49 protein-coding genes and 1 riboswitch (1 of these 50 running past the window's edge) are annotated in these 57,671 nt (G+C 70.8%); of the genes, 18 read left to right on the forward strand and 31 right to left on the reverse strand.

The window, feature by feature from the left end; all coding sequences use genetic code 11:
- The first annotated feature begins 872 nt into the window (after nt 1-872).
- On the forward strand, nt 873-1,106 hold the full coding sequence (locus VMV22_13400; GenBank protein HUY23326.1) for an Lrp/AsnC ligand binding domain-containing protein: 234 nt from the start codon (nt 873-875) through the stop codon (nt 1,104-1,106).
- A gap of 78 nt (nt 1,107-1,184) precedes the next feature.
- Here the strand turns inward: VMV22_13400 and VMV22_13405 are convergent, their stop codons facing one another.
- From VMV22_13405 to VMV22_13415, 3 genes are all read right to left on the reverse strand, one after another.
- On the reverse strand, nt 1,185-3,107 hold the full coding sequence (locus VMV22_13405) for an ATP-binding cassette domain-containing protein (GenBank protein HUY23327.1): 1,923 nt from the start codon (nt 3,105-3,107) through the stop codon (nt 1,185-1,187).
- A complete protein-coding gene (locus tag VMV22_13410) occupies nt 3,104-5,296 on the reverse strand; it encodes an ABC transporter permease (protein ID HUY23328.1) in 2,193 nt (730 codons plus the stop codon). The genes VMV22_13405 and VMV22_13410 overlap by 4 nt, the downstream gene beginning before the upstream one ends.
- Before the next feature lie 71 nt (nt 5,297-5,367).
- Entirely contained in the window at nt 5,368-7,035 is a 1,668-nt protein-coding gene (locus VMV22_13415) for a hypothetical protein (protein ID HUY23329.1), read from the reverse strand.
- Between the two features lie 575 nt (nt 7,036-7,610).
- Here VMV22_13415 and VMV22_13420 point away from each other — a divergent pair.
- The 3 genes from VMV22_13420 (at nt 7,611) to VMV22_13430 (ending at nt 11,959) form a co-directional block, all read left to right on the forward strand.
- The gene (locus tag VMV22_13420) at nt 7,611-8,444 is read left to right on the forward strand and encodes an ArdC-like ssDNA-binding domain-containing protein (GenBank protein ID HUY23330.1); all 834 of its coding nucleotides are present in this window, start codon (nt 7,611-7,613) and stop codon (nt 8,442-8,444) included.
- A gap of 765 nt (nt 8,445-9,209) precedes the next feature.
- Complete coding sequence (locus VMV22_13425; GenBank protein ID HUY23331.1) at nt 9,210-9,419, forward strand: hypothetical protein; 210 nt, start codon at nt 9,210-9,212, stop codon at nt 9,417-9,419.
- Nucleotides 9,420-9,592: 173 nt separating this feature from the next.
- A complete protein-coding gene (locus tag VMV22_13430; protein ID HUY23332.1) occupies nt 9,593-11,959 on the forward strand; it encodes an EAL domain-containing protein in 2,367 nt (788 codons plus the stop codon).
- A gap of 118 nt (nt 11,960-12,077) precedes the next feature.
- On the opposite strand, the gene VMV22_13435 is transcribed toward VMV22_13430, so the two are convergent.
- On the reverse strand, nt 12,078-12,407 hold the full coding sequence (locus VMV22_13435) for a helix-turn-helix domain-containing protein (GenBank protein HUY23333.1): 330 nt from the start codon (nt 12,405-12,407) through the stop codon (nt 12,078-12,080).
- Between the two features lie 1,389 nt (nt 12,408-13,796).
- Between VMV22_13435 and VMV22_13440 the strand changes: the two genes are divergently transcribed.
- Entirely contained in the window at nt 13,797-14,708 is a 912-nt protein-coding gene (locus VMV22_13440; protein ID HUY23334.1) for a hypothetical protein, read from the forward strand.
- An 87-nt stretch (nt 14,709-14,795) separates the two neighbouring features.
- Here the strand turns inward: VMV22_13440 and VMV22_13445 are convergent, their stop codons facing one another.
- Nucleotides 14,796-16,496, reverse strand: a complete 1,701-nt coding sequence (locus VMV22_13445) for a thiamine pyrophosphate-binding protein (protein ID HUY23335.1) — start codon at nt 16,494-16,496, stop codon at nt 14,796-14,798.
- A gap of 225 nt (nt 16,497-16,721) precedes the next feature.
- On the opposite strand from VMV22_13445, the gene VMV22_13450 reads away from it, so the two are divergent.
- Nucleotides 16,722-17,402: an acetoacetate decarboxylase family protein gene (locus VMV22_13450; GenBank protein ID HUY23336.1), complete on the forward strand. Its 681-nt coding sequence runs from the start codon at nt 16,722-16,724 to the stop codon at nt 17,400-17,402.
- 62 nt (nt 17,403-17,464) lie between these two features.
- On the opposite strand, the gene VMV22_13455 is transcribed toward VMV22_13450, so the two are convergent.
- The 4 genes from VMV22_13455 to VMV22_13470 form a co-directional block, all read right to left on the reverse strand.
- Nucleotides 17,465-18,721 (reverse strand): acyl-CoA dehydrogenase family protein, encoded by a 1,257-nt coding sequence (locus VMV22_13455; GenBank protein ID HUY23337.1) that lies wholly within the window; start codon nt 18,719-18,721, stop codon nt 17,465-17,467.
- A 36-nt stretch (nt 18,722-18,757) separates the two neighbouring features.
- Nucleotides 18,758-20,233, reverse strand: coding sequence for a wax ester/triacylglycerol synthase family O-acyltransferase (locus VMV22_13460; protein ID HUY23338.1), 1,476 nt, complete (start codon nt 20,231-20,233; stop codon nt 18,758-18,760).
- 170 nt (nt 20,234-20,403) lie between these two features.
- Entirely contained in the window at nt 20,404-21,645 is a 1,242-nt protein-coding gene (locus VMV22_13465) for a TIGR04053 family radical SAM/SPASM domain-containing protein (GenBank protein HUY23339.1), read from the reverse strand.
- Nucleotides 21,646-21,752: 107 nt separating this feature from the next.
- Nucleotides 21,753-22,406: a hypothetical protein gene (locus tag VMV22_13470; protein ID HUY23340.1), complete on the reverse strand. Its 654-nt coding sequence runs from the start codon at nt 22,404-22,406 to the stop codon at nt 21,753-21,755.
- 238 nt (nt 22,407-22,644) lie between these two features.
- Here VMV22_13470 and VMV22_13475 point away from each other — a divergent pair, with 238 nt between their 5' ends.
- From VMV22_13475 to VMV22_13495, 5 genes are all read left to right on the forward strand, one after another.
- Entirely contained in the window at nt 22,645-23,517 is an 873-nt protein-coding gene (locus tag VMV22_13475) for a maleylpyruvate isomerase family mycothiol-dependent enzyme (protein ID HUY23341.1), read from the forward strand.
- A 21-nt stretch (nt 23,518-23,538) separates the two neighbouring features.
- Nucleotides 23,539-24,738: an NAD-dependent formate dehydrogenase gene (locus tag VMV22_13480; GenBank protein ID HUY23342.1), complete on the forward strand. Its 1,200-nt coding sequence runs from the start codon at nt 23,539-23,541 to the stop codon at nt 24,736-24,738.
- A 68-nt stretch (nt 24,739-24,806) separates the two neighbouring features.
- Nucleotides 24,807-25,631: an alpha/beta hydrolase gene (locus tag VMV22_13485; protein ID HUY23343.1), complete on the forward strand. Its 825-nt coding sequence runs from the start codon at nt 24,807-24,809 to the stop codon at nt 25,629-25,631.
- 277 nt (nt 25,632-25,908) lie between these two features.
- Complete coding sequence (locus VMV22_13490) at nt 25,909-26,691, forward strand: IPT/TIG domain-containing protein (protein ID HUY23344.1); 783 nt, start codon at nt 25,909-25,911, stop codon at nt 26,689-26,691.
- A 268-nt stretch (nt 26,692-26,959) separates the two neighbouring features.
- Complete coding sequence (locus VMV22_13495; protein HUY23345.1) at nt 26,960-27,259, forward strand: hypothetical protein; 300 nt, start codon at nt 26,960-26,962, stop codon at nt 27,257-27,259.
- A gap of 107 nt (nt 27,260-27,366) precedes the next feature.
- On the opposite strand, the gene VMV22_13500 is transcribed toward VMV22_13495, so the two are convergent.
- From VMV22_13500 to VMV22_13570, 15 genes are all read right to left on the reverse strand, one after another.
- Nucleotides 27,367-28,272 carry a Dyp-type peroxidase gene (locus VMV22_13500; protein HUY23346.1) on the reverse strand — a complete coding sequence of 302 codons (906 nt, stop codon included), beginning with the start codon at nt 28,270-28,272 and terminating at the stop codon, nt 27,367-27,369.
- A 302-nt stretch (nt 28,273-28,574) separates the two neighbouring features.
- Complete coding sequence (locus VMV22_13505) at nt 28,575-29,390, reverse strand: FAD:protein FMN transferase (GenBank protein HUY23347.1); 816 nt, start codon at nt 29,388-29,390, stop codon at nt 28,575-28,577.
- The gene (locus tag VMV22_13510; protein ID HUY23348.1) at nt 29,387-30,049 is read right to left on the reverse strand and encodes an FMN-binding protein; all 663 of its coding nucleotides are present in this window, start codon (nt 30,047-30,049) and stop codon (nt 29,387-29,389) included. The genes VMV22_13505 and VMV22_13510 overlap by 4 nt, the downstream gene beginning before the upstream one ends.
- Nucleotides 30,050-30,059: 10 nt before the next feature.
- Complete coding sequence (locus tag VMV22_13515) at nt 30,060-31,499, reverse strand: ferredoxin reductase family protein (GenBank protein HUY23349.1); 1,440 nt, start codon at nt 31,497-31,499, stop codon at nt 30,060-30,062.
- 467 nt (nt 31,500-31,966) lie between these two features.
- Entirely contained in the window at nt 31,967-33,385 is a 1,419-nt protein-coding gene (gene sthA / locus VMV22_13520) for a Si-specific NAD(P)(+) transhydrogenase (GenBank protein HUY23350.1), read from the reverse strand.
- 53 nt (nt 33,386-33,438) lie between these two features.
- A complete protein-coding gene (locus VMV22_13525) occupies nt 33,439-33,759 on the reverse strand; it encodes a GYD domain-containing protein (GenBank protein ID HUY23351.1) in 321 nt (106 codons plus the stop codon).
- Between the two features lie 159 nt (nt 33,760-33,918).
- The gene (locus tag VMV22_13530) at nt 33,919-34,908 is read right to left on the reverse strand and encodes an NAD(P)H-dependent glycerol-3-phosphate dehydrogenase (protein ID HUY23352.1); all 990 of its coding nucleotides are present in this window, start codon (nt 34,906-34,908) and stop codon (nt 33,919-33,921) included.
- The gene (locus VMV22_13535; GenBank protein ID HUY23353.1) at nt 34,905-36,413 is read right to left on the reverse strand and encodes an APC family permease; all 1,509 of its coding nucleotides are present in this window, start codon (nt 36,411-36,413) and stop codon (nt 34,905-34,907) included. The genes VMV22_13530 and VMV22_13535 overlap by 4 nt, the downstream gene beginning before the upstream one ends.
- Before the next feature lie 97 nt (nt 36,414-36,510).
- Entirely contained in the window at nt 36,511-36,870 is a 360-nt protein-coding gene (locus VMV22_13540; GenBank protein HUY23354.1) for an SCP2 sterol-binding domain-containing protein, read from the reverse strand.
- A gap of 9 nt (nt 36,871-36,879) precedes the next feature.
- Nucleotides 36,880-38,241, reverse strand: coding sequence for an aspartate aminotransferase family protein (locus tag VMV22_13545; protein HUY23355.1), 1,362 nt, complete (start codon nt 38,239-38,241; stop codon nt 36,880-36,882).
- A gap of 71 nt (nt 38,242-38,312) precedes the next feature.
- The gene (locus VMV22_13550) at nt 38,313-38,717 is read right to left on the reverse strand and encodes a hypothetical protein (GenBank protein ID HUY23356.1); all 405 of its coding nucleotides are present in this window, start codon (nt 38,715-38,717) and stop codon (nt 38,313-38,315) included.
- Between the two features lie 148 nt (nt 38,718-38,865).
- Nucleotides 38,866-39,549, reverse strand: a complete 684-nt coding sequence (locus tag VMV22_13555; GenBank protein ID HUY23357.1) for a hypothetical protein — start codon at nt 39,547-39,549, stop codon at nt 38,866-38,868.
- A gap of 83 nt (nt 39,550-39,632) precedes the next feature.
- The gene (locus tag VMV22_13560) at nt 39,633-40,430 is read right to left on the reverse strand and encodes a 1-acyl-sn-glycerol-3-phosphate acyltransferase (GenBank protein HUY23358.1); all 798 of its coding nucleotides are present in this window, start codon (nt 40,428-40,430) and stop codon (nt 39,633-39,635) included.
- Nucleotides 40,431-40,456: 26 nt separating this feature from the next.
- Complete coding sequence (locus VMV22_13565; protein HUY23359.1) at nt 40,457-41,836, reverse strand: wax ester/triacylglycerol synthase family O-acyltransferase; 1,380 nt, start codon at nt 41,834-41,836, stop codon at nt 40,457-40,459.
- 12 nt (nt 41,837-41,848) lie between these two features.
- Nucleotides 41,849-43,186, reverse strand: coding sequence for an alpha/beta hydrolase (locus tag VMV22_13570; GenBank protein ID HUY23360.1), 1,338 nt, complete (start codon nt 43,184-43,186; stop codon nt 41,849-41,851).
- A 75-nt stretch (nt 43,187-43,261) separates the two neighbouring features.
- Between VMV22_13570 and VMV22_13575 the strand changes: the two genes are divergently transcribed.
- From VMV22_13575 to VMV22_13585, 3 genes are all read left to right on the forward strand, one after another.
- Nucleotides 43,262-44,914, forward strand: a complete 1,653-nt coding sequence (locus tag VMV22_13575; protein HUY23361.1) for an acyl-CoA synthetase — start codon at nt 43,262-43,264, stop codon at nt 44,912-44,914.
- A gap of 7 nt (nt 44,915-44,921) precedes the next feature.
- Nucleotides 44,922-45,377 carry an SRPBCC family protein gene (locus VMV22_13580; protein HUY23362.1) on the forward strand — a complete coding sequence of 152 codons (456 nt, stop codon included), beginning with the start codon at nt 44,922-44,924 and terminating at the stop codon, nt 45,375-45,377.
- Nucleotides 45,378-45,883: 506 nt separating this feature from the next.
- The gene (locus VMV22_13585; GenBank protein HUY23363.1) at nt 45,884-46,180 is read left to right on the forward strand and encodes a hypothetical protein; all 297 of its coding nucleotides are present in this window, start codon (nt 45,884-45,886) and stop codon (nt 46,178-46,180) included.
- Between the two features lie 70 nt (nt 46,181-46,250).
- Here the strand turns inward: VMV22_13585 and VMV22_13590 are convergent, their stop codons facing one another.
- The 3 genes from VMV22_13590 to VMV22_13600 form a co-directional block, all read right to left on the reverse strand.
- Nucleotides 46,251-46,940, reverse strand: a complete 690-nt coding sequence (locus VMV22_13590) for a TetR/AcrR family transcriptional regulator (GenBank protein HUY23364.1) — start codon at nt 46,938-46,940, stop codon at nt 46,251-46,253.
- Entirely contained in the window at nt 46,927-47,220 is a 294-nt protein-coding gene (locus VMV22_13595; protein ID HUY23365.1) for a hypothetical protein, read from the reverse strand. Before VMV22_13595 ends, VMV22_13590 begins: the two co-directional genes overlap by 14 nt.
- A gap of 379 nt (nt 47,221-47,599) precedes the next feature.
- Nucleotides 47,600-47,860 carry a hypothetical protein gene (locus tag VMV22_13600; protein HUY23366.1) on the reverse strand — a complete coding sequence of 87 codons (261 nt, stop codon included), beginning with the start codon at nt 47,858-47,860 and terminating at the stop codon, nt 47,600-47,602.
- Nucleotides 47,853-47,956, reverse strand: a riboswitch (TPP riboswitch). It overlaps the preceding gene by 8 nt.
- Before the next feature lie 201 nt (nt 47,957-48,157).
- On the opposite strand from VMV22_13600, the gene VMV22_13605 reads away from it, so the two are divergent.
- Nucleotides 48,158-48,367 (forward strand): ribose-phosphate pyrophosphokinase-like domain-containing protein, encoded by a 210-nt coding sequence (locus VMV22_13605; GenBank protein HUY23367.1) that lies wholly within the window; start codon nt 48,158-48,160, stop codon nt 48,365-48,367.
- Nucleotides 48,364-49,722, forward strand: a complete 1,359-nt coding sequence (locus VMV22_13610; GenBank protein HUY23368.1) for a hypothetical protein — start codon at nt 48,364-48,366, stop codon at nt 49,720-49,722. Before VMV22_13605 ends, VMV22_13610 begins: the two co-directional genes overlap by 4 nt.
- A gap of 98 nt (nt 49,723-49,820) precedes the next feature.
- On the opposite strand, the gene VMV22_13615 is transcribed toward VMV22_13610, so the two are convergent.
- The 3 genes from VMV22_13615 to VMV22_13625 form a co-directional block, all read right to left on the reverse strand.
- On the reverse strand, nt 49,821-50,831 hold the full coding sequence (locus VMV22_13615; GenBank protein HUY23369.1) for a CapA family protein: 1,011 nt from the start codon (nt 50,829-50,831) through the stop codon (nt 49,821-49,823).
- 48 nt (nt 50,832-50,879) lie between these two features.
- Complete coding sequence (locus VMV22_13620) at nt 50,880-52,313, reverse strand: sigma 54 modulation/S30EA ribosomal C-terminal domain-containing protein (protein HUY23370.1); 1,434 nt, start codon at nt 52,311-52,313, stop codon at nt 50,880-50,882.
- Nucleotides 52,314-52,374: 61 nt separating this feature from the next.
- Nucleotides 52,375-53,487 (reverse strand): hypothetical protein, encoded by a 1,113-nt coding sequence (locus VMV22_13625; GenBank protein ID HUY23371.1) that lies wholly within the window; start codon nt 53,485-53,487, stop codon nt 52,375-52,377.
- A gap of 264 nt (nt 53,488-53,751) precedes the next feature.
- Here VMV22_13625 and VMV22_13630 point away from each other — a divergent pair, with 264 nt between their 5' ends.
- A complete protein-coding gene (locus tag VMV22_13630; protein HUY23372.1) occupies nt 53,752-55,098 on the forward strand; it encodes a phosphoribosyltransferase in 1,347 nt (448 codons plus the stop codon).
- 285 nt (nt 55,099-55,383) lie between these two features.
- Here the strand turns inward: VMV22_13630 and VMV22_13635 are convergent, their stop codons facing one another.
- Nucleotides 55,384-56,571 carry a serine hydrolase domain-containing protein gene (locus tag VMV22_13635; protein HUY23373.1) on the reverse strand — a complete coding sequence of 396 codons (1,188 nt, stop codon included), beginning with the start codon at nt 56,569-56,571 and terminating at the stop codon, nt 55,384-55,386.
- A 372-nt stretch (nt 56,572-56,943) separates the two neighbouring features.
- Between VMV22_13635 and VMV22_13640 the strand changes: the two genes are divergently transcribed.
- A protein-coding gene (locus VMV22_13640; protein HUY23374.1) for an erythromycin esterase family protein crosses the window boundary here: on the forward strand, nt 56,944-57,671 show its 5' portion. It continues 604 nt past the right edge of the window; 728 of the gene's 1,332 nt are visible here — the first part of the coding sequence; its start codon is at nt 56,944-56,946; the stop codon falls past the right edge of the window.

The following is a 57,671-nucleotide window of genomic DNA, read 5'->3' on the forward strand; positions in this document are numbered from 1 at the left end:
CGAGGGCACGCCTCGGACGCAGGGCAAGCCCTGCCTGAAGGATCCCGGCAACCGACTGCGGCATCGAGCGCGGACCTCGAGGGTCACTCCCGACCCGGCCAGATGGGCATCGAGTACCTCCGAGATGCTCATCCCGGCAACGGGGTGACCGCCGGTGAGCCGCTCCCAGCCAATGAGTGCAAGGCCGTAGGCCACCGCGCCTTCGTCTCCTCCCCAGGAGCGCAAGAGCCGCTTCGGTGCGACGAGGCGATCAAGGCTGTGTTGACAGGCAAGGTGAACGACACTCCAACTCCCGCGACCGAGCTCCCCGACGACCGTGAAGTCGCCTGAACCCCACCGGCTGGAGGGCGCGCTGTCCACGGGGCGGCAGGAGGACCCGATGCCCAGGTGCGCCACCCGCCGCCGCGCTCGCACTGTCGGCGAGCCTCACGTGCTGTCGGCGCGACCGGTGGCCTCCCGCTGGGGGCTTGTTGCGGTAGCAAGGATCGGAGCGGTGCGTGGCGGACACGGCCGCCGTTGGCGTCTCGCGCTCGCCGGCTGGGAGTCTCGATTGTGGCGAAGGACCCTGTTTGCGCGCCGGGAAGCGGCATACCGTGTGCTCGAGAGCTGGTGATGCCGGCCGCACGAGGAGGCGCATGCCATGCGAGCTGCCGTCGGGGACAAGATCGTGGTACGAGGTCACCGAGTCGGAGAGCACGACCGCGACGCCATCATTCTCGCCGTCGAAGGGCCCGACGGGAGTCCACCGTATCGGGTGCGGTGGGACGACGACGGGCATGAAGGGATCTTCTTTCCGGGGGCTGATGCCGTCGTCGAGCACTATCCGGTTGCGTGATCCCGCGGGGTCGCCGGCCCGATCAAGGAGGCCGACCATGTCGGTGGCCGCATACATACTCATCCAGACCGAGGTCGGCAAGACGCACGTCGCCCAACAAGCCGCTGCGATCGAGGGCGTCACCTCGGCCGAGAACGTGACGGGCCCGTACGACGTGATCGTTCGTGCCACGGCCGATTCGATGGACGACCTCGGTCGCCTCGTCGTCAGCCACATCCAGATCATCGAGGGCATCACGCGCACCGTCACCTGTCCCGTGGTGAATCTCTGACCCTTCCTGGAGACCGCCTCCGATCAGGCCCTTGCGGCCGCTGATGGTGAGCCCGCTCGGCGCACTGTGGAGCCGGCCTCACCGCCGCTCGGCCAGCGGACGGGCGCCCGATCGGTGGATCAGGTCGATGTCACCGCCGAGGTAGGAGGACACGACCCGTGGGTCGGACAGGACCTCGGACGGTCTGCCCCGCACGACAACCGTTCCGAGGTCCAGGGCGATGACGTCGTCCGACACCGCACTGATGAGCGGCATGTCGTGCTCGATGAGCACGATCGAGCAGTCCGTGGCGCGCTGGATGTCCTTCAGCAGGGGTCCGAGCGCCTCGGTCTCGCGCTGGGCGATGCCCGATGACGGCTCGTCGAGGAGCAGCACGGTGGGCCCGTGGGCGATGGTCATGGCCAGGTCGACCATCCGCCGCACCCCGGTGGAGAGCTCCGAGACGAACTTGTCCCTGTAGGCCTGGAGGCTCATCAGCTCGATCAGCTCCTCCACCCTGAGACCGACGGCGCGTTCCGACTCCTGGATGGCGGGCAGGTCCAGGAGGGCCGCCAGGTGGTCCCGGGTGGCGATGTGTCGCTCGAGCCCCAGCGCGATGTTCTCGGAGACGGTGAGGGACGGGAAGATGCGGGCGTCCTGGAAGGACCGCCCGAGTCCGGCCGCCGCTCGGCGGGCGGCTGACCATTCGCTGACCTCGACGCCCCCGAGCTCGATGTGACCGCCGTTGACCGGGAGAACCCCGGAGACGAGGTCCAGGATTGTCGTCTTGCCCGCACCGTTCGGGCCGATCAGCCCGAGCGTCTCACCCTGGCGCAGGTCGAAGCTCACGTCGTCGACCGCGGTGATCCCGCCGAATCGTCTGGTCAGCCCGCTGACGCGCAGGACCACCGGCCGGCCGGCCAGAGGGTCGGGGTCTCGATCGAGCGACGGCTCACCTCTGACCGTCACCGCCGTGGCAGTGGCGCCGGTGCCGTTGGCTCCTTCGAGGAAGACGGATCGCAGGAGGTCGCCCCGCGCCAGCAGCTCGGCGGCGGGACCCTGAAAGCGGACCTCGCCCTTCTCCATGAAGTAGGCACGCTCGGCGATCGTCAGGGCGACGTTCACGGACTGCTCGACCAGGATGATCGTGCAGCCTTCGGCGTGGATGGCGCGCACGATCCCGAGCAGCTGCTCTACGACGGTCGGTGCCAGGCCCAGAGAGAGCTCGTCGATGATGAGCAACCGTGGCTTCGCCACGAAGGCCATGCCGAGCCCGAGTTGCTGCTGCTCGCCGCCCGAGAGGTTCCCCGCCATCTGGTGCCAACGCTCCTTCAGGCGCGGGAACAGCTCCAGGACCCTCGCCGTCCGGGTGTGGATCTCGTCGGCTTCCTCCTTGGCGAACAGCCACGCGGCGGCCTTGAAGTGCTCGGCGACGGTGAGCGTCGGGAACACGGCCTTGCCCCCGGGGACCTGCACGATCCCCAACCTCGCTCGGTCGACAGGATCTGCGTGGGTGATGTCGCGGCCGTCGAACACGATGGACCCGTCGATCGGGTCGACGAGGCCGGAGACCGCCTTCAACAGCGTGGACTTCCCGGCGCCGTTCGTACCGAGCAGGGCGACGATCTCACCCTGGCCGATCTCCATGTCGACCCCGAAGAGCACCCGGACCTTGTCGTAGGCCACGTGCACGCCCCGGCAGACGAGCAGCGGTGCGCGGTCCGAAGTAGGCGCGACGGCGGCTGGGGCGGGAGCGGATCCGGAGAACACCGGCGGCCGCTCCAGCCGCGGGGGAGCAGGAAGCGGGGGAGCGGAATTGGAGGCCACCGGCCGCCGCTCGAGCAGCGGGGGAGGTGGAGGGGCGTTGGCCGGCGACGGCTCGAGCAACGCCTGTGGGAGTCCCCGTCCCTCCGTGCCGGTGCCGGTGCCGGTGCCGGTCCTCGACCTGCGCCAGTTGCGGATGTCGAGGAAGAGGCCGAACAGCAAGACGGCCCCCGCGAGCGAGAACGCGAGGGCGATCACGGCGCGACCCGGCCGCCGTCGAGCAGGGATGCGTGCGGCGTTGCGTCGGAGGCGGCGGCGACCGGCTGCGGAGCCGCTCCGACCACCGACGCCTCGAACCCCGGCGGCGCCGGCGCGGCGACGCGCCCGGGTGCCGGGCCCAGGTCAGCCACCAGCGACGGCACCACCAGGCCCCGGCGGGTGGCGACCCGCCGCAGCCAGTCGTCGCGCAGCCGCATGCCGCCCTCGGCGGACCCGCCCGGGTAGAAGGACGAGTTGATCAGCAGCAGCGGCCCGGTCAGCAGCAGCGGCATCACTGATTCGATCGTCGTCGAGTGGAACAGATCGTAGATCCGCGGCCCGAAGACCACCGACACCTCGAGGACCATGACGCCGACGACCGCCCAGGACACCGAGCTGACTCCGGCGATGGCCACGGCGAGGAACAGGATGAGGCTGGCCTGGATGTCGTAGGTCCCCGGCACGACGTTCTGCTGGGCATAGTCGAAGAGCACCCCGGCAAGACCGGCGATCCCGCCCGAGACGGCGAACGCCGCCAACCGGGTGCGGGCCGGGTTGACGGCGAAAGCGGCGGCCGTTCGCTCGTTGTCGCGCAGCGCGATCAGCACCCGGCCGGACCGGTTCCGCCGGAAGGCGAAGGCGGCCAGCATGACCAGAGCCAGGAACACCAGACAGAGGTAGTAGTACGCCCGGTCCCCCGTCAGATCGATCCTCCCGTAGAGCAGGGGTCTGGAGAGGTGAGCCGCCAGGCCGGAGGGGAGGATGTGCCGGCCGATCCAGTAGTGCTCGTTGAGGAGGTAGTTCGGCACCGCGTAGCCGAAGGCGAGGGTCGTCACCGCCAGGTACAGCCCCTGGATGCGCAGGGAGGGGAGCCCGATGACCACTGCCGCCACGACTCCGGTGAGGATCCCGATCCCCAGGGCGGCGAAGAAGTCGATGTTGTGGTTCGCGATCAGCCCTCCGGCCACGCCGGCAGAGACACCCACCAGCCCGAACTGCCCCAGGCTGATCTGCCCGGCCCAACCCGTCAACACCACCAGGGACACGGCCACGATCCCGTACAGCGGGAGCAGGACGAGGTACGAGATGTTGGCGGTGCCGAGGAGGTAGGGAAGCGCGATCAGCAGGCCGGCGCCCGCGGCGGCGGTGCCCCACCGGGCGGCGGCGACCTCCGGGAGCCTGCGCAGCTCTGCGGGGATCGGCCGGAACTGCTTCACCGTCTGCCACCTCCCCTCGCCGGCGTCCAGCGCCCGGGCGGTGCGGCGAGGTTGGGTGAGCAGGGCGCCGAGGATGACGATCACCATGATCGACGAGGAGATGCTGTTGTCCCCGGAGCTGATGATGGTCGAGGTGATGAGCACACCGATGCCCATGCCGGCGGCGAGCGCCACCCCGAAGCGCTCCATCCGCGACACCACGGCGGCGGTGAGGGCGTAGAGCAGCGTGTCGAACCCCAGCGTGGCGTCGCTCGGCGTGCCGATGAGCGGCGCCTGCACGAAGATGGCCAGTGCGGCGAGGAGCCCGGCGAGCGCCCACGCCGCCATGCTCACCCGGCGCACCGGGATGCCGAGCAGCAGTGCCCGGTCGGCGTTCTCCGCCGAGGCGCGCAGGGCGATCCCGAGCCGCGTGTAACGCAGGAACCCCGCCAGCGCCAGGGTCACCACCCCCACCGTCACCAGGGCGGCGACCTCGTTCCCGCTCAGCAGCGGCTGGCCCCGGCTGTTGTGCCAGACCAGGTGCTCCCAGGGGGTGGGCACCGTCGACCCTTCGTTGGTCGCGTTCTGCCCGAACCACACCGGGATGAAGAACCCGAGGATGGCCAGGCTCTGGGCCACGCCGATCGTCATCACGGTCGCGATCAGCCTGGGGACGTCGTCGAAGCGGCGCATCACCAGGTCGGTCAGCACCCCGAAGAGCGGCCCGCCCACCAGGACGATCGGCAGCGCCAGCAGGTAGTTCACATGGTCCTGCAGGACGAGCGACAAGGCGATGATGGCCGGCACGGCCCCCACCGCGCCGGCCGCGAAGTTGATGATGCGCGACGTCCGGTAGATGAGCACGATGCCGACGCCGATGATCCCGTACAGAGATCCGAGGGCGAGCCCGGAGACGAAGTCGGGGGCCGACGTCGAGAAGATCAGCTCGATCGCGGCGACGAAGATCACGCCTGCTGCCAGCCATCGACCCACCTGCGCTGCTCGGCTCGGCCCTCGGACGGCCTCGGCCACGGAGCCGAGCGGTCGGGACAGCAGTGAGCTCCTCACGATGTGCGGACCTTCGGGATCGGCGGTGCCGACACCTTGGGATACTGGTTCGGCAGGAACCGCGAGCCCTCGATGCCGACGAAGGTGCCGGTCTTGCCGTTGTACGGCGAGGTGGCGTTCTTGGCCCAGTAGACGACCCGGGCGTCGATCGTCCAGTTGAAGCTGCCCCGGGAGAACCCGACCTCGGCCTGCCCGGTCGTGCCCCCGCCTATGGTGCCCAGCGACGGGGCCGCCGCCGCCATCCTCGCCGGTGTCAGATCGGGGCCGGTGTTCTCGATCAGGCTGGCCAGCATGTTCCAGCCCTCCCAGTCTCCCGTAGCCGCGTAGGCCTGCATCGGGAGGTTCGTGCCGCCGCCGAGCTGGTACACCTTCGGACCGGACTCCTTCTTCGCCGGAGCCAGACCCGAAACCGACGTGATGCCGAAGGCGGTGTCGAACTCGCAGCCGCTCTGCGGTGTCGGACATGCCAGTGATTGCTGGGTCGGCGTCGACTCGTAGGCTTGGGCGACGGCATCGACCCCCATGCCCTGCGCGTCGGCGAGGACGTTCTCGGGGTAATAGTTGTGCTGCTGCTCCCCGGAGTAGAGGAGCTCGGGAGCGACCGGGTCGCACAGGCAGAGCACATCCGTCGCGGGCTCGTTCGGCGTGTCCATGACGGAGATCCCGGCGTTGATCTGCTGCGCGGCCGTGCTGATGTCCTGGGAGTAGAAGTAGTGATGCCGGGCGACGCTGGCGCCGTCGCCGCAGTCACGGTTGAGCGCGGGAACGAGCACGTTGGTCACGGTGTCCTCGTTGTCCGGGTCGTTGGTGGAGATCACCCCGAGGACCCGCTTCTGACCGTTGAAGTTCTGGGCGGGGTTCTTGTTCTGCGCGAAGCTCACCACCCGGCTGGAATCTCTGCTCGTGAGCTGGTTGCACCAGAACTTGGCGAATCCCTGTTCGATGTGGGTAGAGCTCTCGCCCGGTGACCAGAAGTACGGGGCGTTCGCCTGGGCGAACGCGTCACTGAAACCCACGCCACCGAGGGCCACGGTGTGGTCCTGGGCGAGGCGGGCGTAGCACGCTGAGCAGAGTGTGGTCCCCCATGAGACGGCGTAGGGATGGACGGTCTGGACGATCGTGTCCATCTCGGCCAGTAGGCACGAGTAGTCCGGCGGCACGGTCTGGCAGCTGCCCCGGTAGGGCTCGATCTTCAGCTTCCGGCCCCACAGCACGTAGTGGGAGTTGACGAAGTTCTGGAAGGCCCGGTCCACCTGCTGGGTCTGCTCGTAGCTGACGTACAGCCCTTGCGCCTTCAGGATCGTGTCCACCACGGCGCCGGCGTCGGCGTAGTAGTCGACGACGGTGATCGTGTTGTTCGACACGCCCTGGTACGTGCTGCCGCCGTTGTCGTAGGAGCCGCCGACCCTCCCCGGGGTGCACGGTGGGGCGTAGTAGTCGATCGACGTCGGGAACTCCCGGCCCCCGACACAGTGCGACGTGTCGCCGGTTGCTCCCGTGGCCGTCCCGGAGAATCCGGCTGGGGCACCCCCCGACGTGACGCCGGCGCCACCCGAGGCGCTCTGGCTGGCGGAGGTCGAGGGGAAGATGCCGATGATCAGCGCCTGCGCCACGAGGACCACCCCGAGGGGCAGGTACCGCCGAACCAGGCTCCGGACCTTCACGGGCAGCACCTCCCCTCCGGCCGCTGCCCGGGCGCGAGCGCGGGATCGACAACAGCAGATGCCCCGGGCCCGGCACCGAGGCCGAGCCGCAACCGTCCCCCCATCCGTCCCACACCCCCTCGGTCCTGCCGATGCTACGCCCAGAGCGTGCGCTCTGCCCTGTCGGCAGCGGCCGTGAGAGCCTCGGCCGCCTCGGGCAGCCGGCCGATCGGTCGTTCCGCACCGGCTGCTCGCCCGTCGTCGGCCTCCCCGCCGGACCGGGTCGCCGCGGTGCCGACCAGGCCGGGGCTGACCGCATTGGCCCGACACGTGGCGACACAACGTCCAGGTAGCGTCGCCCTTCATCGGATCACCTCGGTGATCCCCCTCTGACCACCGGGTCCGGGCTGTCCCGGGCGGGCCGGTGTGGTCCCTCGCCCCTGCCACGGGGCCTCTGCGCTCATCGCACCCTGCCGGAGCTTCGTCCTGCGAGCTGCAAACCCTGACGTGCAGTCGCTGCGCCCGGGACCGGTCCGCTCGGCCTTGCCCGTGCTCTCCAGGTGCATCGCATCAGCACCACAGAGAAGGAATCGGACATGACCGCCAAGGACAACCATCTGCAACTCATCGCCCAGCTCGCGGAGGGGATCAGCAACCTCACGACATCCGACGAATGGCAGCGCTACCTCGACTTCCAGGGCCGCTTCCACCGCTACAGCTTCGGCAACGTGCTCCTCATCGCAGCCCAGTGCCACGAGGCGACACGGGTCGCAGGGTTCAATGCATGGCGCACGTTCAACCGCTTCGTCCGCAAGGGAGAGAAGGCCATCTGGATTCTCGCCCCCATGGTCTACAAGGACGCCGACGCCGAGGACGGCGAGGGTGGCCGGGTCATCCGGGGCTTCAAGTTCGTGTCCGTGTTCGACGTGGCCCAGACCGATGGCGACGAGCTGCCGTCCATCTGCAACCGGCTCGATGGCGACGACCCTGACGGGCTCTACGCCCAGCTCCTGACGGTCGCCCGGTCCATCGGTTTCACGGTCGAGGACCACGAGTTCGCCCGAAGCACGAACGGTGACTGCTGCCACAGCGAGCGCCGCATCCGGATCGAGATGACCAACTCACCTGCACAGCGGGTGAAGACCCTCTCCCACGAGATCGCTCACGCCCTGCTCCATGAGAAGTACGACGACCGAGCCCTCGCCGAGCTGGAGGCTGAGTCCACGGCATACGTGGTCTGCCACGCGTTCGGGCTTGACACGAGTGACTACTCGTTCGGGTACGTCGCAACGTGGGCCGGTGGCGGCGAGCAGGCCATCGCCGGGATCAAGGCATCCTGCGAACGGATCCAGAAGAGCGCTGCCACCATCCTGCGGGCGCTCGAGCCCGCAGCCGAGGAGCAGGCGGCATGGACCGCCGTCGTGCCATGACAGCTCGGCGCTCCCCGCGACGTCGGACGGGTTGGCTGCCTGGTCGGCCGGTCGTCTCCGACGCATCGGGTGCAAGTCACAACCGTGTCGTTCGCGCAGCCGAGTCGACCGGAAGGGCCGTCGAGGAAGCGGAAGAACCCTCTTGACACCGTTCGGGTTGCCGAGAAATATGTGGCTGCTGTGGTTTATGTGGTGAATGTTGTTCTTGTCGGCACGGAACCGGGAGGAGCGAGCACCACGAAGCTGCATGACCTGGGTCTTTCCTGACACCAAGGGGGATGTCTCATGGTGGAACGCCACTCGATCGGAAAGAGCTCGAGCCCCATTGCGTCCTGGATACAGCAGAACGTCATCGACGTCGCTCCACAGTGGATGCAGCTGCTTCGCAGCGCCCTCGCGAATGTCCGCACCCGTTGAGTCGCGCTCGTGGCCACCACGCTCACCCCGCCACCCGAGTCGATCTGGTGCATCGACACGGTCGCGGCCCTCGATCGGGACCGTTTCACCTCAGCGACAGCTCCGACATTCACACCTGAACCCGCGATCCGACTGCCCGGTCCAGACTGGCCGCCCGATCAGTGGGACTGAACCGCGACGACCCGGCGCGCGCCAGACGGCTCACCATGTCGCGGTACCGCTCGCGCCCCGACAGGGTCGACTACCCGGAGGCCTCCGGACCGTCCGGTCGTGACGGCGAGCGCTTCCTGTCGGGCGCCAGCGGGGCTTCCTCCCGGTGGAGCCGACCGGTCCGTAGGCTATCTCGACATGGCAATCGTCGGGATTTCGCACAAGGTTCGATCGATCCTCAGCCAGATGCACAGCTCGGGAGACGACCCGATCACAAGGGCGGCGCTCATGGACAAGCTCGCAGCCGAGGTTCTCGAGCTTGCTGAAGCGGTCGAGCGGCTCTCCATGCAGGTCGATGATCTCGCCGATGGTCGAGGTCGGTACGGCGGGGGCCCTCCCAGGAGCTAGCGGTCGCAGTGGGTCCTCCTGTCGGTGGGCCCCAGGACCCATAGACAGCCCGGCATCCCGGGCCTAGGTCACTGGCGTCCTGAAGCCCGGGTCGACGTGGCCTCCCGGGGGCGGACCGTTCCGACCCGGCCTTCAGCTTCAGGCCAGGGCAGGGAATGCCGATTCCTAGCCCCATGGTGATCGGGGCACGGGCGAGGCACCTGCCCGAAGCTCGCACACCGGCGCCCGCGAGCGTGCCCGACGGCTCCACGTCGCCTTCGGCCATGCGTGAGCAATGGCGCACCGCCACCCTGGATACCTGCGGTGACGGCTACACCGTCCTGCGCGCCGTGCGCGAGGACCAGGCGATCATCGATTGGACGATCGTCGATGCGAACGAGCTGGTGCGCGACCGGTGGCGCGGCGTTGGGGATGTCGTGGGTGTGGCCCTCAGCGTCTTGGAATCGGCGTCCGACAACTCCGCCATCAAGGACCTGTACTGCGCCGCCTTGGCCACAGGGGAGGGCCAAGAGACGGACATCGAACTGATCCTCCCGGAGGGCAGGGGTGGGCCGCGTCGGGTGATCGTCGTCCCCGTCGACGCCGACACGGTGACGGTCGTCACTCGCGACATCACCCGTGAGCGCTACTTCGAGTCGGCACTCCAGCAGTCGCGACGCGAACTGCGAGGACTTGCCCAGGCGGCCACTCGTCCGTCGGGTCCCGGTGATCCTCGAATCAGCGAGCCCCGCCTCCTCAGTCGCTCTGCTGCATTCTTGTTCGTCGGAGCCGGGGCCGTCGCTATCGCCAACACCCTCTTCTCATCGCTGCCCGGCGTCGACGTCCCGGCACTGCGGATGACCGGGGTCCTCTCCATCCTCACCGCGTTCTTGATGCCCTTGCTTCCCTGGTCCCGGCACCTTCGCGTCGTCGCCGCCAGCCTTGTCGGCGTTGCCATCGGGTACCTGGTCCTCAGTGACCAGGTCGATCACTACTCACACTCTCAGTCGGCGGTGGCGGTCTATCCGATCTTCTTCATCATGGTCGTCGCCTGGAGCGGCCTCATCCAGGTCCGGGGCGCCCCGACTCTCGCTGCGTGTGTGTCGGGACTGGCCCTGGGCGGCATCCTGGTCGAAGGAGGGCACGGGTCGATCGGCGTGCAGTGCGTCATCGTGACCATGCCGGCGGCGGCCGTTCTCGGTGAGGTCATGTCGTGGTCATCCACGCGCGTCTCCAATCTGGTCGGGCTCGAACTGGACCGACGGCTCCACGACCCGCTCACCGGATTGGCCAATCGTCAACTCTTCATCGAGCGAACCGAGCAAGCCCTCGCACGCGCCAGGCGCAGTGAGCATGCGCTGGCTGTGCTCTTCATGGATCTCGACCGGTTCAAGCAGGTCAACGACTCTCTCGGCCACGCCGCTGGTGACCAGCTCCTGATAGAGGCGGCGGATCGGCTCCGCGATCTGGTCCGCCAGAGCGATGATGTCGCACGCCTGGGCGGCGACGAGTTCGTGATCCTGTGCGAGGACCTCGACCACCAGGAGGGCGCCGTCGTCATCGCGGAGCGCGTGCTCCGCATGTTCGACGATTCCTTTCTCTTGGGTGAGCGCGACGTCTCGATACACGCCAGCATCGGGATCGCGTACTCCGATGACGGCGGCAAGACGGCTGAGGCCATCCTTCAGGATGCAGATGCGGCGATGTACCGGGCCAAGGATGCCGGCAGAGCCCGGTTCGAGTTCTTCGACGACACGATGCAACGCGAGATCGCGGCGCGGATCGAGCTCGAGACGTCACTGCGTCAGGCAGTCCCCCGTGGGGAGCTCAGGGTCTTCTATCAGCCGATCTTCGCGGCCACGTCTCGCGCCATCGTGGGCTTTGAGGCGCTCGTCCGATGGGCCCGACCAGGATTCGGGCTCGTCAGCCCAGGGTCGTTCATACCCGTGGCAGAAGAGACGGGAATGATCGTCGACATCGGCTCGTGGGTGCTCAACGAAGCATGTCGGCAGGCGGCAGCTTGGTCGGCACAATGGCCTGACCGTCGTCTTTGCATCGCCGTCAACATCTCGAGCCGGCAGGTCCTCAAGGGGGACATCGTGGACATCGTCCGCAACGCGCTCAGCGTCAGCGGACTGGACCCGACGCTACTCACCCTGGAGCTGACGGAGACGACGCTCATCGATGATGCCAGGAGTGTCCAAGCGATCCTTCTCGAATTGCGGGATCACGGCGTGAGCATTGCGCTCGACGACTTCGGGACGGGATATTCGTCCCTGACCTACCTGCATGCCTTTCCGATCGACGTCATCAAGATCGACGGGTCGTTCGTCCGCACGATCCAGACCGAGCGAGAAGCGGCGGCCATCGTGGCTGCTGTCATCTCGCTCGCCAGGAGCCTCGACATCACGGTCATCGCCGAGGGGATCGAGAGCCCCGAGCAACTCGCCGCCGTCGTCGGCCTCGACTGCGAGCTCCTTCAGGGATACCTGTTGTCGCACCCGAGGGCGGTGGAGGAGCTCCCGGGGTTGATCGAGGGCTTCTCGTTCGACGCCACGTGATCCGGGCGCCCCGTACGAACGGCCCATACGGACCGCGGGGTGCGTCGAAGCGTCGGTCGCGCGATGTCGTGCCCCGTGGTGGAGCGGATCCTCGAACCTGGGCTGAACCTCGCTACAGCTAGGCCCGCACCCTGCCCTTCGACAGGGGGACGCCACTGCGCACCTCCAAGAGGCGCGGGTCGACGAGGATGTCGAGCACCTCACCGATGGTGCGCGCTCGGCCGATCGTCTCGGGCAGGGGCAGGTGGGACTGGATGCGGTAGTGGTTGCGACGGCCGTCCTTCTCCTTCACGACATAGCCCGCCTGGACCAGTTCGGTGACCATGCCGTACGCACGGCGTTCGGTGACGCCCAGCGTGGTGGCGATGTCGCGCAGTCGCACCCTGGGATCGTGGGCGATGCAGATCAGGACCCGGGCGTGGTTCGTGAGGAAGCTCCAGTCCGCCATACGGTCTGAGGCTAGTCCAAATAATCCGGAAATGTATTGCTAGGTTTCAGTAGCCGGAGTAGGGTGGCACCCAGGCACCGGGGTCTGCATCGTCCGCCGGTTGCACGCCCGGTGTCTCGGGGGGCGGGCGTTCACGGGGTGCGGGGGGCATCCCCGTGAGCGCTCCGGTGTCAGATCTCGGGGGGGAGCCGGCCGTCTGCCCTGGTGATGGGGGCCGGGGACGTCCATCCCCCACCGGAAGGCTCGATGCGGGGAGGCAGGATGCGACAGACGTCATTGCCGGAGTGTCCGGGGACGGTCGTGGTTCATCGGGACCACACCGTGACCTGCACCCGCGACACCTGCCCGCGCGACCTGAGCAGAGGGACCTGGTTCAGCGTTCACGCGAGCTTCGTCCACTGCACGGAGTGGCTCGGCGGCGGCCCCGGCTGTCCTGACTGCGGGTTCGAGTCGTCGGAGACCGAGCACCTGTCGCCATCGCCACCACGATTCGCTCAGCACCTTCGACAGCGACTGTGGAGCGTTCACCCTCCGATCGTGGCGACCGACACTCTGAGTAATGGCACTCTGAGTAATGGCACTCTGACGGAGAGTGCCGTGCCCCGGGGGCCGGCAGTTGACGGCACGGTTCGAGGCGGTGCATTCTCATTCGGAACCACATTGGGTGATTCTTATGTACGTTGCGTGGCGCAGGGCGGACCACCGCGTCGGGGCACACCGTGAGGGAGGCTCACATGGCTCGGCACGTCTGGGTGGCATCACCCACCGGATCACCGGACCCCCCGGAGAACAGCGCGGCGGGTGCCGCGTCCAAGCCGACCGAGGGTGCAGGAGCGACGGGACGACGGTTCGGTCGCTCGAGGTCGCACACGAAGAAAGTCGCGCCGGCGGCCTCCGCGTCGACGACACTCCCGCCTCCGCCCGAAGGGGGAGGCATGATGGCCGCTCCCGACGATCCATCCCCGAGGAAGCGCTCCGGCCCTCGTTGAACGGGTCGTGTGGGCCGGTGGCGCCCCGACGCCACCCATCGACATACGCCGAGACGACTGGAGACAAGCCATGAGGGAGCGTCCCCTTCGCCGGTGTGTCGCCGGATCAGCGCTGTTGGCGGCCACCGCACTCCTCGCGGTCGGAGGGAGCACCACGGGCGCGGCGGCCTCGACCACCGGTCCGGGGACCGTCACGGTGTCGCCGACTGTGGTCACCCCTTCATCGAGCGGCCATGCTGTGCAACTCCGCTACACGGCGCCGGCCTCCGGGTTCCGCAACGGTGTGGTGAAAGTCACGGTCCCCCGCCGGTGGAGCCCTCCGCAGGTGGTGTCGACCTCGCACGCCGGCTATGTGACGACGACTGCCGGTTCGCTCCGTGTCATACACCGGAACATCCGCGTGACAGCCCTCACCCTGTGTGGTGGGTGCTCCCTCACCATCAGCTACGCCAAGGTGACCGCCCCGGCCACCCGCCAAGTGTCGATGTTCCTCACCAAGAGCGCCCCGTCCGTAGGGATGAGACTGCGACGACTCGCCGTACAGCCGGCGGTGACCGTCAGTCCTGCCACGCCGCCCCCACCGGGCCCGTATGTGTCGGACACCTTCGCCCGGGTGGTCACCAACGGCTGGGGAAGGGCTGACGTCGGGGGCGCCTACGCGGTGGAGAAGGGCAACACCGCCGACTTCTCGGTCGACGGCACGGGGGGACGTCTGGCGTTACGCAATGCCGTCTACACGAGCGCCGAGCACATCGTGGCGCTGCCGGCCACCGATGCACTGGACATCGGGGCGACGTTCGACGTGAGCTTCCTCGAGAACGTGAAGGCGCTCAACCCCCAGTACGGCGGGGTGCTGGCCGGGGTGATCGCCCGCTTCCACAATGTCAACGACCAGGGCAACGGGTACTACCGGATGCAGCTCGTGTGGAACGCCAACAACGGTCACCCGCAGCTGTTCCTCCGGGCCCAGGACGACAGTGGCAAGAGCCCGCCCGGGCACTTCAAGGTCGAGAAGAATCTCGGGATCGACCCCACGGTGGACTTCCCCAAGGGGGCCCCCTACACCTACCACGTGATGGTGCAGATCACCGGGTCGAATCCCACCAGCGTGGCCCTCAAGGCATGGAAGGTGGGCGCCACCGAGCCGACGGCTTGGCAGCTCACGGGTACCGATACGGGCGACTACGGCCCGCAATCGGCCGGACCCGTCGGAGTGCGCGCCAGCGCCGACCTGCAGAGCGCGGCGAGCTCCTTCCTACCGGTGACCTCGCACGTCAAGATCGAGAACCTGGTGGTGACCAAGCTCCCGTAGCCGGCCGGCCACATCTGCGCCGAGGCGCCGCCCGCCTGCGGTGGGCCGAGGGGCCGTCCTGTACGACCCGTGTACACGGTGCGAGGCTCACGTCGTCGCCCCGTTGTACATGTCGAGGAACTCGGCCAGGCCCGGCGGGTTGACGTTGGCCGCATGATCGACGACCACCTGTACCACGGCCGGCCGGCCCGAGGCGCTCGCCCGCTCGAGCGCAGGCACGATGTCGTCGGGCGCCTCCACCAGCTCCCCGTGGCAGCCGAGGCCCTGCGCCACGAGGTCGTAGCGCACGGCGGACGTGTGGACGCCGATGGTGCGGCCCACTTCGTCGAGCATCCCCTGCTCCTCCATCGCCCAGGCGTAGTCGCAGTTCACGACGGCCACCAGCGCCGAGTCGACGCGGGCGGCTGTCTCGAGCTCCTGCAGATTGAACCCGAAGGCCCCGTCCCCGCTGAAGAGGTACACGGGACGGTCGGGGCAGGCCAACTTGGCCCCGATGGCGTAGGGGAGACCGGTGCCCAGGTGTCCGAAGTGCCCCGTCCACAACAGCGACCGGGGTCGGGTCACCACCAGGGCCAGGTGGGCCCAGAGGGCGGAGTTCCCGCCGTCGAGGCACACCAGGGCATCTTCGGGCACGAACCGGGCGAACGCAGCCGCCAAGCGGGCGGGATGGACGGGCGACCCGGCGAGGCCGAGGCCGCTGTCGGCCATCATGGCCATGACACCCTGTGCTCCCGCGGCCCGCTGGCGCGCCCAACCGCCGTCGTTGCGGATGACCGACGCACCGACAGCTGTGGTCAGCGCGCGCAGGCTCTGGCGGGCGTCGCCCACCAGGGCGACGTCGACCGGTCGGTTCACCCCGATAACCAACGGGTCCCGATCGATATGGATGAGGCGTTGCGCCTCGGTCCCCGCCCAGGCCGGGAACCGGCCGTAGCCGACGACCTCTCCCATGCCGGTCCCGACGGCGACGACGACATCGGCCTCGAGCATCACCGGTGACAGCAGGGCGTTGGCCATGCCCACGGCGTGGGGGTGTCGCTCGGACAGCGCCCCCCGAGCCCCTGGCGTGGTGCACACGGCCGCCCCGGTCACCTCGGCGAAGCGGGCCAGCTCCCCGGACGCCTCGGCGACGTGGATGCCGTTGCCGGCCAGCACGAGCGGCCGGGCCGCAGCCGCGAGCAGCGCGGCGGCCTGCTCGACAGCATGCGGGTCCGGGGCGCCGACGGCGGCCCGGTACCGCGCCGGAACGTGCACGGGGTTGGCGTCCTCCTCGACCTCGTCGCGCAGCAGCTCGGGGGCGAGCTCCAGATACACGGGCCCGGGCCGGCCTCCGAGGGCGTGGCGGAACGCCTCCCGCAGGTATTCGGGTATGCGCCTCGTCTCGGGGACCGCCGCCGCGAACTTGGTGACCGGGCGGAACAGGTCCAGCTGCGGGGTGTACTGAAAGCGGTTGCGGCGGATGGCCTGGTCCACCCGGGCGCTGCGCTGGGTGCCGATGACCACCACGGGGACCCCTTCGATCCAGGCGGTCACCACGCCGGGGACCAGGTTGGCGACGCCGGGGCCCATGCCGCCGACCACGACGGCGGGGACCCCCGTGGCCCGGGCCCAGGCGTCGGCCATGTGGACCTGGGCGCTCTCGTGGCGGCCCGCCACCACGAGCATCCCGGCCGCCTCGGCCTCGATCGACAGGGGGGTGAAGGAGATGTCGGTGATGGCGAACACCGCACCCACGCCCTCGACCTGCAGCGAGCGGACCAGCAATTCGGCGCCGTTGACCATCGCCATGTCCGGACCTCCTCCAACCCGGCGGCCCCGCCCCCGGCCGCCATGGCCGGTGCCTCGACCGGCTCCTCCTCGCAGTCTCGGGGACGCCGGAGCGCCCGGCCAGGGTCCAAAGCCCCGGGGTGGGCCCGTGGCGCCGCCGTGGGCGCCGACGCTTGGGACGAATGGCCCTATGCGGTCCACGGCCTCGCGAACGATGCTCGTACCCGAGCCAGGGAGGCACAGACCATGGGTGGTTCACCGTCGATCGCGCCGCTGTACCCCGACCCGCCCTACGAGTACCGCCGGGCCCGCATGGTCACGTGTCTCCTCGACGGCGCCGCCCCCCGCGACGTGCTTCCGGCCGGCCTTCAGCTCCCCGAGACACCGTCCCGGGCCGTGGTGTTCGCCGACTACCCCGACACGACCATCGGCCCGTACCGCGAAGTCGTGGTGCTGGCCGGCGCCGATCGGAACGGGGCGCCGGGCATGTTCTGCCCGCTCATCTACGTCGACTCGGATGCGGCGCTGTGCGCCGGTCGGGAGATCTGGGGCTTCCCGAAGAAGCTGGCCCACATCCACATCGAACAGGACGGGGACGCCGTGAGCGCCCGGTTGGTGCGCGACGGCGTCGAGCTGCTGGCGCTCAGGGGGACCGTCGAGGAACAGGTCGACCCGGCTGCCGTGGCGGCGCTCGGAGCGCTCCCCCTCTACAATCGCAAGCTGATCCCGGGCGTCGCCGCCAAGGAGCCGGACGTCGATCGTCTCACCCGGGTCCTCCTCGACATCGTGCCCCACGAGGCCGCCACCGGGACCGGCGTGCTGCAGGCTGCGGGCGAAGCGGCGGCTGTCGTCGGTGACCTCGCCACCGTCACCGTGCTCGCCGCCGTGGTCGACAGCGTCCTCCCCGCCGGCGACGACCTGCGCTGATCCCCGGCCCCCGTCCCGCCGCCGACACGGTGGTCACGGGCCGGCACGCCGGGACGCGTCCGTCACGGTGCGTCGAGCGGGTACTGCTCGAGGATCGAACGGGCCGCCTGCAGGCCCAGGAACTCGTTGACCCCGTCCTCGATCAACGACGCCCGGGCGTCGCGCACGTACTTCTCGAGGGGAAGCTCCCTCGACAGGCCGATCCCCCCGAGCACCTGCACGGCCTCGTTGGCCACCTGAAAGGCGCTCTGCGTGCAGGTCACCTTCGAGGCGATCGAGTACGCCAGGTCCGGCGGGAAGGCCCGGCTGTTGTGGACGAGGGCGGCGCGCGACAGTGCCCGGGCCTGCTCGACGGCCGCGAACATGGCGAACAGCTTCCCCTGCACGAGCTGGTGCTCGGCGATCGGGCGGCCACCTTGGGTGCGGACCTTGGCGTAGGCCAGGGCCTCCTCCATCGCGGCGCGCGCCAGGCCGGTGAAGATGGCGCCCATCCCGGCGTTGGCGAGGGACAGCACGCTGGCAAGCACGAGCGGGTACAGATCGGGGCCGACCAGCAGGTAGTCGGCGGGGATCCGGGCCCCGTCGAAGCGGATGCCCCCCTGGTTGAGGTCGCGCTGTCCCAGCTTGTCGAGCGCCGGGCCGCGCTCGATCCCGGGGCGGTCGAGCGGGACCATGGCCACCCCACCGCCGGCGGGCTCCGTCGGCGGCGCCACCGTGCAGAACAGCAGGGCGTGCGTGGCGATCGTGCCGTTGGACACCCATGCCGCCTTCTCGCCGGTGATGACCCACTCGTCCCCGTCGGCCACCGCCAGGCACGACCCGGCGGCCCGGGCCCGGGTGAAGGCGTCCGTGCTGACGTCGAGGGTGTCGGAGCCGTGAGAAGGCTCGGTGATGGCCCAACAGCCGACGTACCGAGCCTCGCGATCGGCCACGAACGGGGCCACGACCTCGTCGAGCAACCGGTGGTTGCCCGTCATGTCCGCCACCGTGGCGGTGAACTCGAAGGGCAGGGCGGCGACGCCCAGTCCGGCGGCGAGGCCGGCGCTGCCCCATCCGAGCTCCTCCAGGACGAGGTGGCGGGTGAGTCCGTCGAGCCCCGACCCGCCGTGGCCGGCGGCCAGTCCCGCCGTGTGGTTCCCGAGCTCGTACCACGAGCGAAAGACGTCCCACAACGGGGATCCCGCCGCCGCCACCTGGTCGGGTGCCATCCGGTCCAGGCGGGTGGCCGCCGGACGCAGGACCCCCGCCGCGAAGCCGTGGGTGGCGATCCGGATCTCGCACTGGTCGGGGGTGAGGTCGGGGTCGAGCTCGAGGTACATGGTCCTCACAGCGTGCCCCCTCGGCCACGCCCGACGTCAGGGGCCAAGGTCCCCATCGCGCCCGGCGCCGGTGGCGGCCGAGGCGCTGTGATCTCGGAAGGAGACCGACCGCGCCCGGACGGCCAGTTCCCGAATCGCCTCGACGAACCCCCTGCCGACCTCTCCGACGCACGGCACCAATTCGGGACACGCCATGATGCCGACATTCAGATGGTTGGCCTCGGAGAGCACGGTGAGGTTGAGGGCCGTGCCCTCCATCACCGGCCCCATGGGAAAGATGCCGGCGACCCGTGCCCCGGCGCAATACAGGTCGATCGGCGGCCCCGGCACGTTCGACACGATCAGGTTGAATACCGGCGGGTGCAACCGAGCGAGCTTCAATCCGCAGTACAGGCGGGCGGCCGTCTTGGCCACCGTCGGAGGCAGGAATCCCACCAGGTTCTCCAGCGACTGTGGCCCGAACGCCGAGTGCAGCGCTTTGGAGGCCACAGCCCGGGCATGGACGGCCTGGAGTCGTTCGACAGGGTCATCAGGTTCGAGGGGTAGGGGAACCATCATGGTGGAAACCCGGTTCCCGAGCTCCGTACCCCCGTTGTCAGGGCCTTCTGCTCGGACGTTCACGGGGACCGCCGCGATCAGCGGTCGAGCGACCGGGGCCTGACGGGCGGTGAAGTACGCGCGCAGGGCGGTTGCGGTGGCGGCCAGCACCACGTCGTTGATCGTGGTGCCGAACGCCCGGCGGATCTCCCGTACCTCGTCGAGGTCGACGCGCGTGAGACTGACCGACCGATTCGGGGTGATCGCGCCGTTCAGACTGGTGCGTGGCGCCGTCAGCGGTGCCGATGTTCCGGCGGCGCGTTGCTCCATCCATGTACGCGCCGTGTCGACCAGGCCCCCCGCCGTCTGGGCCATGGCGCGCGGCGCTTCCCAGAGAGACCGGGGGAGCGACATCACGGAGCGGGCCGCCAACAGCGGCGGAGAGGGGATCTTGTCCGGCCGCCACGGTGTCGGTTCCGGTGGGACCTCGCCGACGGCAGGCGTCAGATCGAACAATGACGCCATGAGGTCGCCTCCGGCCCCTCCATCCATCATGGAGTGATGCAGCTTCGTGACGAGTGCGACCGTGCGGTCGTCGAGGCCTTCGACCACCCACATCTCCCAGAGGGGCCGGCGGCGGTCGAGGGGCCGGCCGGCCACGTCGCCGACGAACCGCTCGAGGTCGGTCCAGGTGACCGGCGTGCCGAGCGGCGCACGGCTGACGTGATCCGACAGCTCGAAGTCCGGGTCCTCTATCCACACCGGGTGGCCGGTGCCCCCGGGCGGAACGACGACGCGGCGGCGGAGCGGCGCGATGAGGTGGATCCGCTGTGCCAGCGCGGTCCGGATGCCCTCGACGTCGATCCCGTGGGGAAGGCCCGATCCGTCGAGCACCAGCACGCCGACGACGTGCATGTGCATCGTCGGTGTCTCGAAGTAGAGAAACGCAGCATCCATGCCTGTCATCTGTTGCATGCGACGGCTCCTTCGGGCAGCCTCCCACCCCCGCAACGTCCACCCACCGCCATCTGTGGATCCATCACCGCAGCATCAGCCCTGCCCCACGAGGTCAGTAGGGACCAAGGTCCCGACTTTCCACAGGCCATGACCCCGGTCCACGCGGCGGTCGCCGGTCGTGGACGAGATCAGGAGGACCGGTCATGACCTTCCGGGCGCCGGTACCGGCAGGCCGGGTCGTCGGCGAGCGGGTCGCCGGTGGCGGCGTACGCACGCGCTCTCGACCCTCCGCACTCGTCGGCGTACTCGCAGCGCCCACACCGTCCGGGGAACCGGGCGCTCCTGATCGCCTGCAGTGTCGGATCGTCGCGGTAGATGTCCAGGACCTTCCTGTCGCGCACGGACCCGAGCGCCAGGGGCAGGAAGCCGGCCGGGTACACCCCACCGTCGTGGCCCACGAACACGATGCCCTTGCCGTCACGTGTCGCCACCGTCGGGGCGAGCACCGGGGACCTCGGCTCGCCCATGTGCGCCCGCAGGCGCCCCCGCAGCTCCCGGTAGAGCGGCCCGAGCCCGAACGCGAGTGCGGGGTCGAGACCCGGGTCGGCTCGCTTCGAGCGCAGGTCGCGGACCCGGCGGAAGAAGGGCGCCTCCACCGTCCGCACCGTCATCCCGTACTGGGCGGCGTCGACGAGGAAGTGACAGACGTCCTCGTACTCGTCGCCCTCGATCTCGGCGACCTGGTGCCCCCGTCCGACACCGATGAGGAAGAAGACCTCCCAGGTCTTCACGTCGAGGCCGATCAGCAGCGCCGCCATGTCGGCGAGCTCCCCGACGTTCTGGGCCATGACCGCCGAATTGACCTGGACGGCGAAGCCGCACTGCTGGAGCAGGCCGATGGCGCTGATGGTCGCAGCGAAGTGGCCCGGCACCTGTCGGACCCGTTCGTGGGTCCCGGCGACGGCCCCGTCCAGGCTGAGCGAGGCACTGCGCACGCCGTTGGCGCGCAACATCGAGAGCACCCCCGCGTTCAGGCTGGGAGAGACCGATGGCGAGATCGCGACCGGCACGGCCACGCTCTTGGCGTACGCGGTCAGCTCTCCGAGGTCCCGGCGCTGCAGGCAGTCACCACCGGTCAGGATCAGCACGGGGGTGGGCCGCGGGGCCGCGGCGAGCTCGTCGATGACGGCCATGGCCTCTTCGGTGCTGAGCTCGTCGGGCGCGGGGTGGCACTGGGCGGTGGCGCGGCAGTGCACGCACGCCAGGGGGCAGGCCTTGGTGGTCTCCCAGAAGACCAGGCGCGGCACCCGGTCAAGGTCCATGACCCGGCGGCGGCCCGTGACGCTCTCCTCCCCGGGAACGACGTCCCTGGTCGCGACGGCCCCAAGAACGACGTCCCTGGTCGCGACACCCAGACTGCCTGTGGTCATGGCCCTCCGTCCGCACCGGATCTCCACCAGACTCCGCGTCTCGGAGGAGGGTTCATAGGGCAGAAGGTCCCAACACTCGTGTGGGTCCCACCGCGAACGACGGTCTGCTAGAGCCAACCCGCGAGCGCGAGACAGACGCCCAGTACCACATCGATGCCCGCCACCGTCCCCACGACAGCCATCTGCCGGCGGTGATCCTGTCCCATGTCGAAGACCCACGCCGCCATCGCATAGAACGTCATGTACCCGAAGATCACGATGAGTGGGACGAACGGAACATTCCAGAACCAGTACTCCCAGTGGAAGTAGCCGGTGGCGTGAAGGAGGATCTCGACCGCCACGGACAGGCACGAGAAGCCGAACACGAACACCCAACGGTTGGGAATGCCCAGCACACGCAGCTTGGGGTCAGGAGGAAGCATCTTCACGAACACGACACCGGCAATCAGGAAGAAGAGCGTGAGCTCGATGGTGAGCCCGATGAGGATGAGGTAGCTGGTGTGACCGGTCACGGTCCACAGCGCGGCACGGTCGGAGATGTGGAGCACAGCGGAGTTGGCCAGCTCGTTGAACCAATCCATGCACCAGAGCGACAATCCCGCCAGGACGATGTCCCATCGTCGGCGCTCGACCTCCACTGCATAGACGTAGAACACCATGGCGAGCAGGAAGACCGTCGACCATTGGAAGGCCACGGGATCGCGGAGCATCTGCTCGGCTTGCCGGGTGAACCAGGTGATCGCGCCCAGAGGCACCGGCATTCCCCAGGATGCTAGATCTCCCGACCCTGGTGGCGTCGTCATCAGGAAGCGGCTCGGGCCGATGGCGCACGCCGTCGGGTGCGGGAACGGGTGTGCCAGCGGAACACCTGACTCTGGAAGCAGTCCGTGCGAGCGATCAGGCGGCTACCGGCCGAGGGGCACCGTGCCCGCGTCGACCGGCCGGTGGCTAGGGTTCCCCCTGCCGGGTGAGGGGCGAGAGCACGAGGACGACGCCAGCATGGAGAACGACAGGCGACCGGGGGAGGACGCCGCGCAGGCCGACCACATCCATTTCCGCGTGGACCCACGCACCACACTGGCCGTGCTGACCGGTCACCGGCGGCGCTTCGGGTCCACGGTGGCCACGCTCACCGTCGACGAGCTGGCGGCACCGTCGCGCTGCCGGGGATGGACCGTGGCCGACGTCCTGCGCCACCTCGTCTGGGTCGATGCCACCATGGGGCGGCTGTGGGCCGGCGACGAATCCCCGGTGGAGGGCTTCGATCCCCGCACCACCCCCGACGAGTCGGTACGCGCCGACCGGGCTGTGCCCGACGAGGAGTTCCAGCGGCGCTACCTGTCGTCGACCGAGGCCATGATCGTCGAGCTGGAGTCGGCCGACGCGCCGGGTTTCGGCCGTCCCAGCCTGTCGCCTGCCGGCCGCGTGCCGTGGTGGATGAGCGTCATGCACCTCGGGTGGGATTCGACCGTTCACGAACGCGACGTGCTGGCGCCCTTGGGTCGCACCGTCGACGCGGTGCCCGGTGAAGCGCAGCTGTGCCTCGGCTACTCGCTCGTGCTGGCCTCGCTGTTCGACAGGAAGGGCCCGTTGAACGTGCGGATCGGGACGACTCGACTCCGGCGCGACGGCGGGCCCGTGACCGTGGAGGCGACGGACGCAGGCCCCGACCTGGAGGGTGCCGACGACGGCACCGTCGTGTTGACCGGTGATCCCGTGGCCACCGTCGATGCCCTGTGCGGGCGTGGTTCGCTGACCGACGCGCTCAGCGGAGATGCGGCTGTCATCGGTCGACTGGACGGGCTGGCCCGGTACTTCGCCGCCAGCGGCCAGTCCCCCGGACAAGTCGTGCGGGCACGCCGTCGGCGCTGAACACCACCACGAGGAGGAACCATGGCCAAGATCGTGTGCGTGCTCTACGAGGACCCCGTCGACGGCTATCCCGACAGCTACCCGCGTGACGGGCTGCCTGTGCTCCACGGCTACCCCGACGGCCAGACCCTGCCGAGCCCGCAGGCCGTCGACTTCACCCCGGGCGCCCTGCTGGGCAGCGTGTCGGGCGAGCTCGGGCTGCGACCCTTCCTGGAGGCCGCCGGGCACACCCTGGTGGTCACCGCGGACAAGGACAGTGCCGACTCGGTGTTCGACCGCGAGCTGCCCGACGCCGACGTGGTCATATCCCAGCCCTTCTGGCCCGCCTACCTGACCGCGCAGCGCATCGCCCGCGCCCCGAAGCTGAGGCTCGCCATCACCGCCGGGATCGGATCCGACCACGTCGACCTGCAGGCGGCCATCGACGCCGGCATCACCGTGGCCGAGGTGACCTACTGCAACAGCATCAGCGTGGCCGAGCACGTCGTCATGACGATCCTTTCGCTGGTCCGCAATTACATCCCGTCGTACCAGTGGGTGACCCGCGGCGGGTGGAACATCGCCGACTGCGTGAGCCGCTCCTACGACCTGGAGGGGATGACGGTGGGGACGGTCGCCGCCGGGCGCATCGGCACAGCCGTGCTGCGCCGCCTGAAGCCCTTCGGCGTCAACCTCTGCTACACCGACCGCCACCGGCTGCCCGAGGAGGTCGAGGCCGAGCTCGGCCTCACCTTCCACCCCTCGGCCCGCGACCTCGTCCCGCACTGCGATGTCGTCACCATCAACGCGCCTCTGCATCCGGAGACCGAGGGGCTCTTCGACGACGAGCTGATCGCATCGATGAAGCGTGGGGCGTACCTCGTCAACACGGCTCGGGCCAAGATCTGTGACCGCGACGCCGTGGTGCGGGCCCTCGAGAGCGGGCAGCTCGCCGGCTACGCCGGCGACGTGTGGTTCCCCCAGCCCGCCCCCGAGGACCACCCGTGGCGGACCATGCCCCATCACGGCATGACGCCGCACATCTCCGGATCGTCACTCTCCGCCCAGGCCCGCTACGCGGCGGGCACCCGCGAGATCCTGGAGTGCTGGTTCGCCGACCGGCCGATCCGCGACGAGTACCTCATCGTCGACGGCGGCCGGCTGGCGGGCACGGGCGCCCACTCCTACAGCCCCGGCAACGCCACCGGTGGGGCGGACGATGCCCAGCGCTTCCGGGCCTGAGTGACCCACCGCCCGGCCCCGGGCGCCAGGCGGACCGACCCGCGCTGCCCGCCCCGACCGTTCGAGGAGTGAGCGTGCCCGAGGTCGAGCTCGACGACGTCACGCTCGTGTACGAGGTCGTCGGCGACGGCAAGCCGCTCCTGCTCGTCGCCGGGTGCGGTCAGCCTGCGGCGGCATTCCACGTCGGCGTGGCTCCCGCACTCGCCCGGGCCGGCTACCAGGTCATCGTCTTCGACAATCGCGGTGTCGCGCCGAGCTCGATGCCACCGGCCCCGTATTCGGTCTCCCAGATGGCCGACGACGCCCTCGGCCTCCTCGACCACCTCGGCATCTCCGACCCGGCGCGGATCGCTGGACACTCGCTCGGCGGGTGGATCGCTGAGACCCTGATCATCGAGCACCCCGAGCGGGTCCGCGCCGCCGCCCTCATGGGGAGCGCCAATCGCCCCACCTCCTGGGAGAAAGCCGTCACGAGGCTCGAGCGCGACCTCGCGGCGTCAGCAGTGGCGCTCCCGCGGCTCTACTACGCGCTCGAGACCATCCGATACCTGCCGTACCACGATCTCCAGAACGACGACGTGATCGACCGATGGCTGGCGGTCGTCGGTGACATCGAGGAATGGCCGAACCCGGGACGGCTCGGTCAGTACGAAGCAGCCCTCGCCTGGTCGACCGACCCGGTCCGGACGACGGCGTGGCCTGCGATCACCGTTCCCTGTCTCGTGATGGCGTTCGAGTACGACATCGACTCACCGCCGGCCAGGGCCCGCGAGGCGGCCGCGGCGATCCCGGGCGCCGAATACGCGGAGATCGCCGGCGCCAGCCACCTCGGCTTCCTCACCCATGTCGGCCCCGTCGCCGAGGTCCTCGTCGACTACTTCGGCCGCCACTGATTCGCCCGCCACCGATTCGGCCGCCACCGAGCTGAGGCCCGTCGTCTTCCTCGACGTCGCCACCGGGACCGGGGGGCTCGGGGTGCGCGACCGGGACCGGGAGTTGTTCGGCCCGATCGGGTGATGAGACACTCGGAACGTGAAGGATGAGCGACGAGGCAACAGGACCGCCGGAGCGCCGCTCCGGGTTGCGTCGATCGCAGTGTTGGCGGCGGTGATCGCCGGTTGTTCGTCCACGACTACCCACAGGCCCTCGGTCAAGCACACGAAGTCCTCGGTGCCGACGGTCACGGGCGTGGCACCGACTTCGGGTCCGACGTCGGGGGACGACGACGTCACCATCACCGGCACCGGCTTCACCGGGGCCACCACGGTGACCTTCGGCACCGTGGCCGCCACCCGCTTCACCGTGGTGTCCGACACCAAGATGACCGCCGTCTCACCGGCACAGGCCGCCGGCACCCGGGACATCCTCGTGTCCACGACCGCGGGGACCAGCACGCCGACGGCGGTCGATCAGTTCACCTACAGGGCGCCGCTCCCGACGGTCACGGGCGTGGCGCCGGCCTCGGGCCCGGCGTCGGGGGGCACCACCGTCACCATCACCGGCGCCGGCTTCACCGGGACCACCAGGGTGGTCTTCGGCACCGTGGCCGCCACCAGCTTCACCGTGGTGTCCGACACCAGGGTCACCGCCGTCTCACCGGCACAGGCCGCCGGCATACGCAACATCGTCCTCTCCACGGCGGTGGGGACCAGCGCGCTCACGGCCGCCGACCATTTCACCTGCAGGGCGCCGCTCCCGACGGTCACCGGCGTGGCACCGGCCTCGGGCCCGGCGTCGGGGGGCACCACCGTCACCATCACCGGCACCGGCTTCACCGGGGCCACCAGGGTGGTCTTCGGCACCGTGGCCGCCACCAGCTTCACCGTGGTGTCCGACACCAGGATCACCGCCGTCTCACCGGCACAGGCCGCCAGCACACGCAACATCGTCGTCTCCACGGCGGTGGGGTCCAGCGCGCTCACGGCTGTCGATCATTTCGCCTACGGGCCGTAAGACGCTGATCCTGCGGTCCTCCGAGCAACGAGCCCGGTCGACGACCCGTCGGGGCCCTCGTGTTCCGGCTGGCGGGGTTCACCTTGTCCGCGCTCGACGAGGCCGCCGGGACGAACCCCGGGTTCACGTATCCGACGACGCCCACATCGGCGCGGACCAGCCCACGACGACGAGCTCAGGGACAGGTGCAATGACGTCGGCACGATTCGGGTGACGTCATTAGCCTCTCGCGGGGATGCGTGGAGGTGACAGAAGGATGGTGCCGGACATGGCTGGAGCCAAGAGGAAGGCCGTCAGAATCGTCGACCGGACCACCGTCAAGGAGGTGGGAGACAGGTTCGAGATCGAATGGCAGCTGAGCGCGACACCCGACCTCGAGTGGGCTGAGGTCTTTCAGTTGGCCACCCCGTCAGACCGCCAGGGCTCTCTCGATTGGGTCAAGGGTGGTGGCCCTGATGTGATGGGCGCTGTCGTTCGATGGTTCGTCCCCAGTGGGGAGATCGAGGGTGCCGAGGCCGAAGTGCAGCACCGTCTGTCGGTGGCGAACCAGAGGTTGGGATTGGAGTAAGAAGTCCAGGGTCGGGTGTGCGCCCCGACGTGGAGCATCGATCACCACGTGGACGCAGCCAGCGGCCGGCGCTGTTCTCCCGGCACGCTCCCCGACCACCGGACCGTTCAGGCTGTTGCCCGGCAGATGCCTGCCAGTACCTGCAGCGACGGGGCGAAGTACAGCCCCGCCCCGTCGGGCCGACTGAACTCGGTGAGCCGATCGTGAAGGCCGTCGCCGGTAGCGCCGAACATGGCGGCCAGCATCTTCGTGAACCGGCTGGGCTCTGCACTGAAGGCCGTGAAGTAGAGCCCCTGGGACGCCACATCGCCGAGGGGAGTGCTCCGGCGGTAGATCTCGAGCTCTTCGCCATCCTCCTCGATCACCACCCGACGGATGTGGGCGGTCGGAGGCTTCGACTCGCCGAGGTCGATGCTCAGGTCCTTGGTCCGCCCGAAGACGGCCTCCTGCTCGGGCACGGGCAGCGCCGAGAAGGCGCCCAGGTCATGCACCCAACGCATGGCGATCACGTAGCTCCCACCGGCGCCCACATCGCCGTCGGGTACCAGGGCCACCCCGGGTGCCTCCTCCACGGTCGGGTTCTCGGTGCCGTCGATGAAGCCGGTCATGTCGCGGCTGTCGCGGTAGACGAACGCAGGTTGCTGCCGCACCAACTGGGCCACCGGTGCCAGGGTGGCCGCCGCCAGGCGGGCGCCGTCGAGGACGACGTCAGGCCCGGTGCCGTGGAGCCAGATCCACACGTCGCGCTGCGCGCTCGGCACGGCCCCGCCCACGCCCTCGACGGGCTGGAACGGCGCCAGCTGTACGGGCACGGCGTCGGGGGCGAGGCGGCCGAGCGCCGTGGCCCCGAAGCCGATCACCAGGTTCAGTCCGCCCGCGGTGACCTGCGGCTCCCGCAAGGCGCCGAGTGCCGCCCGGATCTCGGGGAGTAGGACACCTGGCCGGAGATCGAGCTCCAGGTAGTGGTGCGAGCGGGTGCCCTGGGCGAAGATGCCTGGCTGCGCATACGTCACAGGGCTGCGGCCTCCTCTGGCAAACCGCCGCCGACGACGGCCGGGGTGGATGCCTGACGGTAACAGCAACCTCACATGCAGCCAGGGGCCACGCCATCGCCGCCCTGGTCACCCACGGCATCCTCCGCGAGCTACCGCCCAGAGCGGGCGGCCGCGGCCGCCCCGCCACGTGGTTTGCGGCCCACCCGCTCATCGACCTGGTCAGTCGCTGGGCCCGATAGCCGGGACCAGGCGCGGATCGGCCGTTCACCGCCCGTTCTCCCGCTCGTCGGCCCCGTCCGGTCTGGCGAGACGGAAGCTCGTCACTCGACGTCCGCGAGAGGCAGTGACTCGACGTCGACGCGCCCGACGGCGTGCACCGCCCCGCGATCGTCGACGACGACGGCGCCACAGCCGGCGTCCTCGACGAACGCCGTCCCCTGCGCTCCCGCCGCGCACAGCCCGGTGGCCAGCGCATCGGCCAGATCGAGCTGCGCGCCCACCACCGTGGCCGACCGCCAGCGCGCCCGGGACCGCCTGGTGAACGGGTCGACGATGTGCGCCCCGCGTTCGTAGGTGCCCGAGGTCGCCACCGCCCCCGGTGACGTCACCACGCACACCAGCCGGCGGCGGTCGTCCGGATCCGTGATGCCGATCCGCCACGGCTCGCCGGGCGCCGGCTCCCCCACGGTGCCGATGTCGCCGCCGGCGTTGACCATGGCACCGGCCACTCCCGCGGCGACCAGCACGTCGAGCGCCCGCGATGCGGCCCACCCTTTGACGAGCCCGGTCGGGTCCAGCCCACCCGGCATCGCCCACGGGTCGAACCATCCCTTGGTAAGCCGGCGCGCCTCGGCGCACCGCGCCAGCACGTCGCCCACCTCGGCCGGAGCCTCGGCCGGGGTGATCTCACCCCGGCACAGCCGGCTCATCGGGCTGTGGGGCTTCCACAGGCTGAACACGGCGTCGGCGCGCTGGAGGACGACGCACGCCCGGCGCATCGCCAACCGGGCCTCCGACACCGGGAGCCCGCCGGGGCGGACGTCGAACGACGCCACCGTGCCCATGACGTGCTCGTCGTGCCGGAGGACCGCAACCGCCGACTCGGGGACCTCGGTGGTGACGGCGGGTGCCCTCACGTGAAGCCGAGGGCGGTGAGCGCGCTCTGCAGGGACGTCCGGAACGCCTGGCTGGTGTAGGTGGCCCCCGACACCCCCTGCACGTTGGCGCTCTGGGCGGAGAGCGCCTGGCTGCGCAGGGCCGGCAGCGCCGAGTTGTCGATCTGCTGCGAGCGCGAGTCCGAGCTCTGCACCTGGGTGGTGACGTTCGTGAGGTGGCCGCCCGACACGGTGGCGGTGACCTGCAGGGAGCCGAAGCGGTATTGCGTCACGGTCCCGCTGGCGGTGCCGCTCGGTGCGGTCGTGGGCGGCGCCGTCGTGGTGGGGGGCGGGACGGTGGGCGCCACCGTGACCGTCGGGGGCGGCGTCACGCCGACGGTGGGCGCCGTCGCCGTGCGGGGCGCGGCGGCCGGGGACGCTGCCGCCGTGGTGGGTGCGCCCGGTGCAGCCGCGGCGATCGTCGTCGTAGGCGCCGTCGTCGTCGACGACGGCGCCGGTGGGGCGGACCCGGCGGCCGGCGGCGCGCCCGTCGTCGACACGCCGCCGTTGGTCGACGACCCGCCCACCGAATGCGTCCCGGGCGAGTTGAACGTGGCCGCCCCCGACGACGGGTGCGGGTGGAAGGCGACGATCCCCACCACGCCGGCCAGGGTCGCTCCGATGACGAATGGCGCGCGCACTACTCCCCCCTCACGTGACGAAGTCCTCGACGTGGATGCGGTCCCGGTCGACCCCGAGGGCCCGCGAGGCCTTCACGACCTGGCGGGTGAAGCCGTGCGGGCCGCACACGAAGACGTCGCGGTGCTCGAGGTCGGGCACCATGCGCTCGAGCGTGGGGGCGTCGAACTTCACGTCGGAGCGCGAGCCGACGAGGGCCCAGAAGTGGCCGCGACGCGACTCCAGCAGCGCCTTCATCTCCCGGGCGAGCACGACGTCGTGGTGGTTGGAGGCGCGCAGCAGGGCCACCACGTCGACGCCGGTGGGGAGGTCCTCGACGAGCGCCCGCAGCGGGGTGACGCCCACGCCCGCCCCGACCAGCGCCACGCGGTCCGACGAGCGGGCGTGCTTCGTGAACGTACCGTAGGGGCCTTCGATGGCCACCAGGGTCCCGGGCCGGATGCGCGGCAGGTCGGCGGAGTGGTCGCCGAGGGCCTTCACGGTGATGCGCAGGTGCGGCGGCTGGGGCATGGCCGACAGCGAGTAGGGGTGCGCCTGCCACCACAGCCCCCGGCGCAGGAAACGCCACTGCAGGAACTGCCCGCCGTCCACCTGGAGGCGCTCGACGTGCCTGCCCTGCACGACGACGGAGATGACGCCGGGTCCCTCGTCGTAGACGTCGACGACCCGGAGCCGGTGCTGCAGGGTGCGCCACACGGGGACGAGGAGGCGGTAGAAGGCGACGGCCCCGAGGGTGGCGGCCCACGCCCCGGTCCACCACCAGCGCGCCGCCGGATGGCCGGTGAAGTCGGCCCCGACGGTGACCTCGTGGGCGAAGGACAGCGCCAGCCCCAGGTAGAAGTAGAGGTGCAGCGCCCACCATGTCTCGTACTTCAGGTGCCGGCGGGCCACGCGCCACGACGTGACCATGGCCAGGACGAGCAGGGCGAACCCGGCCACCGCGGCCAGCATGTTGGGGAGCCCGTCGATCAGGAGCCAGAGCTGGCGCCAGACCCCGGTCGAGGCGGCCTGGGCGTAGCCGAGCGTGGTGGTGACCACGTGGGCGACGATGAGCGACATGGGCCAGGGTGCCAGCCGTCGGTGCCAGCGCAGCAGGCGGTCCTGGCCGAGCGCCCGTTCCAGGGGGGCGAGGCGCGACACCAGGACCACCATGACGAGCAGCAGGTAGGCGCCGACCAGGCCGGTCACCCGGCCCACGGCGTTGAGGTACCCGCCGGGGAGGGCCAGGGTCGCCCGGTGCACGTCGGAGACGGCCAGGGCGACGCTCAGCCCGAGCCCGGTGCCCAGGACGAACAGGACCCGGTCGGCGGCGGCCTTGCGCCCCCGGCGCACCCGGGTGGCCACCTGGGCGGACTGCGTCCGGGGCGTGATGCCTGTCACCGGGACGGGCACCGGCGCCCGTCGGTCCTCGGGCGACGTGCCGGGGGCGGGCGGTGGGCGATGCCGCGCCACGGCCGGATCGTCTACGACTTCGTCGGGCATGTCAGGACGTCATGACCTTCATTCGCGAACGTGTCGTCGGGCGCATCGAAGTGGGACGAGCTGTCCGAGGAGGGCGCCGCCATGGCCCGCCGCACTGCGGGCTGTCGGACGCTGCACCGCCGCGTGATGTCCGGGCGATCCGTCGGGAGTGACTCGATGTCGTGGCGACCTTAGACCGGCATCTGCCGCGAGGGAAGTCATCGCGATTCATGGGCCACTAGCAGCACATCGGCAACGCGAGCACCGCAGGCGACCGCCACTCCGCCGGAATTCCTGAGCCTTCCCGGGCGGAATCGCCAGCTCCCACCTTCACAGAAAGCGACGCGTTGTGGTCGCGCTCTCGCGCAGGAGGGTCAACAGACGCGTCGACGATGGGGACGGTGATGGCGACGAGAAGTCATGGCCGACACCGATGTCGGGGACGGTGGTCGCCGACGTCAGGCCGGGCCCTGCTGCGCGCCTTGCGACCGCGCCATCCGCTGCAGGCAGTCGTACGCCGCGTACTTGTACGCGTCGCTCATGGTCGGCACGTCGAAGGTGGCGTGGATGAAATAGTCGATCGTCCCGCCGAAGTGCAGGACGGCCTGGCCCTGGTGCACCAGCTCGGTGGCCCCCTCACCGACGATGTGCACCCCCAGCAACCGCCGGTCGTCGCAGTCCACCACGAGCTTCACCAATCCCTCGGTGGTCCCGGCGATGGCGGCGCGGCTGTTGTCGGCGAAATACGAGACGCCGACCGCGTAGTTGCGCCCCTCGACCTTGGCCTCGACCTCGGTGATGCCGACGAGGGCGCACTCGGGGATGGAGTAGACGCCGAAGGGGGTGAGCGGGTCGACCGTCTGCTTGAAGGGGATGTCCAGCGCGTAACAGGCCGCCACCCGGCCCTGCTCCATGGAGGCCGACGCCAGTGCGGGTGGCCCGATGACGTCCCCGGCCGCGTAGACCCCGGGAGCGCTCGTCCGGAAGTGGTCGTCGACGGCGATCCGCCCCCGGTCGTCGGTGTCCACCCCGGCGGCGCTGAGCCCCAGCTCCTCGGTGTTCCCCACCCGGCCGGCGGCGAAGATGACCTTTTCGGGCCGCAGGACGGCGCCGCCGTCGGTGTGCAGCGCCAACCCCCCGGCGTCAAGGGCCACCCCGGCCACCGCGGTGCGGGCGAGCACCGTCATCCCCGAGGACCGGAAGGACTCCGCCACCAGCGCCGAGCACTCGGAATCGAGGAAGGGCAGCAGCTGCGCCCCGCGGTCGACCAGGGTCACCTCGGCGCCGAGCGCCATGAAGATCGACGCGTACTCGCACGCCACCGCCCCGCCCCCCACCACGACCAGGCTGCGCATGGGCCGGTCGAGCTCCCGGGCCGTCTCGGAGTCGAGCACGTCGGGGTCGTCGAACGGGACCCCCGGGGGATGGAAGGGGTGTGACCCGGTGGCGATCAGCACGACAGAGCCCGCCAGCGTGCGAGCCGCAGAGCCGTCCGCCGGCACGACGGTGACGGTGCGGTCCGGGCCGAGCCGGGCCGTGCCGGTGACCAACTCGACGTGATGACGCGCCAGGTTGGCGCGCACGGCGTCGCTCATCGACGCGGCCACGTCGACGGCCCGGGCGCGCAGCAACTCGATGACGGCCTGGGGATGGAGGTCGATGCCCGCCCCGTAGACGTGGCGGCGCTTGAAGCCCGTCAGGTAGAGGGCGGCCTCCCGCATGGCCTTGGTGGTGAGCGCGCTGGCGGCCATGGCCCCACCGAGCGCCGGGGCCGCCTCGACCACGGCGACGCGCTTGTCGAAGTAGGCGGCCTGGGCGGCAGCCTTCTCCCCCGCCGGTCCGGCGCCGACCACCACCATGTCGAAACGATCAGGCATCTCCACCGCCCGCTGCGTGGCGGCCGGCGCGCACCAGCGGCATGTCGTAGGGCTCAGGTCCCCGGCGGTCGGTACGTGGTCCTCTTGGCGGCGGCCGCGTCGAGCTCGGCCGCCGTGAGGAGCACCACCGTCCGTGCCGTGGCCCCGCCGCCGGCGCTCACGGCCAGCGAGGCGGCCGCGGCGGCGGCGTTGTCGGGCATGTCGGCGATCACGTAGACGTCACTGCCACCGAAGGCGAAGTGGAAGGACTCGACCGTTCCCCCGAGGCCCTCGATGAGCGCCGTGGCGGCCGCCACACGGCTCGAACCCCCCTCCGCCTTCAGCCCCTTCACACCGTCGAGGGTGTAGTTCACTTCGAGCAGGTATTTCGGCATGAGACCCCTCCGTTCCTCGCCCGCCGGCACCGTCGGGTACCCGCCGGCGCCCCACCATATGCGGGACGCCGCCCGACCCACGCCGGCCGCACCGTCGCCGATCCCGTCGGCGTCGGCGTCGGCGTCGGCGTCGGCGTCGGCGTCGGCGTCGGCGGGACGTCAGCCCGGTTCGGCCTCGAGGCCGGCGGGCGTGAGGCCCCAGTACGCGTCGGCCGGGGCGATCTCGCCGCGGATGACCCGGTCGATCATGCCGCAGATGGGGAGGTCGAGGTTGTGCCGTTCGGCCAGGGTCAGCACGAGCACAGCCGTGTTCACACCCTCGGCCACCATGTGCATCTCCTCGAGGATGTCCTCGAGCCGGCGCCCCGTGCCGAGCTTCTCGCCCACGGCGCGGTTGCGGCTGTGCGGGCTCATGCACGTGGCGATGAGGTCGCCCATCCCCGCCAGCCCCGCGAACGTGGTCGGCTGCGCGCCCAGGGCCACGCCCAGCCGGGTCAGCTCGGCCAGTCCGCGCGACATCACGGCAGCCCGGGTGTTGTCGCCGACGCCCAGGCCCTGTCCGATCCCCGCGGCGATGGCGATCACGTTCTTGAGCGCCCCGCCGATCTCGCACCCGATGACGTCCTGGTTCAGGTACACGCGGAACACGCCCCGGGTGACCACCTTCTGGATGACGCTCCCCACCGCCAGGTCCTCGGTGGCCACCACGGTGGCGGCGGCCTTGCCGGCCATGATCTCGCTGGCGATGTTCGGCCCCGTGAGCGCGGCGGCGGGATGGCCGGGCAGCACCTGCTTGATCACCTCGGTCATGCGCAGGAGCGTCCCGCTCTCGAGGCCCTTGGACAGGCTGACGACGGGGATCCACGGCCGGACGTGGGCGGCGGCGTCCTCGAGCACCGCCCGGAACCCCGACGTCGGGACGCCCACGACGAGCATGTCCGCCGACGCCACGGCCTTCTCGAGGTCGGCGGTGGCCGACAGCTCGTTCGGGAGGCTGAAGCCGGGGAGGTAGGCGGGGTTGGTGTGCCCGGTGTCGACGGCCGCCGCCACCTCGGGGCTCCTGGCCCACAGCACGGTCGGATGGCGCGGTGCGACGAGGGCCGCCACCGTCGTGCCCCACGAGCCGGCCCCCAGCACCGTGACCCTCATGACCGGTCACCTCGCTCCGGCGGCATCGCCGCTATCCGGCCGGCCACGTCCGGTGACGGGCGGGCCGACGTGGCCGACACGGACACGCCCGCGGCGTCGGGCGCGGGTCGGGCCGGGCGGCGGCGGGGACGGGCGGCGGCGGCCCGCGCCGCGGCGGCGGCGCGCAGTCGGGGCACGACGAAGAGCACGTAGCCCGTGGACAGCAGCGACAGCACCGCGATCACGCTCATGGGGGCCACCGACAAGTGGTGGGCGTCTTTGGGGTCGGAGAACCCGGTGGCCACGAACAGCACGCTGAACAGGACGATCCCCACCACGGCCAGGGGTTTCCCCGCCACGAGCCGGAAGGGCCGCTCCCGGGTCTCGCGGCGCCGCAGCACCAGGACGCACAGCGAGCCGATGGCGTAGACGGCGGCCTCGATGGTGGCGCCCACGGCCACCAGCAGGAGCCACTGGCCGGTGGCGAAGACGATGGCGGCGACGACCGCCGACACCGCCGCCAGGGTGGTCACGGCCAGCCAGGGGACCGCCTGCAGGTTCAGCCGGGCGAAGGGGCGCGGCAGGTTCCCCTCGCGCGCCGCGGCGTAGATGAACCGCGAGGCGACCAGGAAGCCCCCGTTGAAGGTGTTGAGGGCGGTGAGCACGGTCAGCGCCAGCATCCACAGCTCGCCCACCGTCCCCAGGGCCGCCTGGCCGAGCAGCAGCTGGGGGACGGCGCTGCCGTGCAGCCGGCCGTACGGCACGAGGTGGGCCAGGCCCAGGGCGAACAGGCTGGACGCCAGCCAGATGAGCACGGGCGCGATGAACAGGGCCCGGGTGATGACCGGTGGTGTCCGGGCCTCCTCGGCGGTGGTGGTGACCCACTCGAACGCCGCGTAGAGAAACAGTGCGAAGGCGATCGCCTGGACGCCCGAGAAGCCGCCCTTGCCGAACAGGTCGAAGGGGTGCCGGAATGCGCCCCCCACGTGGAAGACGGCCACCACCGACAGCACGGCGGTCCCCGTCAGCACCGTGTAGGTGACGACCGTCTGCACCCAGCCGGCCAGGCGCACGCCCATGAGGTTGGCCGCCGTGGCCAGGCTCAGGAGCACGGCGATCCACACATAGGCCAGGACGGCGGGCTCGTGCAACACGTGGCGCACGGCCGCCCCGATGAGGAAGGCGTCGGCCGCGATGACCAGCACCACCGTCGTCATGTAGGTGAACGTGACCGCCAGTGCCGTGCGGTTGCCGACGGTGCGGCCGAGGTAGAGGCGGATGCCGGCGGCCGACGGGTAGAGCCCGTTGAGCTCCGAGAAGATCCCCGAGACCAGCAGCACCAGCACCCCGCCGACCAGGATGGCGGCCACGGCGGTGGCGCCCGGGGCGTAGGCGAGGACCGACACCACCCCGAGGTAGTCGATGGCGGCGAAGGCGAGGCCCGCCGAGGTGGCCGTGGCCGTGGCGGTGCCGATCGACCGCCGCAACGCCATCCCCGCGGGAGGCGCCGTGGGGGTGTCGGTCATCGGTCGCAGGCCATCAGGAGCAGGCCATCAGGAGCAGGCCATCAGGAGCAGGCCATCAGGAGCAGGCCATCAGGAGCAGGCCATCAGGAGCAGGCCATCAGGCGTCGGGCCAGATCACGAAGCTGATGGCGTCCAGACGCATGACGTCCTCCTGCGAGCCCTTCACCGTGATGTCGCCGCGCAGGTACTTCTGGACGGGGTTCAGGTCCCCCCAGAACATGTCGCAGAAGGTCTCCGAGTCCGTCGTCACCACGATGTCGGGCGTGCCCACGTGCCCCTCGGGGGTCGAGAGGATCTCACCACGCTCGACCGTCATCGAGAACGTCGTCCCGGTGTCGGAGCAGATGAAGTGCAGCGTCCTCGACCAGTCCCGCTGCATCTTGCGCAGCCGCTCGTTGTCGTTGCAGCTGACCGTGTAGTCGGCCAGCGCCTCGGCCAGCTCCCCCCATTCCGCCATGGTCGCCTCTCAGCCCGCCGGCGCCGGGGCCGGGCGCGCCGGTCGACGGCGGGGCCGGGCCGGGGTCGCCTCCTCGGGGCCCGCCCCCGACAGCAGGTCGCCGATGGCCCGCTCGAGCGCCTGCAGCAGGAAGTCCACCTCGGAGGCCTCGATCACGAGCGAGGGCATGAGGCGCATGACCGCCGGCTGGTTCCCGCTGTAGACGGCCAGGACCCCGTGGCGCGCCAGGTGGTACGACATGCGCGGTCCCATCGAGTCCTCGCCGTACTCGATACCGGCCATGAGCCCGAGCCCGCGCACCTCCTTCACGACGTCAGGATGGGCCGCGGCGAGGGACCGCAGCCCGGCGAGGAGCCGCTCGCCCATGGCCGCGGCCTGGTCCACCAGGCCCGTCTCCTCGATGACGGCGATCACCTCGAGCGCCACCGCGCAGGCGAGGTCGGACCCGCCGAAGGTCGACAGGTGGATGAACGGGTTCGGGATCAGGAACTCGCGCAGCTCCTCGGTGAACACGGTGGCCGAGATGGGCACCACCGAGCCCCCGAGGGACTTGGCGGTGGCCATGATGTCGGGCACCACGCCGAAGTGCTCGCTCGCCCACCAGCGCCCCGTCCGGCCGAGGCCGGTCTGGATCTCGTCGAGGATCAGCAGCGCCCCGGCCCGGTCGCAGGCGGCGCGCGCCGCGGCCAGGTAGCCGGGCGGCGACACCACGATCCCGCCTTCGCCCTGCACGGGCTCGAGCAGCACCGCCGCGGTGCGGTCGTCGACGGCGGCAGCCAGGACGTCGGCGTCCCCGAAGGGCACCTGCACGAACTCGGGCATGAGTGGCTCGAAGGGCTGCCGGAAGGCGGCGCGTCCGTTGGCCGACAGCGCGAAGCCGGTGTGTCCGTGGTAGCCGTTGACCGTCGACACGATCCGGGGCCGCCCGGTCGCCCCCCGGGCCAGCTTGAGGGCGAAGTCGACGGCCTCGCCGCCGCCGGTGCCGAACATCGTGCACGACAGGTCGCCCGGCGTGATCTCGGCGAGCTTGGCCGCCAGCTCGGCCTTCTCCCGCGAGCACAGCAGGAAGTTGCCGTGGTCGAGTCGGTCGAGCGCGGCGTGCGCGGCGGCCACCACCCGGGGGTTGCGCCGTCCCACGTTGAACGACCCGGCCGAGGTGAAGCAGTCGAGGAACCGCCGGCCGTCGAGGTCCCAGACCCACGGGCCCGACCGCTGCGCCTCGATCACGTCGAGGCCCGCGGCCTTCAGGACCCGCACCTTCTGGGGGTTCAGGTAGGTGGCGAACTGCTCGAGGGCGTGCTGCTTGGCCTCGGGGTCAGGGGCGAACCGGAGCCCGTCGGCCCGGTCCCCCGTCGGGCGGTCGGTGTCCATCGGCCGACGATACCTCCGGCTCTCCCCTCCCGTTCATCGAGGGGGCTCGGGCTGTCGACGTCGCGGGCCCGCTACCAGTGGGTCTCCGGCGCGGACGGCTCGGCGAGGAGCACGAGCGGCGACTGCGTGGTCGCGGCCGCCACCGAGTCGAGGAGCGAATGTTGCGTGGCGGGCATTCTCACCCCGCCCCACCGTCCCTCGAACACCGGTGACCACTGCGCCAGCGCCTCCTCGGTGGTCCGGATCACCATCGGCGTCTCGGGATGATGGTGTCGAAACGCGGCCACGACCCGGCGCGAGCAGTCGTGGCGCAGATCGAGCGACGACACCACCACGTCGGCCCGTTCGGCGACCTCGCACTGGCCGAACTCCAGGAGCGGGCACCGCCGCTCCGGTGGGCCGGCGGGACCCGGGCACCACGACACCTCGTAGCCGCTGTCCGCCAAGACCCGCGCGCAGGCGAAGACCGCGGCCACGTCGTGCTCCTCGATGAGCACTCTCGGCCGACGGGACGCGCCTGCGCCCCTCCGACCGGGGAGGGTCCAACGGCGGGCGAAATCCGTGCCGAGAGGTTTGCGACGTTCCCACATGACACCCTCCTCGTGGCGACCCGGACCGAGCCGCTCAGCGTGCCGCGTCGACGCTGCGCCGGTCGGGACGGTGGGGACTTGCGGCCCCGATCGGCGCACTGCGGACATCTTCTGACCTCGGCGGGGAGACGCGCGTGGGCAACAGCCCCGCCACCATGCGTTGGCCCTGGGCGATCGTCTCGGTGAGAGTTTCGGACGCCAGGTCGGATCGGCCTCGTTCGATCATCCACTTGGCCGCGACGATCTGCTGGATGATCGAGTCGTTGATCTCGAGTGCCTCTGCGTACCGGCGGTTGGCGTCCTCCAGTCGGCACCGCCGTCGCTGCTCCTCGAGGGTGGCACGCTCACTGGCCGTCGTCTGATCCGTGGCTCGACCCAGCAACCAGCCGAGCACGAACATCCCGACCGCCCGGACGACCCAGCCCGAGGCGTCGATGTCGCCGCTGCTGTGCACGATCTCGAACACGGCGAACAGGGCGAAGCCGATGGTCGCTCCCGTCAGCCCACCGCGCGCCCCGAGGGTGACCGCCAGGAGCGCGATCGGCAGGACGTAGAGCACGGCGATGGCCTGGCCCGACCCGTCGTTGAACCACTGCAGGACGGAGACGGCCAGGAACAGCCCGACGGCGACGGCGACGGCCGTGCCGGGGCGCACGCGGTACCAGGGTGTGGGCTTCTCCCCGATCCTGCGCTCGCCGGCCGGCACGGTCGCATCCATCGGAACAGCGTCGTCCTCGAACCGTGCGGGCACTAGGGACCAACGTCCCAAACCCGCCGGGGAAGGACCGAGCTAGCCGGGAGCTAGCCGAGGATCGGGAAGGTGCGCTCGGCCGCCAGCCGGTCGAGCGTGGCCTGCATCGTGGTCGTGAGCTCCTGGTAGCAGTCACGGACGACGACGTCGTCCTCGGCCGCCTCGGGACCGTACCGCGACGGCCAGTCGATCGGCTCGCCCAGCTCGACCGTGATCTTCGCGGGAAGGGGCCACGTCGGGATCCCCCCGGGGACGATCCCGAAGGGCGGCCCGAGCACGAGCGGCATCACCTTGATCCGGAACATCCGGTCGATCCCCAGGAGCTTCGCCACCCGCTCGCCGCGCGCCAGGACGATGACGGTCTCGTGAGCGCCGACGGAGACCGCCGGAACGACGGGCACCCCCATCCGCAACGCCAGGCGGACGACACCGGTGCGGTCGCCGAAGTCGATGCGGTTGCGCCGCCACCAGGGGCGGAACACCTCGTGGTCACCGCCCGGATAGTCGATGAGGATCCCCCCAGCGCGCAGGATCGCCTCCGCCTCGTCCCGGCCGGCCTCCACGGCGCCGGCCCACTTCATCACCGGGCCCACACCGGGCAGCCCCAGGAAGAACGAGTGGAACAGCGCGAACACCGGCTCCGCTTCACCCCGCTCGCGCCACCACGCCGTCAGCAGGACGGGCAGATCGGGCGGGATCTGGCCCCCGGAATGGTTGCCCACCACCAGGAAGGGCCCTTTCTCCGGGAGGCGCTCGAACCCCCTGACCTCCGACCTGAAGTACGACGCGAAGACCTCGAGGACCGGGCGCGCGGCGCGCAGGAACGCCGGGTCGCGGGCGGATCCCACCTCCGGCGGCACGCTGTGGCGATCGCTCACGACACCCCGACCGCCGTCTGCTTCAGGTCCGCCAGCGAGCCGTGGAGCGCATCGGCGATCGACCAGGGATCCGGCACGCTCGCCGGACACCCGAGCACCGAGACGTGCAGCGCGTCGGCGTAGCTCCAGGCCGTGATGTTGAGGCCGATGCCCTCGAGGATGGGCCCCACGGAGTAGATGGCATCGAGCTCGGCCTTTCCCACCCGCAACCGCTCCCGCGGTCCCGGCACGTTCGACAGCACGAGGTTGACCGGAGGGCGCATGTGGTCGGCCAGATGGGTTCGGGCCCACGTCCGCACCGTGAGCGCATAGAGCTGCGGGGGGACGATGTCGGCGCGCCGCTCCAGGAGGTCGTTGCCGAGCACGGAGCGCACGTCCTTGGACGCGGCCGCCACGGCCTGGATGTGCCGCAGTCGTTCGAGGGGGTCGGCCAGGTCGGTCCCGATCGACACGTACAGGTTGTCGACGCGGTTCCCGCCCATACGGGTGGCGCTGGAATCGGTGGAGACCGGGACGCTCGCCACGAGCGGGCGGTCGGGCAGCGCCCCCTGCGCGATCAGGTAGGAGCGCAGCGCCCCGGCGCACACGGCCAGATAGACGTCGTTGAGGGTGGCGCCGCTCGACCGGCGCACGGCCTTCAGGTCGTCGAGCGGAAGCGTCGTCATGGCATAGGTCCGTTCCGGGGTGAGCGACACGTTGAACATCGTCCTGGGCGTGTCGAACGGCAACGGTGGCTTGACCGCCGAGGACCGCCTCCGGGCCTCCGAGGCGCGCAGCCCCCGGATGGAGCGCGTCGCCAGTCGCGGCAGCTGGTCCAGGCGGGCGACGTGGTCGCGCGCCGCCATGCGCAGGAGCTGGGACCTCGTGGGGACGGGGTCCGGGCGCCACCGGTCGACAGGAGCGCCGGCGCCGTGCCCCCCGAGAGCGTTCCGCAACAGGGCGACCGTGGCCGCGCCGTCGGCCACCGCATGGTGCACCTTCGCCACGACGGCGAGCCGGTCGTCGGCCATGCCCTCCACCACGACGAGCTCCCACAGCGGCCGGTCGCGGTGCAGGGGCCGGCCGGCGACGTCGGCCACGACCGCGGCCAGCTCCCGGTCGCCGCCCGGCTCGGCGACGCGGCGAGCGGTGACGTGCCGGCGCACGTCGAAGTCGGGATCCTCGATCCACACCGGGTGCCCGAGGCCCCAGGGGACCGGGACGGCCCGTCGGCGGAAGGGCGGGAGCCGGTCGAGGCGACGGCCGAACATCTCCAGCACCTGCTCGTACGAGTACCCGCCGCCGAGCGCGGCCATGTCGAACACCGCCACCTTCAAGGTGTGCATGTGGGTCGACGGGGTCTCCGAGTACAGGAACTTGGCGTCGAGCCCGACCATCGGCTCCACGGCTCAGCCCACGTCGACGGCGGGCCCGCAGCTGAGCCCGGATGCCGTCAGGGACTCCGCCAGGAACGCCTCCACCTGCCGTGACCACAGGTAGCCGACGTGGTTCCCCGGGTACCAGCTGATGCGGGGCTTGTCCCAGTGCTCCCACAGGGCGCGGGCCTGCTCGGGGACGGCCACGCGGTCGCCGTAGCCGGCGAACACGAAGCGACGGTCGTGCGGCACCTTGGGCTCGAATCTCATCGGCGACACCACCCGGCACACGTCCTCGGCCACACCACCCAGGATGTGGTGCTCGATGGCACGCGCCCGGATGTGCACGGGGCTGTGGGCGTGGAAGAGGGCGGGGAAGTCCACCACCGGGATGCCGGCCACCACGGCGTCGAGCCCGTCCTCGATCCCGCAGAGCAGCGACACGACGTAGGCCCCGAGCGAGACCCCGTAGACGCCGATGGAGGTCGCTCCCTGGTCCCTGATCCACGACAGGAGGCGCCGGACGTCCCACACCGCCTGGGTCAACCCGTGGACGGTGTTCATCATGTCGAACGACAGGAACGGCTCGCCGCTCACCAGGGTCACCTTGCGCGACCCGTGCAGCGGGAGCACCGGTAGGGCCACGTTGAGCCCGAGCCCCCGGTGCAGCTTGGCGGTGTGGAGGCCGGCGAAGTCCATGAAGGGGTAGCCCATGCCGAACCCGTGCACGCACACGACCCATGGGCGCGGCTCGCCTCGGTGACGGAGGACGGCGGCCGTGGCCCGACGGTTGGGCCCGTAGGCCATCCACCGCTCGCCGCCGGGCTCGGCCGGGCGGGTGGCGAACCCGCTGTCGTACGTGATCCGCTCGTAGCCCAGGCCGAGCGCCCACGCCCGCTTCGTCTCGACGTCGTGAGCGCCGAGCGGGGGTGGGGTGCGGTGGTACGAGGCGGGGCGAGCGATCCAACCCCGCCGGGAGAACAGCTGCCGGGCGGAGGCCAGCTCGGTGCTCACGCGGGCGAAGTCGGCCCGACGGGGGAACCGACTGGGCGTCATGGCCATGGCCAGCAGGGCCTCGTCCATGGCGACCCCGGCCGCCAGCCCCAGCGACAGGCCCGGCGTCGGCAGACCGGCGGACACCTCGCCGCTCTTGGCCGTCGTCACCATGAAGCGCACGGTGCGGGGCACGGCCAGCGTGGCCCGGGCGATCGCTCGTCGCCCGAGGAATCGCACCACCGAGCGGTACGGCCCCACGACGCGGTCGACGAGCGACGGTGACTGCGGACGGTCACCGGCCGCGTGCGACGGCGGTCCGTCCTCCGGCGCGACCGCGGCCGCGGATCCGTCCACCACCCCCTGGGCGCAGACCATGGGCCCCCTTCACACGCTCCGTCATCCCAGCCGCCCAGCGGATCACGCCTTCTGGGACATACTACGCCGAGGGACGTGGACGAGCCGCCGATCGAGAGGGGAGCGGCGATGGAGTTCAACCTGGCAGACCTGTTCGAATGCGTGGTCGACCTCGTCCCCGAGCAGCCGGCGGTCGTGGCCGGTGACCGTCGACTCAGCTACGGCGGGCTCGAGGGTCGCGCCAACCGCCTGGCCCACCACCTCGCCGGCGCCGGGGTCGGGACCGGTGACCGCGTCGGCCTGCAGCTGGCGAACGGGAGCGAGTACCTCGAGGGGATGCTCGCCTGTTTCAAGATCCGGGCCGTCCCCGTCAACGTCAACTACCGGTACGTCGCCGCCGAGCTCCGCTACCTCTACCAGGATGCGGCACTCGACGCCTTGATCTTCCACAGTCGCTTCGCCCCGGCCGTCACCGACGCCTTGGCCGCCATGCCCGCGCGCCGGACGCTGCTCGAGGTGCCCGACGCCGACGTCGGACCGTCGGGACTCGGGGACGACTACGAGCGCGCCCTGGCGGCCGCCGACGCCTCCCGTGACTTCGGGCCGCGCTCGGCAGACGACCTCTACTGCGTCTACACCGGAGGGACCACCGGCATGCCCAAGGGCGTGCTGTGGCGTCACGAGGACATCTTCTTCGCCGCCATGGGTGGGGGCGACCCCCTCGCGCTCGGCAATGTCATCGGCTCGCCCGAGGAGCTGGCGACGAGGGTGTTGCGCCCGGGCATGACGGCGCTCCCGTGCCCACCGTTCATGCACGCGAGCGCCCACTGGTTGGCGTTCACCATGCTGTTCGGAGGCGGGAAGATCGTGACGCTCCCCGGTGGGCACTTCGACCCGGCCGCGGCGTGGCGCCTGGTAGCCGCGGAAGCGGTGAACATCCTCGTCGTCGTGGGCGACGCCATGGCCCGGCCCCTGCTCGACGAGCTCGACGCCCACCCCGGCGGATACGACACCTCCTTCTTGGTGGCGGTGGGCTCGGGCGGCGCAGTGTTGTCCCCGGCGACCAAGCAGCGCCTGGCCGACATGCTCCCGGGTCGGATCGTCGCCGACGCCTTCGGATCGTCGGAGACCGGGCAACTGGGTGGGGCCCCGCCCGACGACGATCCCTACGGGGCACCGCACCTGCACGTCGACAGCCGCACCGACGTCCTCGACGACGGGCTGCGCCCGGTGGTCCCGGGCTCGGGCGTGGTGGGGCACCTGGCACGCTGCGGCCACATCCCCATCGGGTATCTCGGAGACACCGACAAGACCGCGGCCACGTTCGTGGAGTCCGACGGCAGACGCTGGGCCCTTCCCGGCGACATGGCCACCGTCGGAGCCGACGGTGCCATCACCATCCTGGGTCGCGGTTCGCTGTGCATCAACACCGGAGGGGAGAAGGTCTTCCCGAACGAGGTCGAGGCCGTCCTGATCAGTTGCCGCGACGTCGAGGACGCCCTCGTCGTGGGGGTCCCCGACGAGCGCCTCGGCGAACAGGTCGTGGCCGTGGTGCAGCCGCGCCCGGGCGGCACGGTCGACGGTGAGGCCCTGCAGGCCCTGTGCCGGGGGGAGCTGGCGGGGTACAAGGTCCCGCGCCGCATCGTGGTGGCCCACGCCATCGTGCGCTCACCGGCCGGCAAGGCCGACTACCGGTGGGCCAAGGCGTTCGCTTCGACCGTCGTCGCCCGAGACCGCAGACGAGGTTGACCGATCCATGGTGGCCGTGACCGTGTCGATCGAGGTCGATGCCCCGCGCCCGGCGGTGTGGGCCGAGTTGGAGCGGCTCGAGGATCACGTGGCGTGGATGCGCGATGCCACCGCCATCCGGTTCGTCGGGGACCGGCGGCGCGGCGTGGGCACCACCTTCGAGTGCGACACCGCGGTGGGGCCGATCCGGCTGACCGACGTCATGGAGGTCACCTCGTGGGAGACGGGGTCGACGATGGCGGTCGTGCACCGGGGGATCGTCACCGGCTCCGGCCGCTTCACCCTGGAGGACGGGCCCGGAACGGCCACGACGCTGCGGTGGTCGGAGCAGCTCCACTTCCCGTGGTGGTTGGGCGGCCCCATCGGCGCGCGGGTGGCGAAGCCGGTCCTGGGTGCACTGTGGCGGGGCAACCTCCGCCGACTACGGGCTCGCATCGACGGGTCGGGTGACCCCGCGCGGTAGAGCACCCGTCGGACCACGCGCCGGGAACGGGGGCCACGCCGTCATGATCTGCCCCGTGACGCGAAACCGCCCCCACGAGGGGGGCCGTTTCGCGGGTACATGCGTCGCTCGAAGCTCTCGAGCGGGGGGCCGATCAAGGGCTCCGAGCCAGAGTCTCCCCGCCGGAGAGCGCCATGTCAACACAGGTGGACGCCCGTCGCCCGCGCGTCCGTGCCACCAGACCTGACACACCGGATTGCCGCTTTGTCAGAGCATGCTGACAAACTCCTGGTCACTCGGGACGTGCCCGGTGTAACGTCACGCCGGGTGCATGTAGGGGGCGCGGGGACCGTCAGGCCTGCGGGGGAGGGCCTGGCGGTTCCCGGCTGCTCCGCCCTCCCGCCCGGTCGTCGGTGAGACCGGTGACGGTGCTGCGGGGGCGCGGGTCGTCGCGACGCGATGCGCGGTACCCTCGGGTCGCAGGTCACGAGAGGCTCGACCCGGACGGTCTCGCCCCGGAGGCACCCATGGCTGTCGGCGCGCAGTTCGACTTCGAGGGTGCGACGCTGGCGGACTACGACCGTTCCATCGCGCGACTGGGCTTTCTCCTCGGCGGCCCTGCACCCCGGGGGCAGATCTTCCATTGGGTCACGCAGACCGATACGGGCATTCGTGTCACCGACGTCTGGGAGTCCCGCGAGGTCCTCGAGCGGTTCGTGCAGGAGCGCCTGGCACCCGTCCTGGAGGAGGGCGGCGTCGCCACGCCCGTGATCCAGTTCTTCGAGGTGCACAACTACTTCGCGGCGGGGAAGCGGCGGGGCTGACCTGTCATCGAGCAGGTCGCTGAGCAGGCGCCCGGCGGTCGCGGGGAGGAGGCCGGTCAGCCCCACGGTTTCAGCCCGTGGTCTCCTCGTCACCGGTCGAGCCTGCGGTCGAGCTTGCGGTCGAGCGCTGCTCGTCGACGGCGCTCCGCAGCAGCCGCTGCAAGATGTCGGAGGTGAGTGCCCCGACCTGCGCCGGTGTCTGGTCGAAGTCCACCATGAGCGCGTGGGTGGCGAACGCCGACAGGTGCAGGGCGAACGCAGAGACCAGCGCCTCGGGTGGCTCACCGGTGCCGCCGGCCGATCGCCAGGCCAGGCCGGCGACGTGACGCACCCCCCGCACCCGGTAGTCACGCCGGAGCGCGGCCACCTCGCACAGCACCTCGGAGGCGTTGACGTTGGGGGCGTGGATGTCCCAGAAGGCCTCCCCGAGGATCTCGGCGTTACGCCTGTGGACCGTCGACGCCAGGCCCTCGAGCCACCCCTGGAGATCGTCGGTCGGCGGGGGGAAACCCTCCATGGGGCGACGGCCGAAGGCCTCGAACATGTCCTTCACGGTGGCGAGGATCAATCGGTCGTGGCTGGCGTAGTGCCGGAAGATGGTCCGGGGGCTCACGCCGGCCACCTGCGCGATCTCGTCGACGGTGGCGTCGAAGCCGCGTCGGGCGACGACCTCCATGGCCGCCCGCCGGATACGGGACCGGGTGACGTCCCGTCGCTCCTGCGTCAGTGACGGCGGTGGTCGGCGGTCAGGCTCGTCCATGGCCGTCCTCCTCTGGCGGGCCTCTGCTCGGCAGGGCGACACGATCCGTGCGGCGCGCGCGGACGCCGACTCGGCGGTGCCGGGGACGGCGGGCGGGCCGGTCCGCCCGGGCCGCAGAGTCGTCGCCTCCGTCACCGTCGGTCTGCTCGTCGGCAGCCCGCACGACGCGGGCGGCGAGCGTGACGGTGGCCGGCGGAAGGTTCTCGGTCGTGGGGTCGCCGTCGCCGTCCCATGCGATGGCCAGGAGCAGCCCCGCCACGAGGAAGACCGTCCACGGCACGCTGAGGCACCGTGGCCCGCTCCTGCGTCCGCTGCCTTCGACCACGTCACCCACCCCCGTCGCCCCGCACACAGCATGCGACCCCGGGTCGCCGCCGGGCAGGGTCCTCCGGCCCTGTCGACCGGCCATCTTCGCATCCCATCCCGGGGGCGGGGTCAACCGACGGGCCGCCGGGCGCCGATCGCATTCCCCGTCGGCGGGGGTTGGAACCGGCGGCCCCATCGACGCCGGGCGAGGCGCGGGCACTCCGGTTCGTGGTGCAGCCAGCCACGCTCCCCGACGCCGGCGCCCCCGTCGAGGAGGGCCCGGTGGGCGTGCCGCAAGACCGCCGCGGCCAGATGCCGTCCCGGCTCATGACAGCCGATCCCCCCTGGGGGAATCAGACGGTCGCGTGTTCGTTGATCTCGAAGTCCACGGGGTCGAGATCAGGTCGGGCGAGCCACGCCTGGTATCCGACGAAGTCCATCCGCACCCAACGCTGCGCCCGGTCCGACCAGGCTCGGCTCTCACGCGGCGCCGAGGAGGGATCCCAGCGATCCGTCGCGGTGTCCGGTCCGGCGAACTCCTCCACCCGCATCACCCGTTCTCCCTCGAACCGGCTCGTCGAAAGACGCCCCGAGACCCGCGAGAACGGGCCCACGGGATGGTCTCCCTTCGCCGGCATTGCCCGGATCAGGTCCTTGGGGTCGCTGAGTCGCCTCAGCCTCTCAGCCTTGCGGCTCCCTCTTCCATCTCGCGGGCCTACATCCCATTGGAGCGCAGCCCGGCATGCGTCCAGTAGGGCCGAAGGTCCCAGGGCGCCGGCGCCCGGGCACCCGCCGTCGGACCGGCGGAGATCCCGACGGGCTCGCCGCCGCGTGCCGGTCGGCACCAGCCCACGCCGCCAGCAGGACCTTGGCCCCTTGCACGAGGGATCATCGAGGGCGACGGTGGCACCATGGACGTGACACTGTTGGCGGGGAGCGGCGATCCCGCGCTCGCCGCGGCCGTGGCCTGCCACCTCGGTATCGACACGACGCCGTGCACCACAGCGCGGTTCCCCGACGGTGAGGCGCACGTCGTCGTCGGCGAGGTTCGAGGTTGCGACGTCTACGTGGTGCAGCCCACCGGCCTGCTCGCCGAACGCACCGTGGAACCGCGGGAGTGACGGAGCGCATGGCGAAGTACCGGTTCGACTGGTCCGCCCTCCCCGCGGGTCTCCTGCGCCAGCTCCGGCGTGAGCTGCACCTCGGCGGGGGCGACCCCGCCGAGGCACTGAAGCGTCTGTTCGGCGCCCGCCCCGACGAGGAGTTCGTGCGTTCGGCATGGCCGGCGTTACGGGAACGGTGGGTGGCCCACGACCCGGTGGTCCGGCGATCGGTCGTGACGGCGCTGCGCGCCCGCCACCTGGGTGATCCCATCAAGCTGTCAGGAGCGCGCTCGGAGGTCGAGTACCTCCGGTCGTGCCGGAACAGCCCCGCGCTCCGGGCAGTCGTGCTGCGCCATCTCGTCGCGCTGGGAGAGGAGCCTCCTCGCCCGAGGATCCCGGCAACCACCGACCTCCGGGCCAAGAGACCTTCGACCGCGTCGACGCGAAGCGAGGCGTGGGACCTTTTCGGTGACCAGCTCGCGGGCGCGCTCGCCGAGATGGAAGCCGGTCAATACCTCGTCGTCAACGTCCGGGGCCGGCCCGAGTACTACGTGCAGTTCGCACAGGGCGGGACCCGGGGGCTGCGCGCCGAGACAGCCTCGAATGCCAACCTCGAGGATTGGGAGCTGCTCGACGAGGAGGCGAAGGGAGTGCTGGATCGTCTGGGGTGGCGGGCCCCCGCCGACGTGTCGTCCTCGGGAACGACCGGCGGAGCGCCGAACTATTCGAAGACGTGGTCCGTTCCCGTTCCCTATGCGGCGGTGGCGGCCCTGGCGGTCCGCACCTTCGACGAGGTGCTCGAGGTCCGACGGCCCGAGGAGCTCGCCTACCGGGCGTTCACCGAGGCAGGCGCGGAGCTGTCCTTGCCGAGGCTCGCGATCGCGCCTGAGCGATCGACGTGGCCCCGGCCGCCGACTCGCATTCCCAGCCATGGCCAGCTGCTCCAAGAGGTGAAGGCGGTGATGAGGACGATCATCGGCGCGGACGAGGTCGTCGTCGACGAAGACGGCGACATCCCCGTTCGTGTCGACGGTGCCATGGTCTTCGTCCGGGTCCACCAGGTGGTCCCGGTCGTGAGCGTCTTCTCACCGGTCATCTGGGACATGGGGATACCTGTCGACATCGCCGAAACCCTCAACGACATGAACGCGACTATCCGGTTCGCCCGGGCGACGTGGGACGGGTCCGGCGTCACGCTGGCCGCCGAGGTGGTCGGCGCGCCACTGGAGGCGGAGCAGCTCGAGGCCTGCTTCCAGGCGGTGGCCACCCTTGCCGCCGAGTACGCCCCGAAGCTCCAGGAACGTTACGGCGGTCGGGTCGCCTTCGGGCCGGCACTGCCACCCAAGCACGTGGCCGTCGGCGGTTACCTGTGAGCGTGACGGCGGTTACCTGTGAGCGTCACAGTCAGCCGACGGCGGGGGCCGGTTCGTCACCGTCCGGCTGCACCACGACCACGGGACCAGCGATGAGGTCAGGACCAGTCGATGACGAGGCGCCCCGCCTCTTCGGTCACCGCCGTGCCCAACTCCTCACACGCGCGGCGGAACCGGCTCCTCACCCATGTGGCCTCGTCCCCGGAGGCGAGCCGAGTCCGGCAGTCGTCGAGTGCAAGAGGTACCGCTTCGAGCCGTCGGGGTCCGCCGGCGTCCAGGGTGACCAGGAACAACAGGCCGAGGTCGTTGCGCAGCACGGGATCGGTGGCGTAATCGTCGAGGAAGTCCCCGAGGTCGAAGAGGACCGGACGCGCCACCCCGTGGAACACGTGTGCCGAATGGCCCGCCACCAGCGTGGCTCCGGCCTCGACCAGGGCATCGGCGGCGCGTCGGACATGGGCGACCGGGCGGAGCACCATGTTCGGCCCCCAGTGGGGCGTCACGATCACCGCGTCCGGTGTGTCCTGGGTGCTGGCGAGCGCTGATGCCGCTGCCAGCGTCAACCATGAGGGGATGTCGGTTCGCAGGTCGGCGTACGCCACACCGGGCCGATGCGGTCCGGCGGCGAAGGCCGACGGATGGTCCGTGACCCCCACCACGGCCACGTGTCGGCCGCGGACATCGAGGACTGCGGGCGCCCGGGCACGCGCCACATCGGCGCCGGCGCCGACCCAGGCGATGCCCGCGGCCTCCAGGAAGTGGAACGTGTCGAGCAGCGCCTCCGTCCCATAGTCGAGCGCGTGGTTGTTGGCGAGCGTGACGCAGGTGGTCCCCAGTTGGACGAGGGTGTCGAGCGCCGCGGGTGGGGCGCGGAAGAAGAACGGCTTGCCGGGGTCGCGCCACGGGCGGCCGCGTGTCGACACGCAGCACTCCAGGTTGAGAAGGACCATATCGGCCTCGCGGGCGATCTCGACCACCTCGGGAGCCACCAGGCGCGCCGACGGATCGGCGGCGAGACGCTGGGCGACGCCTCGCCCGAGCATCGTGTCACCGGCGAGTGCGACGCGAAGGGCCGGGCTTCTCGGCCGGCGTGCGCCCTGTTGGCCCATTCCTTCCTCTCTGCGTCTGCGATCGCCGGCCGACGGCGAGCGGGATCGTCACTCGGGGACGATCAACCCGTAGTGCCCGTCGTAGCGGCGATACAGCACGTTGCCCCGACCCGTTGCGGCATTGGCGAAGAACACGTGCGGCTCTCCGCCGGCGTTGAGCCGCTCGATCGCCTCGTCGACCGTGAGCACGGGAGCCGCCGTGCCCGGCACCTTCAGGAGTACGGCGGTGGGCCCGGGGTCGACGTCGACGGCCACCAGGCGCTCGAGCACGTACGAACCGTCGACCGACCGCTCGATCATGGCGTCGGCGCCGCTGGCCAGGTCGACGAAGAGGTAGAAGTGGAAGTCCAGCTGTTCCATGTCGAACAGGGCCTCGTCCGGGGTGAGCTCGTCGACGGCGAAGGTCTTGTGTCGGACCAGCTGCCGCTCCTCCAGCGGGCGCTCGAAGTACGCGGGCCGAGCCGCGGGAGGGTCGCCGTGGCGCCATTCCCCGGGCTCGGCCACCGACCGCGACCGCGCCAGCCGCTCACGATGCTGGGCCCGGTGGTCGAGGAGGTCCCGCAGGCGCCCCTGCAGGCGGTCGACGGCCTCGGGCATCGTGTGGGCGGCCACGTGCGCCCGCACGAGGTCGCCGTTCACGTCCAGGGTCGCCTGTGCCACGGCGGGGCGGTCCCTGGCCGGGTCGGCCTCCTTGGCGAGCTTCACGCGGGCGAACAGCACCGGCTCCCGGAGCATCTCGAGCAGACGCGCCACCCGATCCTGGGCGTAGGCCTTGGCGTCCTCGCCGACGTCGCCCACCGCTGACATCACGATGGTGAGCGCGCCGGCTGCGGTCTCGATGACGGCGGGGGCCTCGGGCGGACGGCCTTCCTCGACCCACTGTTCGGTCAGCTCGCCATGCGCAAACCGGCAGCGCACGCTGACGGCCCGCTCGTCGGGACCGGACGGCGCCCAGGTGACGATGGCTTCGCCGTCGGCTCCCCGAACCGCGGCGCGGCGCCCGGCGCCGAGCAGCGGGCTCGCCTCGAGCCAGGCCTGAAGGGCCGATCGCCCCGTCACGGGCTCCTCGCCGACGTGGAGGACCGCGTCGGGGGCGTAGAGAGCCGACGCCCCGGCCGCGTCGCCGCCGCTCAGGCTGGTGGCCCAGGCCCGGACCACTTCGAGGGGATGCATGACTCCCGAGCGCGCCAACTCGGGGTTGACGTGGGCGTAGGGCAGGGGTCCCTTGGTGTCAGGACCGCGGGCACCGGTCAGGGCCCCGAAGCGGTGATGGCGGTGCGACGCACGCGCGCCTGGTCGCAACTGCACCTCGACGGCCGTCTCCACTCCCTGCTCGCGCCGGACGTCGAAGTGGACGTGCGCCCCGGCTCGGCGGGCCACTGCCTCGAGATCGGCCACCCGGGCCCGAAACACCCGGCCGGCCCGCACGATCGTCGCCTCGCCGGACGACGGATCGAACCACTGCACCACCCCGTCAGGCATCCTCGACCACCCTCTCGCTCGTCCGGGTCCGGCCCCACCCCGTCATCCCCGTCGCATGTCCTCAGTACCGTTCGATGGCTCCGATACCACCCATGGCATCGAGCGCAGCCGGTTCGCAGAACTCCACCTCGGCGCGTTGCGCGCACGCCTGTGCGATCGCCGGCGCGACGACGTCGTCGACGACGATCGGACGTTCCCCGCACACCGGGCACCGGAGCCCATCGGCCACCAACTGCATGCACCCGGGGCAACGACCGCCGGACGCCTCGAGGTCCCGCGACACCAAGAGGACGCCCACCCGCCCCGCCCGCAGGACGCCGAGCGTGGCAGTGAGCCCGCTCACCGCCCCCGCCCCCTGTTGGGCCCGTCCCCGCACCTCCTCCACGAGGGCGGCCTGGCGCCGGTGCCGCTCGTGGCGAACCACGTCGATTGCCGCCCCCGCCACCTGGGACACCGGGGCGTTCACAGCGACCTTGATCGTCCCGGTGACGTGTTCCCTCACGCCTCGTGGCAGCTCCCCCCGGAGCTGTCCGACGATGTCGGCGGGGCCGCCGAGCACGATCCGCTCCACCGGCCGCTCCTTCAATTCGTCGAGCACCGCCCGGGCGACGTTGCTCAGGTGCCGCCGAGCCGCCTCCTCGTGGTGCCGTTCGAAGCTGCCGAGCTCGACGTCGGTGTCGACCTGGCGGGCCGGCTTGTCGACCGGCCCCTCGAGCTCGTGCGTCTCACCAGGGTCGAGCCGCAGCAGCCTGGACCGATGACGGTCGGTCACCACGACCAGCGCGTGCTCGTCGGATGCCAGAACCTTGCAGAGCCCGGCCACGTCGGGCGCCGGACTCACTCCCACGTGGTCGTGCACGGACACGGGCAATTCGAAGGTCCGGAAGAAATTCTGCGCGTTGCACGAGAAGGCTGCGAGGCCCCGCGTCACCCTGCGATCGATCCCGGCCGCCAACCACTCGCGGATCCGGAGGAGGTCGGCCTCGACCGCGTTGGCGACTTCCTTGCCGAGCGGCTCCGCCTGGGTGCGGGCCAGGCGGACGAGGTGGTCGATCCGAGGGTCGACATCCGAGGGGCGAGGGTACCTGCGCCCGTCCACATCGACGTAGAGGCTGGTCACGATCGGATCGCCGCGAAATACGGCCAACTCGCGAACCTCGGAAACCTCGATCACCTTTCGATGGTGGAGCAGGCGGGCCCAACCGACCAGGGCCTTCAGTCACTGCTCGGGGAATCGGACCCGAGATCGCCCCGGGTCTTCCTGCCCCATGCCACGGCGGGCACGGCGGGCACGGCGGTGATCGACGAGCTGCGACACGCGCCCACGTCCACCGTCGCCTGAATCGCGGTCCGGCGCCTCCGGCCAAGTCGAGTGACCATTGACCCTGGTCCAGCGTCGTCCACAGGGGGACCCTGGATGATGGGCCAGGAGGTTGCCATGCCCTTCATCGATCGTGCCGATGCCGGACGACGCCTGGCGGCGCTCCTCGACCATCTTCGGGGCTCCGACGTCGTGGTGGTCGGCCTCCCCCGGGGTGGGGTGCCTGTGGCCTTCGAGGTGGCCCGTGCGTTGGGTGCACCGCTGGACGTGATCGCGGTGCGCAAGGTGGGTGTGCCCTTCCAGCCCGAGCTGGCCATGGGCGCCATCGGCGAAGCGGGGGCACGGGTGGTCGACGAGCGAGTCGTCGCGGCGGCTGGCATCAGCAGCGAGGAGTTCGCCGCCGTGGAGGCCCGCGAGCGTGTCGAGCTCGAGCGCCGCGTGCGGCGGTTCCGGGGGGAGCGGCCTCCGGTCTCCCTTGCCGGCCGCACGGTGGTCGTCGTCGACGACGGCATCGCCACCGGGTCGACAGCCCGGGCCGCCTGCCAGGTAGCGCGAGCCCGGGGCGCCGCCCGGGTGGTCCTTGCCATCCCGGTCGCACCCCCCGAGTCGGTCGCCACGCTGAGCCGCGACGCCGACGAGGTCGTGTGTGTCGAGACGCCGGTGAGGTTCTTCGCCATCGGGGAGTTCTACGAGGACTTCACCCAGACGAGCGACGCCGAGGTGATCGCCCTGCTCGAGCGGGCGGTGCCGCTTGCCGCGGTCACCGCTCACCCGACCGCGATCGGTGGCCGGGGCCCGTCTGCGACACCCGACCCCCCGCTCCGGGACGAGGACGTCGAGGTGCGCGCCGGGACGCTGCGGCTCTCGGGCCACCTGACGGTTCCCGAAGGGGTGACGGGCATCGTCGTCTTCGCCCACGGGAGCGGCAGCAGCCGGCACAGCCCCCGCAACCGTTTCGTGGCGTCGGTCCTCAACCGCGACGGCCTCGGCACCCTGCTCTTCGACCTCCTCACGCCGGAGGAGGAGGTCGACCGGGCCAACGTGTTCGACATCTCCCTGCTCGGGCACCGACTCGTCGAGGTGACGCGCTGGCTGCGAGCCGATCCCACGGCTGCCACGTTGCGTGTCGGGTACTTCGGCGCGAGCACCGGCGCAGCAGCCGCCCTGTGGGCTGCGGGAGCGCCGGACGCGGAGATCGCCGCCGTCGTCTCCCGGGGGGGACGCCCTGACCTGGCAGCCGACAGACTGGCGTTCGTCGCCGCCCCGACCCTGCTCATCGTGGGTGGTCATGACGACGTCGTGCTGGATCTCAATCGCCGAGCGGCGGCGCAGCTGCGATGCGAGCACCGGCTCGAGGTCGTCCCGGGCGCGACCCATCTCTTCGAGGAGCCCGGCACCCTCGAGACCGCCGCCGCGTTGGCGAGCGGCTGGTTCGTCGGCCACATGGCCACGTCCCGGACATGAGCGACGTCGACGTCTGACGCCGCCCCCACGAGGAGGAGCGCGCCGACATCGCCCGGGGGAGCGACCTGGCGGCCCCCCTCGTCCATCCGGCGGCCGTCCTCATCTCGCCGGGATGGAGGACGCCCAGATCACGCTGCTCGCACGACGCGGCGGCTCGGATCAACTCTCGGCGATCGGGTTCTTGTCGGCCGGCTTCGGTTCGGATGTCGGAATTCGGATCTCGAGGATGCCGTCTTTGTGGCGCTCGTCCGCCGGGCGGTCGCGCAGCCGGGCTTCGCGGTCGGCTTATCTCGTCCGGCGTCCGCCGTGCAGTGCTCTGGCCGATCGGAGCACCAGTCCAGCCAAGCGGAAGATCCGCTGATCGCCGCCGACAGGGGCCTGGATCAACCTCAGCTCGTTGGTGACGAAGCCAAATGACAACCCCGTGGCAGGATCGGCCCACCCCCCCGAGCCACCGAAACCGTAATGCCCGAAGGCCGAGTCACCCCGGTATCCTCGCGCCCCGGCCCGGTGGTACCCCATGCGCCAATTCATCCGCATGCCGATGACCGCGTCGTGGGCCCTGGTCTGGACCTCGCTCAGCGCGCGCACCGTCTCCGGGGACAGGAGCCGGATGCCTTCGACCTCACCATCGTTGGCGATGACCGCGTAGAGCTTGGCGAGCGCATGCGCCGAGAAGAGGCCGTTGACCGACGGCATCTCGGTGTTCAGCACCGACGGCGACGGACCGGTGAGCAGGCGGTCGAGGTACGGGACGTACAGTGCCTCGAGGAAACGGCGGGTCAACTCGACCTTGCGAAGCGTCGGCATGGACCTGGCGCTCATGCTGGCAAAGAGCGGTGGCGTGGGACGCACGGGCGGGGTCCGGCCGAGGGACGGCGCGAAGCGGCCGACGCCGTCGGGCGGCATCCCGATGCACAAGCCGTCCGTGCCCAGGGGCTCGGCGAGCTCCGCACGCACGAGGTCTGCCATGCCGAGCCCGGTGACCCTCCGGGCCAACCCGGCCAGCAGCCACCCGAAGGTGATCGCGTGGTACCCGGGGTGCCCCGGCCACGGGTCCGAGGGCCGGGCCGCGAGTCGTTCCTCCAGGGCGATGTGGTCGAGCAGGGCCTCCGGGCCGTCGACGAGATCGGTCATCGAGTGCAGGCCGGCCTGGTGGCTGAGAAGCTGTCGCACGGTGATGGCTTGCTTCCCGGCAGCACCGAAGTCCGGCCAGTAGGAGGCGACCGGCGCGTCGTAGTCGACCAGGCCACGGTCGGCCAGGCGATGGATGACGGTGGCAGCCACACCCTTGGTGGTCGAGAAGCATATGGTGACCGTGTCGCGCTCCCACGGCCGCGACCGGCGGCGGTCGGCGAACCCGGCCCACACGTCGACGACCGGCCGGCCGTGCAAACGGACCGCCAGGCCTGCGCCACCTCGGCTGCCCGAATTGAACAGCTGGCCGAAGTACGACACCGCGGGCGCGAACATCGGATGCGCGTGGCCCTCGAGGGACCCGGGTGGAAGCTGTCGATCCGCGGCCCGGTGGGCTTGCCCGGCGGAGGTCAATGCCGCCACCCGACCGCTGAGGGGTCGCCCGGACAGTCCGCGGCGGTCATGAGGGGGTCGGCGCTGCGGCTCGCATGTCCCACGCCTCCTGGTACCGACGGCCTACCTGCGTCCTGGCCCCACGGTATGCCCCTGCCTGGCGACCCGACAGAGTCCTTGGCCCTATCTCACCGTGGAGCGCACACGCCGACGCCCTGGTCATCCGACCACCGACACCGGCACCTCCGACCGGGGACCGGGACGTTGTGACCATGGTCCCTGGCGGCACCGGCGCCGGCGGGCGACGCTGTCCGCGTGCGGTCGAAAGCGACCTCCGCGGTGGTGGCTGACAACTGCCGCGCCATCCGGGGGGACGTCGGGGACTACGACGCACTGCTCGATCTCGTCGGCGACCGGCGTTTCGTTCTGATGGGCGAGTCCTCGCACGGCACACACGAGTTCTACCGGGAGCGGGCCCGCATAACCCGCCGCCTGATCGACGAATGCGGCTTCACCGCTGTGGCCGTCGAGGCGGATTGGCCCGACGCCTACCGAGTCAACCGCTACGTCATGGGCCTCTCCCGTGACAAGGATGCCGATGCGGCGCTGTCGGACTTCCGGCGCTTCCCGGCGTGGATGTGGCGGAACCGCGATGTCGTGGCCTTCGTGGAGTGGCTCCGCGCTCGCAACGACGCCCACGCTCACGCCACGAAGGCCCGGTTCTACGGGCTCGACCTCTACAGCCTCCGTGCGTCGATGGACGCCGTCGTGGCGTATCTGGACCGCGTCGATCCGATCGAAGCGCGCCGGGCCCGCGATCGGTACTCGTGCTTCGACGAGGTCGGTGGTGAGGGCCAGGCGTACGGTTACGGGTTGGCGTTCTCGGGAGCGATCCCCTGCGAGAACGAGGTCGTCGCCCAGCTGATCGAGTTGCGGCGGAGGGCCGATGCCTACCTGCGCAGAGACGGCTGGATCGCAGACGACGAATTCTTCTTCGCGGAGCAGAATGCACGTCTCGTGCGAAACGCCGAGGAGTACTACCA

The sequence above is a fragment of the Acidimicrobiales bacterium genome (genome assembly GCA_035531755.1).
Lineage (GTDB): Bacteria > Actinomycetota > Acidimicrobiia > Acidimicrobiales > UBA8190 > DATKSK01.

Excerpts from the sequence above, each read along its gene's own strand:
- sthA (HUY23350.1), bottom strand. The coding sequence starts at position 33,385 with ATGCCTGATCGTTTCGACATGGTGGTGGTCGGCGCCGGACCGGCGGGG.
- VMV22_13570 (HUY23360.1), bottom strand. The coding sequence starts at position 43,186 with ATGGTCTGCGCCCAGGGGGTGGTGGACGGATCCGCGGCCGCGGTCGCG.
- VMV22_13465 (HUY23339.1), bottom strand. The coding sequence starts at position 21,645 with ATGACCACAGGCAGTCTGGGTGTCGCGACCAGGGACGTCGTTCTTGGG.
- VMV22_13535 (HUY23353.1), bottom strand. The coding sequence starts at position 36,413 with ATGACCGACACCCCCACGGCGCCTCCCGCGGGGATGGCGTTGCGGCGG.
- VMV22_13555 (HUY23357.1), bottom strand. The coding sequence starts at position 39,549 with ATGGATGCGACCGTGCCGGCCGGCGAGCGCAGGATCGGGGAGAAGCCC.
- VMV22_13565 (HUY23359.1), bottom strand. The coding sequence starts at position 41,836 with ATGGTCGGGCTCGACGCCAAGTTCCTGTACTCGGAGACCCCGTCGACC.
- VMV22_13635 (HUY23373.1), bottom strand. The coding sequence starts at position 56,571 with ATGTTCGCGCCCGCGGTGTCGTACTTCGGCCAGCTGTTCAATTCGGGC.
- VMV22_13590 (HUY23364.1), bottom strand. The coding sequence starts at position 46,940 with ATGGACGAGCCTGACCGCCGACCACCGCCGTCACTGACGCAGGAGCGA.
- VMV22_13605 (HUY23367.1), top strand. The coding sequence starts at position 48,158 with ATGGACGTGACACTGTTGGCGGGGAGCGGCGATCCCGCGCTCGCCGCG.
- VMV22_13475 (HUY23341.1), top strand. The coding sequence starts at position 22,645 with ATGGAGAACGACAGGCGACCGGGGGAGGACGCCGCGCAGGCCGACCAC.
- VMV22_13420 (HUY23330.1), top strand. The coding sequence starts at position 7,611 with ATGACCGCCAAGGACAACCATCTGCAACTCATCGCCCAGCTCGCGGAG.
- VMV22_13450 (HUY23336.1), top strand. The coding sequence starts at position 16,722 with ATGGGTGGTTCACCGTCGATCGCGCCGCTGTACCCCGACCCGCCCTAC.
- VMV22_13435 (HUY23333.1), bottom strand. The coding sequence starts at position 12,407 with ATGGCGGACTGGAGCTTCCTCACGAACCACGCCCGGGTCCTGATCTGC.
- VMV22_13430 (HUY23332.1), top strand. The coding sequence starts at position 9,593 with ATGGTGATCGGGGCACGGGCGAGGCACCTGCCCGAAGCTCGCACACCG.
- VMV22_13540 (HUY23354.1), bottom strand. The coding sequence starts at position 36,870 with ATGGCGGAATGGGGGGAGCTGGCCGAGGCGCTGGCCGACTACACGGTC.
- VMV22_13445 (HUY23335.1), bottom strand. The coding sequence starts at position 16,496 with ATGGCGATGGTCAACGGCGCCGAATTGCTGGTCCGCTCGCTGCAGGTC.
- VMV22_13400 (HUY23326.1), top strand. The coding sequence starts at position 873 with ATGTCGGTGGCCGCATACATACTCATCCAGACCGAGGTCGGCAAGACG.
- VMV22_13615 (HUY23369.1), bottom strand. The coding sequence starts at position 50,831 with ATGGGCCAACAGGGCGCACGCCGGCCGAGAAGCCCGGCCCTTCGCGTC.
- VMV22_13630 (HUY23372.1), top strand. The coding sequence starts at position 53,752 with ATGCCCTTCATCGATCGTGCCGATGCCGGACGACGCCTGGCGGCGCTC.
- VMV22_13480 (HUY23342.1), top strand. The coding sequence starts at position 23,539 with ATGGCCAAGATCGTGTGCGTGCTCTACGAGGACCCCGTCGACGGCTAT.
- VMV22_13545 (HUY23355.1), bottom strand. The coding sequence starts at position 38,241 with ATGGACACCGACCGCCCGACGGGGGACCGGGCCGACGGGCTCCGGTTC.
- VMV22_13455 (HUY23337.1), bottom strand. The coding sequence starts at position 18,721 with ATGTACCTCGAGCTCGACCCCGACCTCACCCCCGACCAGTGCGAGATC.
- VMV22_13620 (HUY23370.1), bottom strand. The coding sequence starts at position 52,313 with ATGCCTGACGGGGTGGTGCAGTGGTTCGATCCGTCGTCCGGCGAGGCG.
- VMV22_13425 (HUY23331.1), top strand. The coding sequence starts at position 9,210 with ATGGCAATCGTCGGGATTTCGCACAAGGTTCGATCGATCCTCAGCCAG.
- VMV22_13580 (HUY23362.1), top strand. The coding sequence starts at position 44,922 with ATGGTGGCCGTGACCGTGTCGATCGAGGTCGATGCCCCGCGCCCGGCG.
- VMV22_13525 (HUY23351.1), bottom strand. The coding sequence starts at position 33,759 with ATGCCGAAATACCTGCTCGAAGTGAACTACACCCTCGACGGTGTGAAG.
- VMV22_13460 (HUY23338.1), bottom strand. The coding sequence starts at position 20,233 with ATGCAACAGATGACAGGCATGGATGCTGCGTTTCTCTACTTCGAGACA.
- VMV22_13530 (HUY23352.1), bottom strand. The coding sequence starts at position 34,908 with ATGAGGGTCACGGTGCTGGGGGCCGGCTCGTGGGGCACGACGGTGGCG.
- VMV22_13470 (HUY23340.1), bottom strand. The coding sequence starts at position 22,406 with ATGCCGGTGCCTCTGGGCGCGATCACCTGGTTCACCCGGCAAGCCGAG.
- VMV22_13495 (HUY23345.1), top strand. The coding sequence starts at position 26,960 with ATGGCTGGAGCCAAGAGGAAGGCCGTCAGAATCGTCGACCGGACCACC.
- VMV22_13585 (HUY23363.1), top strand. The coding sequence starts at position 45,884 with ATGGCTGTCGGCGCGCAGTTCGACTTCGAGGGTGCGACGCTGGCGGAC.